The following is a 57,671-nucleotide window of genomic DNA, read 5'->3' as shown; positions in this document are numbered from 1 at the left end:
CAAAACCCTAGCTGGTCAGCTCTATGGAGAGTTCAAGGAATTTTTTCCTGAGAATGCTGTTGAGTACTTCGTGTCTTACTATGATTATTACCAACCCGAGGCCTATGTGCCTTCTAGTGATACCTACATTGAGAAGGACAGTTCTGTTAATGACGAGATTGACAAGCTTCGCCACTCAGCGACTTCAGCCCTTCTGGAGCGTAATGACGTCATTGTCGTAGCTTCTGTCTCTTGTATCTATGGTTTGGGTTCGCCAAAGGAATACGCTGATAGTGTCGTTAGTCTCCGTCCAGGTCTTGAAATTTCTCGTGATAAACTTTTGAATGACTTAGTGGATATTCAGTTTGAACGAAATGATATTGATTTCCAACGGGGAAGATTTCGCGTTCGCGGGGATGTGGTGGAGATTTTCCCAGCTTCTCGTGATGAACACGCTTTTCGAGTAGAATTTTTCGGAGATGAGATTGACCGTATCCGTGAGGTTGAGGCTTTGACAGGTCAGGTATTGGGAGAAGTGGATCATTTGGCGATTTTCCCTGCCACTCACTTTGTGACCAATGACGACCACATGGAAGTTGCGATTGCCAAGATTCAGGCAGAATTAGAAGAGCAGTTAGCTGTCTTTGAGAAGGAAGGCAAACTGCTAGAGGCCCAGCGTTTGAAACAGCGGACAGAGTATGATATTGAGATGTTACGTGAGATGGGTTATACAAATGGGGTTGAGAACTACTCACGCCACATGGATGGTCGTAGTGAAGGCGAGCCTCCTTATACGCTTCTCGACTTTTTTCCAGATGATTTCTTGATCATGATTGATGAAAGTCACATGACCATGGGGCAAATCAAGGGCATGTATAATGGAGACCGTTCGCGTAAGGAAATGCTAGTCAATTATGGTTTCCGTTTGCCGTCTGCCTTGGACAATCGTCCTCTCCGTCGGGAAGAGTTTGAAAGTCATGTGCATCAGATTGTTTACGTTTCAGCGACACCAGGCGACTATGAAAATGAACAGACCGAGACAGTGATTGAGCAAATCATTCGTCCGACAGGGCTTCTAGATCCTGAAGTGGAGGTCCGACCAACTATGGGGCAGATTGATGACCTCCTAGGTGAAATCAATGCCCGTGTTGAAAAGAATGAACGAACCTTTATTACCACCTTGACCAAGAAAATGGCAGAAGACCTGACTGACTACTTTAAGGAAATGGGCATCAAGGTCAAGTATATGCACTCGGATATCAAGACTTTGGAACGGACAGAGATTATCCGTGACCTGCGCTTGGGTGTCTTTGATGTCTTGGTCGGAATTAACCTCCTTCGTGAAGGGATTGACGTTCCCGAGGTAAGCTTGGTTGCTATTCTCGATGCTGATAAGGAAGGTTTCCTTCGTAACGAACGTGGCCTCATCCAGACCATTGGCCGTGCTGCCCGTAATAGCGAAGGGCATGTCATCATGTATGCAGATACGATAACTCAGTCTATGCAACGTGCTATCGATGAAACGGCCCGCCGTCGGAAAATCCAGATGGCTTATAATGAAGAGCATGGTATCGTACCTCAGACAATCAAGAAAGAAATCCGTGACCTTATTGCCGTAACCAAGGCAGTTGCCAAGGAAGAGGACAAGGAAGTCGATATCAATAGCCTCAACAAACAAGAACGCAAGGAACTCGTCAAGAAACTAGAAAGACAAATGCAAGAAGCCGTCGAAGTGCTTGACTTTGAACTGGCAGCCCAGATTCGTGATATGATGTTGGAAGTGAAGGCGTTGGGGTAGAGAGGCCCTTAAGTCAAATTTAATTAGCCAAATTGCTATTTCCTTGTTTCAGTAGTCTAGATATGAAGAAAACGGTGAAAATGAATAAAAGAAATTCAAATACAAAAAAGAATCTATCAAGGAAAGAAAGTTTTCAGCATTGGCTAGATTCTCATAAAATTATAGGTTTCTTCTTAGTCCTTTTTCTAATCTTAGGAATAGGACTAGGTATTAATTTTATTTTTGAAAGCCTCCCACTTCCTTTACTATACAGAGATATTAACTATAGTTTTCCATTATATGCAAATCTTTTTTGTCTGGTCTACAGAATATTTGACTATTGGTTTCTAGATTTATCCAGGTTAAGGATGACTCTAACCAGATTTGCTGGATTATTCATCTATCTTAATAGTATCGGTTTAGTGGTCCATCTGTTTTTCGGAGTTAGTGGGAAAAACAGTAAAGGGATTTTACCATCTCTCTTATCACTAGATTACCGCTATATCTGGTTTCCTATCGCAACTTATATGCTATTCTTTTTCTTGGGATTGGTCCTTTTACTTCTTGCTAAACATTTAGAAAAGAAGAAATTGAAGAAATGATTGTAATACCTCTTTCATCTATTCTTGTCAATATAGGTCATTATATATAATTATCACTGTCAGAGTATCTTATCATAATACCATGACTTAGTTAATGCTTTTATCGTGAAATCCCCAAAAATATATTTTAATAACTTAGAAAGCGAGCAAATTCATGTCCCGTGCCCAATCAACTATTTTAACCAATATCTGTCTAATTGAAGACCTTAAAAATCAACGTGTAGTCATGCAATATCGCTCTCCTGAAAACAATCGCTGGTCTGGCTACGCCTTTCCAGGAGGTCATGTTGAGAATGGCGAGGCTTTCGCAGAGTCTGTCATACGTGAAATCTACGAAGAAACAGGTTTGACGATTCATAATCCCCAACTGGTCGGTATTAAAAATTGGCCCTTAGATACAGGTGAACGCTACATCGTCTTTTGTTACAAGGCGACAGAGTTTACTGGAAGTCTTCAATCGTCCGAAGAAGGAGAAGTATCTTGGGTGCAAAAAGACCAGATTCCAAATTTGGAACTGGCCTATGATATGTTGCCTTTGATGGAAATGATGGAAGCACCTGACAAGTCTGAATTTTTCTATCGCCATCGTACAGAGGACGGCTGGGAAAAAGAAATTTTCTAGTCTTTTACTAAATAACCTAACTGATCCAAGGCCTCCTCGATATAGTGGAGGTCTTGTTGTGTCTCGGCTTCAACAAGGTGGTAATGGATGCCGTCTGTCAATTCAGAAAGGGGTCTAAAGTCTGAATTCTCGACTTGTTCCAGAAAGTGCTGGACATCTCGGCGACAGGTGAGTTTGAGATGGGTTTCAATTTCTCCATAAACGGGATGATCGATTAAGATATTTTGAACGCGTCCGCCATTATCTACAATGGCTAGTAGTTCCTGACCGATTTCTTCCAGTTCATGTTTCACTTTAAAGAGTTTGTGGACGTAGGGACTGGCATCATTTTCTTTGTAGATATAACCACGATTGGTGGATAGGATAGGAGCCCCATCTGCTCGGAGAATAGCGATATCCTGTACGATGACTTGGCGCGTAACATGAAAGTGTTCAGCCAAGGTTTGACCATTGAGAGCTTTTGGCGCCTCTTTTAATAGTTTGAGAAGAGCTTGTTTGCGATCCGTTGTCATAGTTTTTCCTTTTAGCGACGTTTTCGAAGCACTTTATAGACAGCTAGTGCTAATGTATAGTCAACCATACTATGGACGATTGTGCCAAAACCAACTAGGACAAAGAGAACATAAAACATATTTTCAACATTTGTTCCTGAAGTAGCATAAAAGATGATACAAGCTAGTACTTCAGCGATAGCATGAACAACACCCAAAACAAAGTTAAAAATCCAAGATGCCTTTGGTTTATCCAAGGTTTCAGGGAATTTCTTTAAGTACAAAGCCCCCAAAGTACCAAAAACGATGTGAGAAAAGGCGCGTAGGACAATAACCATAGGGTAGCCTGCCATCAGGAAACCGAGACTCGAAGCAATAATCACAAAAGCAGCCATCAAAGGTGATAGGAACATGGCGATAAAGATGGGGATATGACTTCCCAAGGTGTAAGAAGCCGGTGGGATAACGATTTTAAAAGGCATAATGATTGGAATCAAAATCGCTATTGCAGTGAGTAGGGCAGTCATAGTCATAAACTGCGTTTTTTTCCGTATATCCATAAGAACCTCCATTTATCTGTATATACATAAGTATAGTACAATAAATCACCAATCAAGTCAAGAAGCATTAGTAATTTTTAAGGGATATTTGATTAAATGTGGTAAAGAATACTGGGAACTTAATTCTTATGTTTTAACTACTAAACTCCACCTTCAGGACGAAAGTGGAGTTGTTTTTTTATTTCTTCAAGGTTTCGAGACGTGGGACAATCATTACAGTCAAGATGGCTGAGATAACCAATTCGGCGATTGAGTTTGTAGAGATAACAGTTGCTAGGAGTTTTTGGATATTGCCATCGAAGACATTTCCAAAAAGGAAGAAGATTCCACCAAGGACAAAGACGGTGTTGGTAAGGGAACCAAGGGCACCAGCTAGGATTAGCCCAGTTTTATTTTTCATCAGTTTATAGACCAAGTAAGGTGTCAGACCGATCAAAATGCGAGGGACAATAGCGATAATCGCAGAATAGATGTTTCCGTTCGGTACGAATGGAGAAAAGAGGTAGCTGGTTGGAAGGATGGTAATCGTGTTTACCGTTAAGCTTAGCAGTCCCATCAAGAAACCAAGTGTAACACCAACTCGTGGGCCGTAAATGATACTAGCAATGATTACTGGAATATGAACGATAGTTGGTTTAATTGGAAATGGGAAAAGATTAAATAGGAGAGAGCTCAAAAAGTGGATAACGAGCATAACTGCAAAAAAGATAGCAATTGGGGCAATGTTAGAGCGTTTGTTCATCGAGGGTTTCCTTTATTCTTTCTAATATAGTATTCAGGTCAGCTAGGGCGCCTTTGCCGTGATCGCCACAGGCTAGTAAAGATTCTTTTGGGGAGATAATCTGATAACCATAGGTCTCTAATGTTTTTAGATTAGCCTGAGTTGCCGGATGGTCATACATTTTTGTATTCATGGCTGGTGCGACTAACTTTTTGACGTGGTTTGGCAGGGCAAGCGCTGTGCTTGTCACCATGTTGTCAGCAAATCCGTGGGCTAACTTTGCGATGGTATTAGCAGTAGCAGGGGCTACAATAAAAAGGTCAGTCCTTTTGCCTAGTTCGATATGATTGACTTGATCAGGAGCGGGTTCCTTCATGACATTAAGGTGGACAGGATTTTGAGAGAGGACCTGTAGTGTCAACGGTTGGATAAACTCTGTAGCAGCCTGAGTCATTAAGACAGTGACATGATGGCCTTGTTTCTTCAAGGAACTGACTAGGTCAGCTGATTTATAGGAGGCAATGGAACCTGTCACTGCGATGAGAATATTTGCCATGGCTTTCCTTTCTATGAATCGTATGCTTGAATTTTTTTAAGGAGGAGATTTGCAATTTCCTCTTTGGTTTGAACGGTTTGAAGATGATCATTCTCAACAAAGATAGCTCGGTGTCGATTTGCTGAAATTTGAGTCAGGTCATTTGCAATGATCAAGTCTGCTTGGTTCTTGATAAGACTCTGTCTAGCAATTTCTATGAGATAATCTTCAGAGACATCAACCAGCAGTTTAAAACCAATCAGATGAATATCAGGATTCCATTCTTTGACTAGAGAGATGATTTTGGGTGTTTTTTTCAGAAATAAAACCTGAACCTCATCAGTTGAAGAAATCTTAGCTTGATGATTCTGCTTGTTTAAGAATTCTTCTAGATTGGAGCTAGCCTGTACCTCCTCAAGCCCCGTCATATAAACAGGAGTATAGTCGGACACAGCCATTGAGTGGATTAAGACCTGATAATCCTTAACAAGATCTTGCATCACAACTAGAAGGTCGTTGGTATTATTAATTTCTCGAATGCTTAGGTTGGGATGAGGTTCTGGCTTAATAGCACTAGGAGTAGTAATCAAACAAACCTCATGACCAGCAGCAAGTAGGGCTTCGGTGATGATTTTCCCCAAGCGACCAGTCGAGTGATTAGTGATAGAGCGGACGCTATCGATAGCTTCACTGGTACCGCCTGACGTAACTAAAATTTTCATAGGACTATTGTACCAAAAAATAAAATAGAATCAAAAGAAAGCGTTTGTTTTTTTATCTAATTTTCCAGCAAGATTATAGTTTTTGGCTATAAAAACTTATAAAAAGTAAAAAAGACGACTAAAATTGGCCTTAAAACTTTATGTTTATAAACTTTACTAAGCTTTTTGTATGTGAAAAAACTTTTTTTGTGTTATAATGAGTTATCATATTAGAGGTTAGAGGAGTTTTGAATGAAAACAGATATTGAAATCGCACAGAGTATTGAGTTGAAACCAATCGTTGATGTTGTTGAGAAACTTGGTATTTCTTACGATGATTTGGAATTGTATGGAAAGTACAAGGCTAAGCTCAGCTTTGATAAAATTCGTGCAGTTGAGAACAATCCAGTTGGAAAATTGATCTTGGTTACTGCCATCAACCCAACACCTGCAGGTGAGGGGAAATCAACTATTACCATTGGTCTGGCAGACGCCTTGAACAAAATCGGCAAGAAAACCATGATTGCTATTCGCGAACCGTCTCTTGGCCCAGTAATGGGGATTAAGGGTGGTGCTGCTGGTGGTGGTTATGCCCAAGTCCTACCAATGGAAGACATCAATCTCCACTTTACTGGGGATATGCATGCCATTACAACTGCCAACAATGCTCTTTCAGCCTTGATTGACAACCACTTGCACCAAGGAAATGAGCTGGGAATTGACCAACGTCGTATTCTCTGGAAACGTGTTGTGGACTTGAACGACCGCGCCCTTCGTCATGTAACCGTTGGACTTGGTAGTCCTCTAAATGGTATTCCTCGTGAGGATGGTTTTGATATTACAGTTGCCTCTGAAATCATGGCTATTCTTTGCTTGGCTACGGACATCGAGGATTTGAAACGCCGTTTGGCTAACATCGTTATCGGCTATCGCTATGACCGAACACCTGTTTCTGTTGGTGATTTGCAGGTTGAGGGTGCTTTAGCATTAATTTTGAAAGATGCTATCAAACCAAATCTGGTTCAGACAATTTATGGTACACCTGCCTTTGTACATGGTGGTCCATTTGCTAATATCGCTCATGGATGTAACTCTGTTTTGGCAACAAGCACAGCCCTTCGCTTGGCTGATTATACGGTTACTGAAGCTGGTTTTGGTGCAGACCTTGGTGCTGAGAAATTCCTTGACATTAAGACACCAAACTTGCCTACATCTCCAGATGCAGTTATCATCGTCGCTACCCTTCGTGCCCTTAAGATGAATGGTGGTGTAGCTAAGGACGCTTTGACAGAGGAAAATGTGGAGGCGGTCCGTGCCGGTTTTGCTAACTTGAAACGCCACGTTGAGAACATCCGTAAGTTTGGTATTCCAGCAGTTGTTGCGATTAACGAATTTGTTTCTGATACAGAAGCTGAAATTGCAGCCTTGAAAGAACTCTGTGCTTCAATCGATGTTCCAGTTGAGTTGGCTAGTGTCTGGGCTGATGGAGCAGAAGGTGGCGTAGCGCTTGCTGAAACGCTTGTCAAGACTATCTCTGAAAATCCAGCCAACTACACTCGTCTTTATGACAATGACCTTTCTGTCCAAGAAAAGATTGAAAAAATTGTCACTGAAATCTATCGTGGTAGCAAAGTGAACTTTGAGAAGAAAGCCCAAACGCAAATCGCTCAAATCGTTCAAAACGGATGGGACAAATTGCCAATCTGTATGGCTAAAACTCAGTACAGTTTCTCTGACAATCCAAATGCACTTGGAGCCCCAGAAAACTTTGAAATTACCATCCGTGAATTGGTACCAAAATTAGGTGCAGGCTTCATCGTTGCCTTAACAGGTGATGTTATGACCATGCCAGGCCTTCCAAAACGACCTGCCGCTCTCAACATGGATGTTGAAAGTGATGGAACCGTTTTAGGCTTATTCTAGTATATTGCAATTGATTTCAAATGAGTTTGGAAAAGCTATCCAAGCTCATTTTCGATTTTAGAAAGAGAAATATATGCCAACGATTCGAACAGCAAGGGAGTCTGATATTCCGGACCTACTTGCTATTTATGCTCCTTATGTCCTTAATACAGCCATTACATTTGAATACGAGGTGCCAAGTGTTGAAGAATTTCAAAGAAGAGTTCAAAAGACTTTGCTTAAATATCCTTATCTAGTGCTAGTGGAAGAAGGCAAAATTTTGGGATATGCCTATGCTTCCACCTATTATGATAGGAGAGCCTATGATTGGTCAGTCGAAGTGTCAATTTACTTGCATCAAGAAGCCAAAGGTCGAGGGTTAGGGAGTCTACTCTATGACCGTCTGGAGGAAGAACTAGTGTCTAGGGGTTACTTACGCTTCTTAGCTTGTATTGCTTTACCAAATGATAGAAGCATTTCTCTTCACCAAAAGAGAGGCTATGAACAAGTAGCTCATTTCCCTAAGATAGGCTATAAGTTTGGAAAATGGCATGATATCGTTTGGATGCAAAAGTCATTGACTCCTCCTGATGATATGAAAGAGTAGAATTCCACACGCAATCAGTCTAGCTAAAGATATTTTCTCTGATTTCTGATATAATAGAAACATTGACTTCAAGAGTAAGGAAGAGAAAATGAACGCATTATTGAATGGAATGAATGACCGTCAAGCTGAGGCGGTGCAAACGACAGAGGGGCCCTTGTTAATCATGGCGGGGGCTGGTTCTGGAAAGACTCGTGTTTTAACTCACAGAATCGCCTACTTGATTGATGAAAAAATGGTCAATCCTTGGAATATCTTGGCCATTACCTTTACCAACAAGGCTGCGCGTGAGATGAAGGAGCGTGCTTATAGCCTTAATCCAGCAACCCAGGACTGTCTGATTGCGACCTTTCACTCCATGTGTGTTCGTATCTTACGTCGCGATGCGGATCATATTGGCTACAATCGGAATTTCACTATTGTAGATCCTGGTGAACAGCGAACCCTCATGAAACGCATTCTCAAGCAGTTGAACTTGGATCCTAAAAAATGGAATGAACGGACTATTTTGGGAACCATTTCCAATGCTAAGAATGACTTGATTGATGATGTAGCTTATGCTGCCCAGTCTGGCGATATGTACACACAAATCGTGTCCCAGTGTTATAAGGCCTATCAGAAGGAGCTTCGTCAGTCTGAGTCCGTTGACTTTGATGATTTGATCATGTTGACTTTGCGTCTCTTTGATCAGAATCCTGATGTCTTGACCTACTATCAGCAGAAGTTCCAGTACATTCATGTTGATGAGTACCAAGATACCAACCATGCCCAGTACCAATTGGTCAAACTTTTGGCTTCACGCTTTAAAAATATCTGCGTGGTCGGCGATGCGGACCAGTCTATCTATGGTTGGCGTGGGGCCGATATGCAGAATATCTTAGATTTTGAAAAAGATTACCCTAACGCCAAGGTCGTTTTGTTAGAGGAAAATTATCGTTCAACAAAAACCATTCTCCAAGCAGCCAACGATGTCATCAAAAACAATAAAAATCGTCGACCTAAGAATCTCTGGACCCAGAATGCTGATGGGGAACAGATTATTTACTATCGTGCAAATGACGAACAAGATGAGGCTGTTTTTGTAGCCAAAACCATCGATGAACTTGGTCGTAGTCACAACTTCCTCCACAAAGATTTTGCAGTTCTTTATCGAACCAATGCGCAATCTCGTACTATTGAGGAAGCCCTGCTCAAGTCCAATATTCCTTATACTATGGTTGGCGGAACCAAGTTCTACAGCCGTAAGGAAATCCGAGATATTATCGCCTATCTTAATCTCATTGCCAATCTGAGTGACAATATCAGTTTTGAGCGTGTTATCAACGAGCCTAAACGCGGAATTGGCCCAGGAACTGTTGAGAAAATCCGGGATTTTGCCAATATGCAAGAGATGTCTATGCTGGATGCTTCAGCTAATATCATGCTGTCTAGCATCAAAGGAAAAGCAGCCCAGTCTATCTGGGATTTTGCCAATATGATTCTGGATTTGCGGGAAAAACTGGATCAATTAACTATCACCGAGCTGGTTGAGGCTGTTCTAGAAAAAACTGGTTATATCGATATTCTCAATGCCCAAGCGACCTTAGAAAGCAAGGCGCGAGTTGAAAATATCGAAGAGTTCCTATCTGTTACCAAGAATTTTGACGACAATCCTGATAGTCAAGAAGAGGAAACAGGTTTGGACAAACTCAGTCGATTCTTGAATGACTTGGCTTTGATTGCAGACACGGATTCGGGCAGTCAAGAGACATCTGAGGTGACTTTGATGACACTCCATGCAGCTAAGGGACTTGAGTTCCCAGTTGTTTTTATCATCGGAATGGAGGAAAATGTCTTTCCCCTTAGCCGTGCAGCTGAAGATCCAGATGAGCTAGAAGAAGAACGCCGTTTGGCCTATGTCGGTATCACACGCGCAGAAAAGATCCTTTATCTGACCAATGCCAACTCTCGCTTGCTTTTTGGGCGTACCAACTACAATCGTCCAACTCGTTTTATCAATGAAATTAGTTCGGACTTGCTTGAGTATCAAGGTTTGGCCCGTCCAGCGAATACTAGCTTTAAAGCCTCTTATAGCAGTGGTGGGATTGCTTTCGGTCAAGGAATGAGTTTGGCTCAGGCGCTTCAAGAACGGAAACGTAATGCCGCACCAAGCTCTATCCAGTCAAGTGGTCTTCCATTTGGACAGTTTGCAGGAGGAAATAAAAAAGATTCAAGCGATACCAACTGGTCTATTGGAGATATTGCTCTCCACAAGAAGTGGGGAGAGGGAACTGTTCTGGAAGTCTCTGGTAGCGGTGATGCTCAGGAGTTGAAAATCACTTTCCCAGAAGTCGGTCTGAAAAAACTCCTAGCCAGCGTTGCCCCAATTGAGAAAAAAATCTAATTTTTCATCCTCCTCACGAATAATAAAGTGAGGAGGATTTTTATGTACAGTATTTCATTCCAAGAAGATTCACTCTTGCCTAGAGAAAGACTAGTCAAAGAGGGAGTAGAGGCTCTAAGCAATCAAGAGTTGTTAGCTATTTTGCTCAGAACGGGAACGCGTCAGGCAAATGTCTTTGAAATTGCCCAAAAAGTCTTGAATAGTCTTAACAGTCTAACCGATTTGAAAAAAATGACCCTACAGGAATTGCAGAGTCTGTCTGGTATAGGGCGAATAAAAGCCATTGAATTACAAGCGGTGATTGAACTAGGGCATCGTATTCACAAACACGAAACTCTTGAGATGGAAAGTATTCTCAGTAGTCAAAAGCTAGCCAAGAAAATGCAACAGGAACTTGGTGACAAAAAACAAGAGCACCTAGTGGCGCTCTATCTCAATACTCAAAATCAAATCATCCATCAGCAAACTATTTTTATCGGATCTGCGACACGGAGCATCGCTGAACCACGGGAAATTCTTCACTATGCCCTCAAGCATATGGCTACCTCAGTGATTCTCGTTCACAATCATCCATCTGGTGCTGTATCTCCTAGTCGAAACGACGACCATGTCACTAAACTAGTCAAGGAAGCCTGCGAACTGATGGGAATTGTTTTCTTGGACCATCTGATTGTCTCGCACTCGGATTACTTTAGTTACCGTGAAAAGACGGATCTGATTTAGAGTTCGTTAACAACATAGTCAAATAGCGTTTTATCTTTGGGTCGATTTTCAAAGAGAAATTCAGGATGCCATTGAACACCAAGATAAGGAAAGCCGTCCGTAGTTGTCACAGCCTCAATGATTCCATCTTTAGGATCATGTGCTACAACCTTAAGATTAGGAGCTAGATCTTTAATACTCTGGTGGTGGAAGGAGTTGATATGGGAGATTTCTCCATAGATTTCTCGGAGAATGGTATCAGGCTCCGTTATGAGGTGTTGGGTCGTGTATTCAGCTGAACAGTCCTGCCAATGATCCTCGATATCTTGGTGTAGCGTGCCTCCCATGGCGACATTGAAAAGTTGAGTACCCCGACAAACAGAGAAAATTGGTTTCTTCTGTTTAATCGCTTCTCTGATAAGGGCTAATTCAAAAATATCTCTTTGAAGATGGTAGTCATCGCTGTCAATGGTTTTAGGCTCACCATAGTATTTTGGATCAACATTTTGCCCACCCGTTAGGATGAGCTTATCAATGATACTGATGTAATGGGTAGCCATTTCTTGATCACCAATCGGTAGGATGATTGGAATTCCGCCAGCGTCCTTGACTCCTTCAACAAAGCCCTTTGCTGCATAGCTCATCATGATGTCATCATCTGGATGAGCTTTTTCATTTCCTGTAATCCCAATAACTGGTTTTTTCATAAATGCTTTCGCTTTCTAATCCTCTTTACGCATAAAATAGAGGAGGGTTTGGAGTTCGCTTGTCAAATCGACATACTGAACGACCACATCTTTTGGAAGGTGGAGGTGAACAGGGGAAAAACTGAGAATACCTTTTATACCTGCATCGACCAAAAGATTGGCGACTTCTTGTGATTTAACACTTGGAACAGTTAGGATAGCAGTTTTAACATCTGCTTCTTTGATTTTTTCTTTAATCTGAGAGATACCATAGATTGGAATTCCATCAGGTGTCTGGGTCCCGACTTCTGGATGGTTATCTAGGTCAAATGCCATGATGATTTTCATCTTGTTACGCTCATGGAAGCGGTAGTGGAGAAGGGCATGCCCCATATTTCCAATCCCAACCAGCATAACATTCGTAATTGAGTTATCATTTAGGAGATCAGCAAAAAAAGTCATCAGTTTTTTAACATCATAACCAAAACCACGACGACCTAGTTCGCCAAAATAGGAAAAATCACGACGAACAGTCGCAGAATCGATACCGATAGCCTCTGCAATTTGCTTAGAGTTGGCACGTTCGATTTTCTCGGCATGAAATCTCTTGAAAATTCGATAGTAGAGAGAGAGTCTTTTTGCTGTTGCTTTTGGAATAGCAGACTGTTTATCTTTCACAAAACCACAACCTTTCTATTCTTCTATTTTATAGAAACATTGTGAAAAAATCAACAAAAACAAGAAAAAACTAAGAAAATCTTAGTTTTAGTCTTAAAAATTAGCTTGTGATAGAAAACGGTAGAGATCTCCGACCAATCCTTGATAGATAACTTTATCATCAAAGGTTAATGAGGTAACTAGGAATGTATCTGGAAGAGTTACACAACCTGATAGAGATAACATAAGCTCTTCGTAATCCTTATATTCAAGTGTACGTTCTACGTGATAGTTATCTTGATAGGTAAGTCGATACATAGCCAATTATCTTTCTTCTTTTGTGAAGATTCCGCGTTCTACAAGGCTGTCCATGAGGAAGTAGAATTTCTCCTGATGAATGTGGTGGTCTTCTGATTTAAAGATATTGACCAAACGAAGGCCAGATTTGTCAGTGATGTTGAGTTTAGCACCTGTAAGGTCTTTATTGATGATGATTTTTAGGTTGAAGCCTTCACCGCTGTTAGGTACTTTCTCAAGCAGACGAGTTAGTTCGAAGTTTCCAACTTTTGTTTCAAAGAAAGTATTATCTTTCAGTGTGAACTTTTTGACAGATGGGCTAAGTGTATAGTCGTAGTGGCAGTTTTGTAGTTTAATGGTTTTTTCGAATGCCATTAGATTAATCTCCAATAATATTTTTTAAGGTTTGTGCGAGTTGTTTCAGTTCTTCCTCGGTATTAAGAGGAGAGAGACTGATACGGACAGATTCTGTTAAACGATGCGAATCTGGTCCATAAAATGCTTCAAGCACATGACTGGTTTGTACAACACCAGCGGTACAAGCTGAACCAGTAGAAATTGAAATTCCTTCAAGGTCTAACCGTAGCAAGAGCAAATCATTTTTTTGACCAGGAAAGCCAATATTGACAACATAAGGAAGCTGGTGTTGGCTTTCATTGAGATAGTATTCTAGATCTGCAATCTCATCTAGAAAAGCAGATTTTAACCCCTCTAGTTTTTGGTAATGTTCAGCTTGCTGCTCTAAGTCCTCTTTAAGAGCAGCGACCATGCCTACAATGGCAGCGAGGTTTTCTGTTCCAGCCCGTTTCTTTTGTTCTTGGTCTCCACCGTGAAGATAGGAATCAAAGTCCGCGGAAGAAGCATAAAGAAAGCCGATTCCCTTTGGTCCATGGAATTTGTGGGCAGAAGCACTGAGAAAATCAATTCCTAATTCCTCAGGATGGATAGGAACTTTTCCGATAGCTTGAACAGCGTCTACATGATAAGCCGCAGGATGCTCTTTTAAAACACGTCCAATCTCAGCGATAGGTAAGAGACTGCCCGTTTCATTATTAGCATACATAGTGGAAACGAGAATGGTATCGTCACGTAAGGCCTCTTGAATTTGCTGGGGAGTAATTTCTTGATTTACTGGTTGGATGATGGTCGCTTCAAAGCCAAAATGTTGCACCAGATAATCGATAGTCTCAAGCACAGAATGGTGTTCAATAGCTGTCGTTATGATATGTTTTCCACGATTTTGATGGCGGAGACAATAGCCAATAATGGCTGTATTGTTACTTTCTGTACCGCCAGACGTGAAAAAGATATGTTGAGATTTTGTCCCCAATAACTGGGCTAGTTCCTGACGGGATTCTCGCAAGAGTTTGCCAGCCTGTCGACCATGACTATGAATACTAGAAGGATTACCGTGGGCTTCTTGCATGACCCTGGTCATTTCTGAAATAGCAACTGCTGACATAGGAGTAGTAGCAGCATTGTCCAAATAAATCAAAGAATCACCTTATTTCTTTTTGTTGTAAGCAAAGAGTGGGCTGACTGGTTTTCTTTCATGGATGCGGACGATCGCATCTCCGATTAACTCGCTAGCAGTAATGTAACATACATTTTCAGGAGTTCTTTCTTTGGTTGCTACGGAGTCTGTCACTAGGATTTCTTTGATGTTTGTAGCGTCAAGGAGGTCTGCTGCACCTTCAACAAATAAACCGTGACTAGATACTGCATAAATCTCAGTTGCACCTTCACGTTCAACGATTTTGGCAGCTTCAGAGAAAGTACGACCAGTATTTAGAATATCGTCAATTAAGATAGCCTTCTTGCCTTCGACATCCCCAATGATATAGCCTTCGTTACGATTAGAATCGTCTTGGGCGTAGTCAATGATAGCGATAGGAGCATCAAGGTATTCAGCCAAACTACGTGCACGTTTAACACCAGAGTTCTTTGGACTGACAACAACAACATCGGAGCCAAGGAGTCCTTTATCACAGTAGTGCTTAGCAAATAGAGGAACAGTATAAAGATTATCTACAGGAATATCAAAGAAACCTTGGACCTGAACAGCGTGGAGATCAAGCGTTAGAACACGACTTACACCAGCTTTGACAAGCATATTGGCAACTAGTTTTGCAGTGAGGGGTTCGCGAGAAGAAGCGATACGATCCTGACGAGCATAACCAAAGTAAGGAAGGACAACGTTGATACTATGAGCACTTGCACGTACACAAGCATCAACCATTATTAATAATTCCATCAAGTGGTTGCTAACAGGGTAGCTAGTTGACTGAATGATGTAAACATCGTAACCACGGACACTTTCTTCGATGTTGACCTGGATTTCGCCGTCAGAAAATTGACGAGAGGATAATTTCCCGAGAGGTACACCAACTGTATCCGCAATCTTTTGAGCGATTTCTGGGTTAGAGTTTAGGGTGAAAAGTTTCATGTTGTTTCTATCTGACATTATAGACCGTCCTCTGTAAACTTTGTGAATCTCCTTTGAGAAAGTTTTGTTTTTCAAAGCAAGATTCTTTTATTTTTATCTTTTCTATTCTACCAAAAAAAGGAGATTATTTCAGCTTTTTTTCATGCTTTTAATAAAACGAATTAATTTTGATGGAGCTTTCTGATAAGTTATTTGATTATCATCTAAAAATCTCTGAAAATCGGCTTTCCCTTTTTCATGGTCGGTGACTTCAAGCTCGAGTTCATAGTCCGTTTGGTCAAAGTAGTGACTTTCGTCTAAGGCCATTAAGCCAATTTCTGTTTTCGTTTCATAACGAAGGGTTGAAAGGCAGCCTAAAATAAGCCAGTCATGACTTTCAATACCAATTTTAGCAAGCTTTTCTAGAACGAGCCCTTGAGGTAGTTTTTGTTTTTCTAGGTATGATTCAGCCTCTGAAAGAGTTAGTTTCTGGTTGTATTCCATATTTCCTACAGTTTGAGGCACTTTTAAGGTCAATTCCGCCCAATTTGAAAAAGTGCGAATGCGCATGGCAACCTTCTTTTCACGCAATTGGAAATCTGGTGTGTCAATGTAGTAGTTTTTTTGAAGGACGGGTTGGATATGGGAAAACTGTTTTTTTAGATGCTCATAGTCCTCTTTTTTCAGAAGTGTTTTCAATTCTATTTCTAAATGTTTCATTTTTTCAACCTTTTCTATATCTTTGAAAGCGATTTATGGTATAATGGACAATGTATTTATTGTATACGAATGTACTGAAAAAATCAAAGATTTTCGACAGAGCAATCAAACATTACAAGGGAGAAAGTATGACCATAGAATGGGAAGAATTTTTAGATCCTTACATTCAGGCTGTTGGTGAATTGAAGATTAAACTTCGAGGGATTCGCAAACAGTATCGTAAGCAAAACAAGCATTCTCCGATTGAGTTTGTAACAGGTCGGGTAAAACCGATTGAAAGTATCAAAGAAAAAATGGCTCGTCGAGGAATTACTTATGCAACTTTAGAAAATGACTTGCAAGATATTGCGGGGTTACGTGTCATGGTTCAGTTTGTTGATGATGTTAAAGAAGTAGTTGAGATTCTACGTAAACGCCAAGATATGAGAATCGTTCAGGAACGAGATTATATCACTCATCGTAAGGCTTCGGGTTATCGTTCTTATCACGTGGTTGTCGAATACACGGTTGATACGATCAACGGAGCGAAGACGATTTTGGCGGAGATTCAAATACGGACGTTAGCCATGAATTTCTGGGCTACGATTGAACACTCGCTCAATTATAAGTATCAGGGCGATTTTCCAGAAGAAATCAGGAAAAGACTGGAAATCACGGCCAAAATAGCCTATCAACTGGATGAAGAAATGGGTAAGATTCGTGATGATATCCAGGAAGCGCAGGCTCTCTTTGATCCATTGAGCAGAAAATTAAACGATGGTGTAGGAAATAGTGACGATACAGATGAAGAATACAGGTAAACGAGTTGACCTCATAGCAAATAGAAAGCCGCAGAGTCAGAAGGTTTTGCATGAGCTGAGGGAAAAACTAAAGAAACAACATTTTATACTGAACGATACCAATCCCGACATCGTCATTTCGATTGGTGGTGACGGGATGCTTTTGTCTGCCTTTCACAAGTATGAGAATCAGTTAGACAAAGTTCGATTTGTAGGTGTTCATACAGGGCATTTGGGATTTTACACAGATTATCGTGATTTTGAGCTGGATCAGTTGGTGACCAATCTTCTGCTAGACACTGGTGCCAAAGTTTCCTATCCTGTTTTAAATGTCAAGGTAACGCTTGAAAATGGAGAAGTGAAAATCTTCCGGGCCTTAAATGAAGCGAGTATCCGTCGATCAGACCGGACCATGGTTGCGGATATCATCATTAACCATGTTCCGTTCGAGCGATTTCGTGGAGATGGAGTGACTGTTTCAACGCCGACGGGAAGTACTGCCTACAACAAGTCCTTGGGTGGAGCTGTCTTGCATCCTACTATTGAAGCCTTGCAGTTGACGGAAATAGCGAGCCTCAATAATCGAGTCTATCGCACTTTGGGATCATCAATCATTATTCCCAAAAAAGATAAGATTGAACTATTACCGACACGCAATGATTACCACACGATATCAGTCGATAACAGTGTCTATTCCTTCCGTAATATCGAACGGGTTGAGTATCAAATCGACCATCATAAGATTCACTTCGTAGCGACTCCAAGTCACACTAGTTTCTGGAATCGTGTCAAAGATGCCTTCATCGGCGAGGTGGATGAATGAGGTTCGAATTTACCGCAGATGAGCACGTTAAGGTCAAAACGTTTCTTAAGAAACACGAGGTTTCTAAGGGACTTTTGGCTAAGATTAAGTTTCGAGGTGGGGCTATTCTGGTCAATGACCAACCTCAAAATGCAATCCATCTCTTAGATATTGGAGATAGGGTTACCATCGATATTCCAGCTGAGGAAGGCTTTGAGAGTCTTGAAGCAATTGAGCGTCCACTGGATATTCTCTATGAGGATGACCATTTTCTGGTTTTAAATAAGCCTTATGGAGTAGCATCCATCCCAAGTGTCAATCACTCCAATACCATTGCCAATTTTATCAAGGGCTACTATGTCAAGCAAAATTATGAAAACCAGCAAGTTCACATCGTGACTAGGCTAGATAGAGATACATCTGGTTTGATGCTCTTTGCCAAGCACAGCTACGCTCATGCACGTTTAGACAAGCAGTTGCAACGAAAGTCTATCGAAAAACGTTACTTTGCTTTAGTTAAAGGAGCTGGTGTCTTGGAGCCAGAAGGGGAGATTATCGCACCAATTGCGCGTGATGTGGACTCCATTATCACGAGACGGGTTGCCAAAGGTGGGAAATACGCTCATACGTCTTACAAAGTTGTAGCGTCTTATGGAAATATTCACCTAGTCGATATTCGCCTGCATACTGGACGAACTCATCAGATACGAGTGCATTTTTCCCATATTGGCTTTCCTTTGTTGGGAGACGATTTGTATGGTGGTAGTCTGGATGACGGTATCCAACGTCAGGCTCTGCATTGTCATTATTTATCTTTTTATCATCCTTTTCTAGAGCACGATTTGCAGCTAGAAAGCCCCTTACCGGATGATTTCAGCAATCTTATTACTCAGTTATCAACTAATACTCTTTAAAAACTATTTGGAGTATAATTTATTTTATTAAAGGAGAAAACTCATGGAAGTTTTTGAAAATCTCAAAGCCAACTTAGTTGGCAAAAATGCTCGTATTGTTCTCCCTGAAGGGCAAGAACCTCGTATTCTTCAGGCCACTAAACGCTTGGTAAAAGAAACAGAAGTTGTTCCTGTTTTGCTTGGGAACCCAGAAAAAATCAAAATTTATCTTGAAATCGAAGGGGTTATGGATGGCTATGAAGTGATCGACCCTCAACACTATCCTCAATTCGAAGAAATGGTCACTGCCTTGGTAGAGCGTCGGAAGGGTAAAATGACTGAAGAAGAAGCGCGCAAAGTTTTGGTTGAAGATGTCAACTACTTTGGTGTGATGCTAGTCTACTTGGGCTTGGTTGACGGTATGGTATCAGGTGCTACTCACTCAACAGCTGCAACAGTTCGTCCTGCACTTCAAATCATTAAAACTCTTCCAAATGTAACTCGTACTTCAGGTGCCTTCCTCATGGTCCGTGGGACAGAACGTTACCTATTTGGTGACTGTGCCATTAATATCAATCCAGATGCAGAAGCCTTGGCTGAGATTGCTATCAACTCGGCTATTACAGCTAAAATGTTTGGCATCGAACCTAAAATTGCAATGTTGAGCTACTCTACTAAAGGTTCAGGTTTTGGTGATAGTGTTGATAAGGTCGTAGAAGCAACTAAAATTGCTCACGACTTGCGTCCTGACCTTGAGATTGATGGTGAGTTGCAATTTGATGCGGCCTTCCACCCTGAAACTGCAGCATTGAAAGCTCCAGGAAGTAACGTTGCTGGGCAAGCAACTGTCTTTATCTTCCCTGGTATCGAAGCGGGGAATATTGGCTATAAGATTGCAGAACGTCTTGGTGGTTTTGCGGCTGTCGGACCTGTTTTGCAAGGCTTAAACAAGCCAGTTAACGACCTTTCTCGTGGATGTAATGCAGATGATGTGTACAAGTTGACCCTTATCACAGCAGCTCAAGCAGTTCATCAATAAAAAATAGTCCTCTTTCCTTTGGGAAGAGGCTTTTTAGTACTGAGAAAAGGACAGCTAGAAGCTTCTATGTTATACTAGATATATGTTAGATTTGAAAAAATATGGTATCGTCATGTGGCCGGAAGAGAAGATTATTTCTTTTCGTGAGAAACTCCTCAACTGGTATGATGAAAACAAGCGAGATTTACCTTGGCGGAGAAGTAAAAATCCTTATCACATCTGGGTATCTGAAATCATGCTCCAGCAGACCAGGGTGGATACAGTTATTCCCTATTATGAACGATTCTTGGACTGGTTTCCAACTGTTGAAAGTCTGGCGAATGCCCCTGAAGAGCGTCTGTTGAAGGCTTGGGAGGGTTTGGGCTATTATTCTCGAGTACGCAATATGCAGGCCGCAGCTCAGCAGATTATATCTGACTTTGGGGGGCAATTTCCAGATACCTATGAAGGAATATCTTGCCTGAAAGGAATTGGCCCTTACACTGCGGGGGCAATTTCCAGTATTGCTTTTAACTTGCCCGAGCCAGCGGTCGATGGCAATGTCATGCGGGTTTTGGCACGCTTGTTTGAGGTTAATCATGATATCGGAGTTCCCAGTAATCGAAAGATTTTCCAAGCCATGATGGAAATATTGATTGACCCAGAACGGCCAGGAGACTTTAACCAAGCTCTGATGGATTTAGGTTCTGACATAGAGGCGCCAGTTAATCCTAGACCAGAAGAAAGCCCTGTTAAGGACTTTAGTGCAGCCTATCAGAATGGAACTATGGATGTATATCCGATTAAAGAACCCAAGAAAAAGCCCCTCCCAATCTATCTCAAGGCTTTGGTTGTGTGCAATGACCGTGGTCAATATTTACTAGAGAAAAATGAAAGTGAGAAACTGTTAGCTGGTTTTTGGCATTTCCCACTGATTGAAGTTGACGATTTCTCTAGCGATGATAATCAACTAGATCTCTTTTCTCAAGTCAAAGAGGAAAACAGGGCTTTTGGACCAAGCCCTCAAGAAAACTTTGAGCAGGATTATGATTTAGAAGTGAATTGGTCCCAGCAAGTATTTGACCAGGTCAAGCATGTATTTAGTCATCGGAAATGGCATATTCAAATCCTAGCAGGTCAAGTGACAGATTCGAAACAGTTTTCTGACAGAGAAGTTCGTTGGGTTTCTCCTCAGGAGTTTTCTGATTATCCACTGGCTAAACCTCAACAAAAAATTTGGCAGGCTTATAAAAACAACTCTCGAATATGAAGGCTTACAGTAGCCATTTGTGCCTTCTTTGTATTTTTTTGTTATAATAGATAGAGAAAAGGTGATAAAATGAAAAAAATATTAATTGTAGATGATGAGAAACCAATCTCGGATATTATTAAGTTTAATATGACCAAGGAAGGTTACGAAGTTGTAACCGCATTTAATGGTCGTGAAGCAATTGAGCTATTTGAAGCTGAGCAACCGGATATTATTATTCTAGACTTGATGCTTCCGGAAATTGATGGTTTAGAAGTTGCTAAAGCTATTCGTAAGACTAGCAGTGTGCCGATTATTATGCTCTCAGCTAAGGATAGCGAGTTTGACAAGGTTATTGGTTTAGAGTTAGGTGCAGATGATTATGTTACAAAGCCCTTCTCGAACCGTGAGTTACAAGCCCGTGTCAAGGCTCTGCTTCGTCGTACAGATCTTGCTTCAGTAGATAGCCAAGAGTCTGATGAGAAGAAGACGCAGCCCTTACAAATTGGTGATTTAGAAATCGTTCCAGATGCTTACGTGGCTAAGAAATATGGTGAGGAATTAGATTTGACCCACCGTGAGTTTGAACTCTTATATCACTTGGCATCTCATATTGGTCAAGTGATTACGCGTGAACACTTGCTTGAGACTGTATGGGGTTATGACTATTTTGGTGATGTTCGTACAGTGGACGTGACTATCCGACGCTTGCGTGAAAAAATTGAAGACACACCAAGCCGTCCAGAGTATATCCTCACACGTCGTGGTGTCGGCTACTATATGAAAAATAATGATTGAAGATATTAGACAAACTATTCTGACCAGTGATTTTATCTTTATCCTGATTTTACTTGGCTTTATCCTAGTTGTGACCTTGTTGTTGCTGGAAAACCGTCGGGATAATATCCGGTTAAAAGAGATAAATCAGAAGGTTAAGGACTTAATTGCAGGTGACTATTCTCAAGTTTTGGACTTGCAGGGTAGTACAGAGATCACCAACATCACCAATAATCTGAATGATTTGTCAGAAGTTATTCGTTTGACTCAAGAAAATTTGGAACAAGAGAGTAAAAGGCTGCATAGCATTCTTTCCTATATGACAGATGGTGTCCTTGCGACCAATCGCCGTGGCCAGATTACTATGATCAACGATATGGCAAAAAAACAGCTAGGTGTGCAGAAAGAAGAGGTTCTTAATAAAAGCATTCTCGAATTACTAAAGATAGAAGATGAATATGAACTGCGTGACCTGATTACACAGATACCTGAGTTGACGATTGATTCTCAGGATGCTAATGGAGAATATTTGAGCCTTCGTGTACGTTTTGCCCTTGTCCGCCGTGAGTCAGGTTTCATCTCTGGTTTGGTTGCCGTTTTACATGATACGACCGAGCAAGAGAAGGAAGAGCGTGAGCGAAGACTCTTTGTTTCAAACGTCAGTCATGAGTTGCGTACTCCTTTGACCAGTGTTAAATCTTATCTCGAAGCCTTGGATGAGGGAGCTCTGTATGATCCTGTCGCCCCTGATTTTATTAAGGTTTCACTCGATGAAACCAACCGTATGATGCGTATGGTGACAGATCTCTTGCATCTATCTCGTATTGACAATGCGACTACTAAACTGGATATAGAGTTGATTAACTTTACAGCCTTTATCACCTTCATCCTCAACCGTTTTGATAAGATGAGAGATCAGGATGAAGAGAAAAAATATGAGCTAGTGAGAGATTATCCAATAACTTCAGTTTGGATTGAGATTGATACGGATAAGATGACCCAGGTGATTGATAATATTCTTAACAATGCCATCAAGTATTCACCAGATGGTGGGAAGATTACGGTTAGCATGAAAACCACGGATGACCAGATGATTTTATCAATTTCTGACCAGGGTCTTGGGATTCCAAAACAAGATTTGCCTAGGATTTTTGACCGCTTTTACCGTGTGGATCGCGCAAGAAGTCGTGCTCAAGGTGGGACTGGTTTGGGTCTGGCTATCGCGAAAGAAATCATCAAACAACACAATGGTTTTATTTGGGCAAAAAGCGAATACGGTAAGGGTTCAACCTTTACCATAGTGCTCCCTTATGATAAGGATGCCGTAAAAGAAGAAATATGGGAGGACGAAATAGAAGACTAGAATGAGTGAAAAAGGCTTTAAATACAGTATTTTAGCATCAGGTTCCAGTGGAAATTCCTTTTATCTGGAAACCCCAAAAAAGAAAATCTTAGTGGATGCAGGCTTGTCTGGTAAGAAAATCACCAGTCTTTTGAGCGAAATCAATCGCAAACCTGAAGATTTGGATGCGATTTTGATTACGCATGAACATTCAGATCATATTCATGGAGTTGGTGTATTGGCTCGCAAATATGGTATGGACCTTTACGCCAATGAAAAGACTTGGCAGGCTATGGAAAATAGCAAGTATCTTGGCAAGGTGGATTCATCGCAGAAGCATATTTTTGAAATGGGTAAAACCAAAACCTTTGGTGATATTGATATTGAGAGTTTTGGGGTTAGCCATGATGCGGTAGCACCCCAGTTTTACCGCTTTATGAAAGATGACAAGAGCTTTGTCATGCTGACCGATACAGGTTACGTCAGTGACCGTATGGCAGGAATTGTCGAAAATGCAGACGGTTATCTCATCGAGTCCAACCACGACGTAGAAATCTTGCGAGCAGGATCTTACGCTTGGCGTCTTAAACAGAGAATTCTATCGGATCTCGGTCACCTCTCTAACGAGGATGGTGCTGAGGCCATGATTCGTGCAATGGGAAATCGAACCAAAAAAATCTACCTCGGGCATTTGTCCAAAGAGAACAATATCAAGGAGCTGGCTCATATGACTATGGTCAACCAGCTAGCACAAGCTGATCTGGGAGTAGGAGTAGACTTTAAAGTTTACGACACCTCCCCAGATACAGCAACACCACTGACAGAGATATAAAAAAAGGAAGGCGAGTGCCTTCTTTTTTTATATTTTTTACAATCCTGCAAATTCTTTGATTTCTTGTGCGGACATGGAAGAGTCGCAACGGACATTGATTTGTCCATCCGCAATGTGAACAAAGCCTGGTACTGTTGGGATTCCGTAGCGTGAGCGGAATTCTTGCAACTCATTGAGTTGGCTTGCTTCTTCACTGTTGATAAAGTAGATGTGCGCTTTGGTTTCAGCTATGACACCAGCCAAAGTGCCAGCAAATTTACGGCAGTAAGGGCAAGTTTTACGACCGATGAAGAAGGTTGCAGTTTCTTTCTTATCAAGTGCTTTTTGAGCACGGGAAACAGTTGTGACTTCAAGATCTTTAATATTTTCCCAAAATTGTTCCATGAGTTTACCTCGCTTTCATTGATATGTCTAGTATGCCACAAAGTTCCTAAAATTGCTTAGATTTGATACGAAAAAAAGATGAGACTAGTTTATCTCATCTTTATAGAGTGTTATTTCACAAATACATTGATTTCCGTTTCGATGTTAGCAATCTTAGCTTGTGAATCTTCGTTGCTTTCACCCACAACGGCAATGTAGAACTTGATCTTTGGTTCAGTACCTGAAGGGCGAACAGCAATCCATGAACCGTCAGCAAGCGTGTATTTCAACACATCACTTGGAGGAGTTGTCAAGTTTGTAACAGTGCCATCTGCAGCAGTAGCAGTTTGAGCCTTGAAGTCTTCTACGACAGTGATAGCTGTTGCGTTCCATTCTTTTGGAGCATTGTTACGGAATTTAGCCATAATCGCTTTGATTTGTTCGGCACCATCAACACCAGAAAGGGTAACAGAAATAGTCTTTTCAGCGTAGTAGCCGTATTCTTTGTAGATTTCTTCGATACCATCAGCAAGTGTCAAACCACGTGAACGGTAGTAGGCAGCAAGTTCAGCCACGACAAGAACAGCTTGGATGGCGTCTTTATCACGTACGAATGGTTTAATCAAGTAACCGAAGCTTTCTTCAAATCCCATCATGTAAGTGTGATTGTGTTTTTCTTCGAATTCTTGGATTTTTTCAGCGATAAATTTGAAACCTGTCAAGACATTGAACATAGTTGCGCCGTAGCTTTCAGCGATCTTCGTTACCAAGTCAGTTGATACGATGGATTTGCAGAGAGCAGCATTTTCAGGAAGAGTTCCAGCACTCTTATGAGCTTCCAAGATGTATTTAGCCATGATAGCACCGATTTGGTTACCTGAAAGGTTGAGGTAGCTACCATCTTTTTGAAGAACTTCAACACCAACACGGTCAGCGTCTGGGTCAGTCGCCACAAGAACATCAGCACCAACTTGACGGCCTAGTTCTTCAGCAAGTGCAAAGGCTGCTTGGTTTTCTGGGTTTGGAGATTTAACAGTTGAGAAGTCTGGGTCTGGAGTTGCTTGAGCTTCAACGACTTGAACTGAGTCAAATCCTGCTTGTGCAAGAGCACGGCGAGCCAACATTTCACCAGTACCATGAAGTGGTGTGTAGACAATCTTCATGTCTTTACCGAATTCTTCAATCAAGGTTGGGTTGATATTTACATCTTTTACTTCTTTGAGGTATTCTGCATCAACAGCTTCGCCGATAACTTCAATCAAGCCAGAAGCTTTTTCAGCTTCTACATCAGCAACTTCGACAGCGAATGGGTTTTCGATAGCACGGATGTAAGTAGTCAAAGCGTCCGCGTCATGTGGAGGCATTTGTCCACCGTCTTCACCATAAACCTTGTAACCGTTAAATGGAGCAGGGTTATGACTGGCAGTAATCATGATACCTGCAAAACAGCTGAGGTGACGAACTGCAAATGACAGTTCTGGAGTTGGACGAAGGCTTTCAAATACGTAAGATTTGATACCATGTTTTGCAAGAACTGCCGCAGATTCAAAGGCAAACTCAGGTGAGAAGTGACGACTATCGTAGGCAATTGCCACACCACGATCTTTTTCATTTCCACCTTTTGACTCAATCAAACGAGCCAATCCTTCAGTTGCTTGACGAACAACATAGATGTTGATGCGGTTTGTACCAGCACCGATCAAACCACGCATACCAGCAGTACCAAATTCAAGATTGGTATAAAAGGCATCTTCCTTAGTTTTTTCGTCCATATTTTCCAAATCTTGACGAAGGTAGTCTGGAAGGTCAGCAAAATCGACCCATTTTTGATAATTTTCTTGGTAAGTCATAGAGTATCTCCTTTATCTATTGCTTTAATCGCTTTCATTATATCACGATTTGATATTTTAGTAAAACGTTAGCATAACTTAAAATGTAGGAAATTTACTTTTATTTCATTGTAGAAGAATAGCCCAATACGCTTTCTAATGAAAAAGAAGATGAATAGTTCGGGTTTATGACTCAAACTTTTTTCATTGCAATTGTGCAAAAGAGAAAAAGATAGTAAAATGGATGTATGATTATTTTACAAGCTAATAAAATTGAACGATCTTTTGCTGGAGAGGTTCTTTTTGATAATATCAATCTGCAAGTTGATGAACGAGACCGAATTGCTCTTGTTGGGAGAAATGGTGCAGGTAAGTCTACTCTTTTAAAGATTTTAGTTGGGGAAGAGGAGCCAACTAGTGGAGAAATCAATAAGAAAAAAGATGTTTCTCTGTCTTACCTAGCCCAAGATAGCCGTTTTGAGTCTGAAAATACCATTTATGATGAAATGCTCCATGTCTTTGATGATCTACGCCGTACGGAGAAACAACTGCGTCAGATGGAGTTGGAGATGGGTGAAAAGTCTGGTGAAGATTTGGATAAACTGATGGCGGATTATGATCGTTTATCAGAGAATTTCCGTCAGGCTGGTGGCTTTACCTACGAAGCTGATATCCGCGCTATCTTGAATGGTTTCAAGTTTGACGAGTCTATGTGGCAGATGAAAATTGCTGAGCTTTCAGGTGGTCAAAATACTCGTCTGGCACTGGCTAAAATGCTCCTTGAAAAGCCAAATCTCTTGGTCTTGGACGAGCCAACCAACCACTTGGATATCGAAACCATTGCATGGTTGGAAAATTACCTAGTAAATTATAGCGGTGCGCTCATTATTGTCAGCCACGACCGTTACTTTTTGGACAAGGTTGCGACGGTTACACTGGATTTGACCAAGCATTCTTTGGATCGCTATGTGGGCAATTACTCTCGCTTTGTCGAGTTGAAGGAGCAAAAGCTAGCTACTGAGACAAAAAACTATGAAAAGCAACAGAAGGAAATTGCTGCTCTGGAAGATTTTGTTAATCGCAATCTGGTCCGAGCTTCAACGACCAAGCGTGCTCAATCTCGCCGTAAACAACTAGAAAAAATGGAGCGTTTGGACAAACCTGAAGCTGGCAAGAAAGCAGCCAACATGACCTTCCAGTCTGAAAAAACGTCGGGAAATGTCGTTTTGACTGTTGAAAATGCGGCTATTGGCTATGATGGGGAAATATTGTCAGAACCTATCAACCTTGACCTTCGTAAGATGAATGCTGTTGCCATCGTTGGACCAAACGGTATCGGGAAATCAACCTTTATCAAGTCTATTGTGGATCAGATTCCTTTTATCAAGGGAGAAAAGCGCTTTGGGGCCAATGTTGAGGTGGGTTACTATAACCAAACCCAAAGCAAGCTGACAGCAAGTAATACGGTACTTGATGAACTCTGGAATGATTTTAAACTGACACCAGAAGTTGAAATTCGCAACCGCCTTGGTGCCTTCCTCTTCTCTGGTGATGATGTTAAGAAATCAGTAGGCATGCTGTCAGGTGGCGAGAAAGCTCGTTTGTTACTTGCTAAACTTTCTATGGAAAACAACAACTTCTTAATTCTTGACGAGCCGACCAACCACTTGGATATTGATAGTAAGGAAGTGCTAGAAAATGCCCTGATTGACTTTGACGGAACCCTTCTTTTTGTCAGCCACGACCGTTATTTTATCAATCGTGTGGCAACTCATGTTTTGGAATTGTCTGAGAATGGTTCGACCCTCTATCTAGGAGATTATGACTACTATGTTGATAAAAAGTCCGAAATGGAAGTCAGCCAGACAGAGGAGGCTTCAATGACTAATCAAGCAAAAGAAGCAAGTCCAGCTAGTGACTATCAGGCCCAGAAAGAAAGTCAAAAAGAAGTTCGCAAACTCATGCGACAAATCGAAAATCTAGAAGCTGAAATTGAAGAGTTAGAAACTCAAAGTCAAGCCATTTCTGAACAAATGCTGGAAACCAACGATGCTGAAAAACTCATGGAATTGCAGACTGAACTGGACAAAATCAGCCATCGTCAAGAAGAAGCTATGCTTGAGTGGGAAGAATTATCAGAGCAGGTGTAAGAAATGGAACAGCTTGGAAAGGTATTTCGTGAATTTCGAACAAGTGGGAAGTACTCCTTAAAAGAGGCGGCAGGTGAATCATGTTCAACCTCTCAATTATCTCGCTTCGAGCTTGGGGAGTCTGACTTAGCGGTTTCCCGTTTCTTTGAGATACTGGATAATATTCATGTGACTATTGAAAATTTCATGGACAAGGCTAGAGATTTTCAAAATCATGAACATGTTGCCTTGATGGCACAGATCATTCCGCTTTACTACTCAAATGATATTGCAGGTTTTCAAAAGCTTCAAAGAGAACAACTTGAAAAGGCTAAGAGTTCGACCAATCCCCTCTATTTTGAGCTGAATTGGATTCTGCTACAAGGACTGATTTGTCAAAGAGATGCTCATTACACGATGAGGCAGAGTGATTTGGAAAAGGTAGCAGATTATCTTTTTCAAACAGAAGAATGGACTATGTATGAGTTGATTCTTTTCGGAAATCTCTATACTTTCTACAATGTGGACTATGTAGCTCGGATTGGCAGAGAAGTCATGGAGCGAGAAGACTACTACAAAGAAATTGGTCGGCATCGTAAACTCGTTTTGATTTTAGCTCTTAACTGTTACCAGCATTGTTTGGAAAACCGTTCCTTTACGGATGCGGACTATTTTGAGGGCTATGTGGAGAAGTTGATTGGAAATGGTATCAAGCTTTATGAGCGTAATATCTTCCATTATCTCAAAGGTTTTGCCCTCTACCAGAGAGACTTGAAAGAAGAAGGATGTAGTCAGATGCAGGAAGCTATGCATATTTTTGATGTACTTGGACTTCCAGAGCAAGTGGCTTACTATCAGGAACATTATGAAAAATTTGTTAATGCTTAAATTTCCCAAATAAGGGAAAAACGAAGAGAGTCCTTTCAGTTTTGATACAATAGTTTCAAAATTTGAGAGGAGCTTTTTATATGAATCGACATGCAATCCAGTTGATTAGTCGTGGTGCGATTAATAAGATAGGAAATATGCTCTATGATTATGGAAACAGTGTTTGGCTGGCATCAATGGGAACGATAGGACAGACTGTTCTTGGGATTTATCAGATTTCTGAACTCGTCACATCCATTCTAGTCAATCCCTTTGGCGGAGTGATTTCAGACCGCTTTTCGCGTCGCAAAATTTTGATGATGACGGACTTGATTTGTGGCATTCTCTGTTTGGCTATTTCTTTCATCAGAAATGATAGCTTGATGATTGCTGCTTTGATCTTCGCCAATATTGTTCAGGCGGTTGCCTTTGCATTTTCTCGTACGGCCAATAAAGCCATTATAACTGAGGTTGTAGAGAAAGACGAGATTGTGACCTATAATGCTCGCTTAGAGCTCGTTTTGCAGGTTGTAGGCGTTAGCTCCCCTGTACTTTCTTTCATCGTTTTACAATTTGCCAGTCTCCATATGACGCTTGTTTTAGATGCCATTAGTTTTTTCATTGCATTTACTTTAGTAGCTTTTCTCCCCAAAAAAGAGACTCAGGAACAAGTGAAAAGGACTTTCAGCTGGAAAAATATTTTTGCTGATATGAAAGAAGGAATTCGCTATATTTGGCGCCAGCAAGAGATCTTTTTCCTTTTGGTAGTAGCTTCCAGTGTTAATTTCTTTTTTGCAGCTTTTGAATTTCTCCTCCCTTTTTCAAATCGACTATACGGGGTAGAAGGAGCTTATGCAAGTATTTTGACTATGGGCGCTATTGGTTCGATTATCGGAGCTCTTCTAGCTAGTAAAATAAAGGCAAGTGTTTATAATCTTTTGATTCTATTGGCTTTGACTGGAGTTGGAGTTTTTATGATGGGATTACCACTGCCAACTTTTCTTTCCTTTTCTGGAAATTTAGTTTGTGAACTGTTTATGACAATTTTTAATATTCATTTTTTTACTCAGGTTCAAACCAAGGTTGAAAGTGAATATTTGGGTAGAGTATTAAGTACAATTTTTACTTTAGCCATTCTATTTATGCCGATTGCAAAAGGCTTTATGACGGTGCTGCCAAGTGTACATCTCTCTTCTTTTCTGATAATTGGAAGCGGGGTTATTGCCCTGTCTTGTTTATCCCTCTTTTATGTGCGAAGTCATTTTAAAAAAGAGTTATAATTTATCTTTTTTAAAAAATATTTCTCTACAATCCATTTTTCAGCCCTTCTCTATTGTGAGGAGGGCTTGATTTATGGTAGAATAGTTTTATGAATGAAAGAATGAATGAGTTAGTTGCCTTGCTCAATCGCTATGCGACCGAGTACTATACGAGTGACAATCCCTCGGTGTCAGATAGCGAGTATGATCGCCTCTACCGAGAGTTGGTCGAATTGGAAGCTGCCTATCCAGATCAAGTTTTAGCGGACAGTCCGACCCATCGTGTTGGTGGTAAGGTTTTAGACGGTTTTGAAAAATACAGTCATCAGTATCCTCTTTATAGTTTGCAGGATGCTTTTTCACGTGAAGAGTTAGAAGCTTTTGATGCGCGTGTTCGAAAGGAATTACCCCAACCGACCTATATCTGTGAATTGAAAATCGATGGTTTGTCTATATCGCTTACGTATGAAAAGGGGATTTTGGTTGTTGGTGCCACACGTGGGGATGGTTCTGTTGGTGAAAATATCACCGAAAATCTCAAGCGCGTCAAGGACATTCCTTTGATTTTGCCAGAAGAACTTGATATCACTGTTCGTGGAGAGTGTTACATGCCACGCGCTTCGTTTGATCAGGTCAATCAAGCCCGCCAAGAAAATGGGGAGCCTGAATTCGCTAATCCTCGTAACGCAGCTGCAGGAACCCTCCGTCAGTTGGATACAACAGTAGTGGCCAAGCGCAATCTTGCCACTTTCCTCTATCAAGAAGCAAGCCCTTCTACTCGTGATAGCCAAGAAAAGGTCTTGGAGCATCTTGAACAGCTTGGTTTTGTGGTTAATCCTAAACGAATATTGGCTAAAAGCATAGATGAGATATGGGATTTTATCCAAGAAGTAGGACAAGAACGGGATAATTTACCTTATGACATTGATGGGGTGGTTATCAAGGTCAATGACCTTGCAGATCAAGAAGAACTCGGTTTTACCGTTAAAGCGCCCAAGTGGGCAGTCGCCTATAAATTTCCCGCTGAAGAAAAAGAAGCCCAACTCCTTTCAGTTGACTGGACAGTTGGCCGTACGGGTGTTGTGACTCCAACTGCCAATCTAACACCTGTTCAGCTTGCTGGGACAACTGTTAGCCGTGCAACACTGCACAATGTAGATTATATTGCTGAAAAGGATATCCGCAAAGATGATACAGTTATCGTTTATAAGGCGGGGGACATCATTCCTGCTGTTTTGCGTGTGGTAGCGTCCAAGCGTGTTTCTGAAGAAAAACTAGATATTCCGACTAATTGTCCAAGTTGTGACAGTCACTTGCTTCATTTTGAAGATGAAGTGGCTCTTCGTTGTATCAATCCACGATGCCCTGCCCAAATCATGGAAGGTTTGATTCACTTTGCCTCTCGAGATGCCATGAATATTACAGGACTTGGTCCGTCTATCGTTGAAAAGCTTTTTGCTGCTAATCTAGTTAAGGATGTGGCGGATATCTACCGTTTGAAAGAAGACGATTTCCTCCTTTTAGAGGGCGTCAAGGAAAAATCAGCCTCGAAACTGCATCGGGCCATTCAAGCATCCAAGGAAAACTCAGCTGAGAAACTCTTGTTTGGTCTGGGAATTCGCCATGTCGGAAGCAAAGCTAGCCAACTTTTGCTCCAACATTTCCACTCTATTGAAAATCTAGCCCAAGCTGATCCTGAGGAAGTAGCAAGTATTGAAAGCTTGGGTAGTGTGATTGCGCAAAGCCTTCAGACTTATTTTGCTACAGAAGGATCGAAGATTCTCTTAGACGAGTTGAAAGAAGCTGGAGTCAATCTGGACTACAAGGGACAGACAGTAGTAGCAGATGCGGCCTTGTCAGGTTTGACCGTTGTACTAACGGGGAAATTGGAACGCCTCACGCGCTCAGAAGCCAAAAGCAAACTCGAAAGTCTGGGTGCCAAAGTCACAGGCAGTGTATCTAAGAAAACGAATCTTGTCGTAGCAGGAGCAGATGCAGGAAGCAAGCTCCAAAAAGCACAAGAACTTGGTATCGAAGTTCGAGATGAAGCTTGGCTAGAAAATTTGTAAAGAATAGTTGAAAACTAGATGTTAGATAGTCTGAAACTATCTCTCCTGATGTATTTTTATATCTATTAATGCTATTCTCTATTGTGCTGAATTTCCCGCTAAATTCTTCAGCACCACATAAAAAAATTAAAATTGAAATTAGGAATTAGGAAAAGAAATGTATAGATACCCAGTAGTCATCCATTTTCACCGAAAAAATGGGGATTATGATGCTTGTTCATTCAGTAGAAAACAGGCAGATTTTAAAGAAAATTTGTATTATGAAAATGACTATTTTGGAGCAAAATTCTCCTTTACAGTTACAAGTGCAGAAAGGCTCGATACTCTGACCTTTTCTGTCGAAATAGATGGAAAGGCAAAAGACTATCTCCTACGGTTTAACCATTATCCACTGTTGACTGAGGTTTGGATCTTAGATGGTGATGAGACAGTCTATTATTCTGAAAATCCAGCTATTGCAAGTCCTTTCTATAAAGATCAAAACCCGTTTGCTTTTGATAAAGCCTTGCACAGTGAAAGTTTTGATCATCATTGGGGATACCAAGGAGAGTTGGGGTATAGTATATCAGACTACCAGACAAGCTTTAAACTTTGGGCTCCAACGGCTACAGCTGTTCAAGTAGTCGTTTATGAAAATACAAGTAACGACGCGCCAGTTTGGAAAGCTTTTAATCTAGAGCGTGGGAATAGCTATTCATACAGTCATAAGTACAATACCATTGGTGTTTGGAGTGTAGACCTGGATGAAAATCTTGCAGGTAAAGCTTATCAGTATCAGATTGAGTTTCCGCACCACCAGACTTTGACACGAGACCCTTATACAACTGCAACAAGTCCTGACGGAAAACGTTCTGTTATTCTAACTCACAAAGAGAAACAAGTAGAAGGATTTGAAGTTAAACATGGGACAGACGCTCCTTGGCGTTTGGAAAATCCATGTAAAGCAGTTATCTGTGAAATGCACATTCGTGATTTTACAAAATCGCCGACATCTGGAGTTCCAGAAAACCTTCGAGGGACTTTTCTTGGGGCTGCTCATACTGGAACGGCTAACCAGTATGGCCAAGCAACTGCCTTTGACTATATCAAAGAACTCGGCTGTAATTATGTTCAGCTTCAACCAATCTTTGATCGCCATAAGGAATATGATGAGGAGGGAAATGTAACCTATAACTGGGGTTATGACCCTCAAAACTACAACGCACCAGAAACAAGTTTCTCTAGTAATCCAGATGATCCTGGACAGGTTATTCGAGATCTCAAAGCCATGATTCAGGCTTATCATGATGCAGGAATCGGTGTCATTATGGATGTCGTTTACAACCATACCTTCTCAACGGTTGATGCTCCTTTTCAAACAACTGTTCCTGATTATTACTATCGTATGAATCCAGATGGAACCTTCCAAAACGGTACAGGTGTAGGAAATGAAACCGCGAGCGAACACGAAATGTACCGCAAGTATATGATTGACTCACTTCTTTATTGGGTGAAAGAATACAATATTGACGGTTTTCGTTTCGACTTGATGGGAATTCACGATGTTAAAACCATGCAGGCAATTCGTTGGGCACTTGATGAAGTCGACCCGCGTATTCTCACTTATGGAGAAGGTTGGGATATGGGGACAGGTCTTGCACCTTATGACAAGGCCAAGAAGGACAATGCCTATCAGATGCCAAATATTGGATTTTTCAACGATGATCAGCGAGATGCCATCAAAGGAGGAGAAGTTTATGGCTCAATCAAGGCAGGATTTGTTAGTGGTGCTGCTACAGAACCGATTGTAGCCAAAGCTATTCTTGGTAGCCGAGAGTTGGGCTCATATCTTAGCCCAAACCAAGTCCTTAACTATGTGGAAGCCCATGATAATTACAACTTGCATGATTTGTTGGTGACCCTTCATCCAGATCACAGTTTAGATAAGATTATGCGCCAAGTTGAGACAGCAACAGCGATGAGCATTCTTATGCAAGGGATGTCCTTTATAGAGCTAGGGCAAGAATTTGGCCGCACCAAACTCTTTGCTACTGGAGAAAATGGCGAGCTGACTGCGGCAGATAGAGAACGGGCTATGAACAGCTACAATGCTCCAGATAGTGTCAACCAAGTCAACTGGGATTTAATCAATGAGAGACAAGAGAGCATTGACTTTATCCGTCAGATTATTCGCCTGAAAACACAGACCAGTGCCTTCTCCTATCCTACATACGAAGAAGTTTACCGTCATGTTTTTGTCCATACAGCTGCTGAAAATAGTGGGTGGATTGTTTACGAAATTCACGGTGGACCAGAGCACTTATTGGTAGTCTTTAATGCGAAGGGAACTTCCTTCTACTTTGAGAATGCAGGAAATCTTGAAATGCTTGTATCTAATAGTCGTTCTAAAGAATCAAATGTGATTGATGATACCAGTGTCGTGGTCTTAAAGGTACTCTCGTAAATTAATGTTCTGAAAAGGTTTAGATTAACTAGACCTTTTTTGATTTTTATTGAAAAACCAATATCTAATAGGAATAAAATTCAAATAATTTGAAGAATCAAGTTTGTGAAAAAAATATCAATATTTTCACAAAAAGGGTTGTAATTTTCTGAAAATTTGATAAAATAAGTTTTAATCATTTTCAGGAGGAAGAGAATTTGACAAATTATCAGAATTTAGTGAATGGAAAATGGAAATTATCAGAGAACGAGATTACGATCTATTCTCCTATCAATCAAGAAAAACTAGGCACAGTACCAGCTATGAGTCAGGCTGAAGTAGATGAGGCTATGAAAGCTGCGCGTGCAGCTCTCCCTGCGTGGCGTGATTTAGCACCCGTTGAGCGTGCAGCCTATTTGCATAAGACAGCAGACATTTTGGAACGTGATAAAGAAAAAATTGGTACAATTCTTGCCAAAGAGGTTGCAAAAGGGATTAAAGCAGCCATTGGAGAAGTAGTACGTACAGCAGGTTTGATCCGTTTTGCTGCTGAGGAAGGTCTCCGTATTACTGGACAAGCAATGGAAGGTGGCGGTTTTGAAGCTGCAAGTAAAAACAAACTAGCCGTTGTCCGTCGTGAGCCAGTTGGTGTTGTCTTAGCTATCGCGCCATTTAACTACCCAGTCAATCTTTCTGGATCCAAGATTGCTCCGGCTCTGATTGCAGGAAATGTCGTTATGTTTAAGCCACCAACGCAAGGATCTATTTCTGGTCTCTTGCTAGCTAAAGCATTTGACGAAGCCGGAATTCCAGCAGGTGTCTTTAACACCATCACTGGACGTGGTTCTGAGATCGGAGACTACATCATCGAACACAAGGAAGTGAACTTCATTAACTTTACAGGTTCAACACCGATTGGGGAGCGTATCGGTCGTTTAGCTGGTATGCGCCCAGTTATGCTGGAGCTTGGCGGGAAAGATGCAGCAATCGTTTTAGAAGATGCAGATTTGGAAAATGCAGCCAATCAAATCGTAGGTGGTGCATTTAGCTACTCTGGTCAGCGTTGTACCGCTATTAAACGTGTCTTAGTTGTAGAAAGCGTAGCAGACAAGTTAGCCGAATTGCTCCAAGCTAAAGTCGCTAAGCTAACAGTCGGTGATCCATTTGACAATGCTGATATCACACCTGTTATTGATAACGCTTCAGCTGATTTCATCTGGGACTTGATTGAAGATGCACAAGAAAAAGGTGCTCAGGCTCTTACACCAATCAAGCGTGAAGGCAATCTTCTCTGGCCAGTGCTTTTTGACCAAGTTACAAAAGATATGAAAGTAGCATGGGAAGAGCCGTTTGGCCCTGTTCTACCAATTATTCGTGTCGCAGATGCGAATGAAGCAGTAGCAATTGCCAATGAATCTGAGTTTGGTCTTCAATCCTCTGTCTTTACAAATGACTTTAAGAAGGCATTTGAAATCGCTGAGAAACTTGAAGTGGGAACCGTTCATATTAATAATAAAACACAACGCGGACCAGATAATTTCCCATTCCTTGGTGTAAAAGGTTCTGGAGCAGGAGTGCAAGGAATTAAATATAGTATCGAAGCGATGACAAATGTTAAATCCATTGTATTTGATGTGAAATAATCTATAAAATCAGGAAATCGATTTCCTGATTTTATTTTTTTCAAAAAAATACAGTTTAAAATTGTTAAAAAACGAATATTCTGGTATTATAATAAAAAAATATATGGAAATTGTTTCGTATTCTATTTTCGGGATATCTTTTTTAAAATGCTCGGTAATTTTTTGAAGACTTTCATAAAAAAATATGATTTTCTTCGTAAATTACTTGAAAGTTATCTTAAAAGAGTGTATAATAGAATTATAGAAAACGCTTACAAAAGAGAGGGGATCGAATGAATAATCAAGAAGCATTAAGAACCTTTACTACAGGTGAAAACTTTCACCTCCAGCATTATTTAGGAGCACATAGAGAGGAGAAAAACGGAGAAATTGGTTATACTTTTAGGGTTTGGGCCCCAAATGCACAAGCAGTTCATCTAGTTGGAGATTTTACTGATTGGGTTGAGAATCAGATTCCCATGGTTCGTAATGAAGCAGGTGTTTGGGAAGTCTTTACGACTCAAGCTCAGGAAGGTCAGATTTATAAATATCATATTACGCGTGCAAATGGTCACCAGATTATGAAAATTGATCCGTTGGCAGTTCGTTTTGAAGCCCGGCCAGGTACAGGAGCTGTTCTGACCACTATTCGAGAAAAGAAGTGGAAAGATGGCCTTTGGCTAGCGCGTCGCAAACGTTTGGGATTTTTCGAGAGACCAGTTAATATATATGAGGCCCATGCAGGATCTTGGAAGAGAAATCCAGATGGTAGTCCCTATAGTTTTTCACAGCTGAAGGAAGAGTTGATTCCTTATTTGGTTGAAATGAACTATACACATATTGAGTTTATGCCCTTAATGGCTCACCCACTTGGATTGAGTTGGGGCTATCAGCTTATGGGTTACTTTGCATTTGAACATTCCTATGGTACACCTGAGGAATTCCAAGATTTCGTTGAAGAGTGTCATATAAATAACATTGGTGTTATCGTAGACTGGGTTCCAGGTCATTTCACTATTAATGATGATGCCTTGGCATATTATGACGGTACACCAACTTTTGAATACCAAGACCACAACAAGGCTCATAACTATGGTTGGGGTGCGCTGAATTTTGACCTCGGGAAAAATGAGGTCCAGTCTTTCTTGATTTCAAGTATTAAATTTTGGATTGATTTTTACCACTTAGATGGCATTCGGGTAGATGCAGTAAGCAATATGCTTTACCTAGATTATGATAATGCTCCTTGGACTCCAAACAAAGACGGTGGAAATCTTAACTACGAGGGTTATTACTTCCTTCAACGGTTGAATACAGTAATTAAGCTAGCTCATCCAGATATCATGATGATTGCAGAAGAAAGTTCATCAGCAACAAAGATTACTGGTATGAAAGAAATGGGTGGTCTTGGCTTTGACTATAAATGGAATATGGGCTGGATGAACGATATTCTCCGTTTCTACGAGGAAGATCCAATTTATCGCAAGTATGATTTTAATCTTGTGACCTTCAGCTTTATGTATGTTTTCAATGAAAACTATCTCCTACCTTTCTCACATGATGAAGTGGTTCATGGCAAGAAGAGTATGATGCATAAGATGTGGGGAGATCGCTATAACCAATTTGCCGGTTTGCGCAATCTTTACACCTATCAAATTTGCCACCCAGGTAAGAAATTGCTCTTTATGGGCAGTGAGTACGGGCAATTCCTAGAGTGGAAGTCTGAGGAGCAGTTGGAATGGTCTAATCTAGAAGATCCAATGAATGCGAAGATGAAGCATTTCACTTCTCAACTGAATCAATTCTATAAAGAACATCGCTGTCTTTGGGAAATTGATACTAGTTATGACGGCATTGAAATCATTGATGCGGATAATAGAGATCAGAGTGTTCTCTCCTTTATTCGTAAGGGCAAGAAGGACGAAATGTTAGTCTGTGTCTTTAATATGGCACCAGTTGAACGTAAAGACTTTACGATTGGGTTACCTGTTGCAGGTATTTACGAAGAAGTTTGGAATACAGAATTAGAAGAATGGGGAGGTGTGTGGAAAGAACACAATCAAACAGTTCAGACTCAAGAAGGCTTATGGAAAGATTACGAGCAGACTTTGACCTTCACCTTGCCTGCTATGGGAGCAAGCATTTGGAAGATCAAGCGTCGTTTGAAACCAGCTAAGAAAAAAGAATAGCAGGCTGTTGATTACAATTTTTAATATTTTAAAAACGGATGTACTTGTATTGGACTTGAAACACAAGAGAAATGGATTTCCTATTATTTTTATAAAAAGTTTGACTTCCGACCTTCTTTCGATTTTAACGTTCACATGTCTTTATAAAGGAGTAGAAAATGAAGAATGAAATGCTAGCTTTGATCCTTGCGGGTGGGCAAGGAACACGTCTCGGAAAACTCACTCAAAGCATTGCCAAACCGGCGGTGCAATTCGGTGGGCGCTACCGTATCATTGACTTTGCTCTTTCCAACTGTGCAAACTCTGGGATTCATAATGTTGGTGTTATTACGCAGTACCAACCTCTTGCTTTGAACAACCATATTGGAAATGGTTCTAGCTGGGGACTAGATGGTATTAACACAGGTGTTTCTATCCTTCAACCCTACTCTGCAAGCGAGGGAAACCGTTGGTTTGAAGGAACTAGCCACGCTATTTACCAAAACATTGACTACATTGATAGTATTAATCCTGAGTATGTTTTGATCCTTTCTGGTGACCATATCTACAAGATGGACTACGATGATATGCTCCAATCACATAAGGATAACAATGCCAGTCTGACTGTAGCTGTTCTAGACGTACCTCTAAAGGAAGCTAGCCGTTTTGGTATCATGAATACAGATGCCAATAACCGTATCGTTGAATTTGAAGAAAAACCTGCTCAACCTAAGTCTACAAAGGCTTCAATGGGGATTTATATTTTTGATTGGAAACGTCTCCGCAATATGCTTGTTGCTGCTGAAAAGAACAAGGTAGATATGTCAGACTTTGGTAAAAACGTTATTCCAAATTACCTTGAGTCTGGAGAAAGCGTCTATGCTTATGAATTCAAAGGCTACTGGAAAGACGTTGGTACGATCGAGTCTCTATGGGAAGCAAATATGGAATACATTGATCCAAACAACGCTTTGGATAGTCGTGATCGTCAGTGGAAAATCTACTCACGGAACTTGATTTCACCACCAAACTTTATTGGAAAACACGCTCATGTAGAAGATTCTTTAGTTGTGGATGGCTGTCTCGTGGATGGAACTGTTAAGCATTCCATTCTCTCAACAGAAGCGCAAGTACGTGAGGGTGCTGAAGTAGTAGACTCTGTAATCATGAGTGGTGCCATTATCGGAAAAGGTGCAAAAATTAAACGTGCCATTATTGGTGAGGGTGCTGTTATTTCTGAAGGTGTCGAAATTGATGGAACAGACGAAGTACAAGTAGTAGGATACAATGAAGTAGTGGGGGTAGCATCAGATGAAGATTGATAAATATTCAGCCATTTTAGGAAACACCGTTGGTTTTCATGATATGTCAACGTTAACAGAACACCGTCCGGTGGCTAGCTTGCCATTTGGAGCAAAATATCGTTTAATTGATTTCCCTCTTTCTAGCCTTGCAAATGCTGGTGTTCGTAGTGTCTTTGGAATTTTCCAACAAGATAATATCAGTTCTGTATTCGACCATATCCGTTCGGGTCGTGAGTGGGGCTTGTCAACACTTCTAAGTCACTACTATCTAGGAATTTATAATACTCGTGTTGAAAGCAGTACAGTTGGAAAAGAGTATTACCAACAGCTTCTTACCTACTTGAGACGTTCAGGTTCAAACCAGACCGTTTCGATCAACTGCGATGTGCTGGTGAATATTGACTTGAATCAAGTCTTCCACCTACACAATACAACGAAAGGGCCGATCACAGTTGTATATAAGAAACTTCCGAAGAAAGACATTTCAGATGTGAATGCTATCTTGGAAATTGATGAAACTGACCATGTTCGTTCGCACAAACTCTTTGATAACAAATCTACGGATGAACTCTTCAACATGTCTACAGATATCTTTGTTGTGGATACTCCTTGGTTGATTGAACGACTTGAAGAAGAGGCTCAGAAAGAATATCCTGAAAAGTTGCGTTATGTTCTCCGCGATTTAGCTGCAAAAGAAGGAGCTTTTGCTTACGAATACACAGGCTACTTAGCGAACATTCATTCTGTTCAGTCCTATTATCAAGCAAATATCGATATGCTTGAATCTAAAAAATTCTACTCTCTTTTCTCACCAAATCAAAAGATTTATACCAAAGTTAAGAATGAAGAACCAACCTACTATGCGAATACTTCAAAAGTAAGTAATTCTCAGTTTGCTTCTGGTAGTATCATTGAGGGTGAAGTAGTTCAGTCAGTCCTATCTCGTAACATTTATGTTCACAAAGATAGTGTGGTGAAGGACAGCATTTTATTCCCTCGAGTTGTGATTGGTCAGGGTGCCCAAGTTGAATATGCTATCTTGGACAAGGGTGTTGAAGTTGCGGATGGTGTTATCATTCGAGGAACAGCAGAACATCCAGTTGTAGTTAAGAAGGGTGAAACAGTAACAGAGGACATTTATTCATGAAAATTTTATTTGTAGCAGCAGAAGGAGCACCCTTTTCAAAAACAGGTGGTTTGGGCGATGTCATTGGCGCACTTCCTAAATCACTTGTAAAAGCGGGGCACGAAGTTGCAGTTTTCTTGCCTTACTATGATATGGTAGAAGCTAAGTTTGGTGACCAAATAGAGGATGTTCTCCACTTTGAAGTTAGTGTAGGATGGCGTAGACAGTACTGTGGTATTAAGAAAACGGTCTTGAATGGGGTTACCTTCTACTTCATTGATAATCAATATTATTTCTTCCGTGGCCATGTGTACGGTGATTTTGACGATGGTGAACGCTTTGCCTTTTTCCAACTGGCTGCTCTTGAAGCCATGGAACGCATCGGCTTTATTCCTGACCTTCTCCATGTTCATGATTACCACACAGCCATGATTCCCTTCTTGTTGAAAGAAAAGTATCATTGGATTCAAGCATATCAAGGAATCAGAACAGTTTTAACTATTCATAATTTGGAATTTCAAGGTCAATTTTCTGAAGGAATGTTGTGGGATTTGTTTGGTGTTGGATTTGAACGCTATGCTGATGGAACCCTTCGCTGGAATGATTGCCTTAACTGGATGAAGGCTGGTATCCTATACGCGGATCGTGTCTCAACAGTTTCTCCTAGCTATGCACATGAGATTATGACCAGTCAGTTTGGTTGCGGTTTGGACCAGATTCTTCGCATGGAGTCAGGTAAGGTTTCAGGTATAGTTAATGGTATTGACGCAGATCTTTATAATCCTGAGACAGACCCACTTTTAGACTATCATTTTAATAAAGAAGATTTGTCTGGAAAAGCGCAAAACAAAGCAAAATTGCAAGAGAGAGTTGGGTTGCCTGTGCGAGCAGATGTTCCTCTAGTTGGGATTGTCTCTCGTTTGACCCGTCAAAAAGGCTTTGATGTTGTTGTAGAAAGCTTGCATCGTTTCTTACAAGAGGACGTTCAAATCGTTCTTTTAGGAACAGGTGACCCAGCTTTTGAACATTCCTTCTCCTGGTTTGCTCAAGTCTATCCTGACAAGCTATCAGCAAATATCACTTTTGACGTCAAGCTCGCTCAAGAAATCTACGCAGCTTGTGATCTCTTCCTCATGCCAAGTCGTTTTGAACCATGTGGCTTGTCTCAAATGATGGCGATGCGCTATGGAACTCTACCATTGGTTCATGAAGTGGGTGGCTTGCGTGATACGGTTCAATCCTTCAATCCGATCGAAGGAACTGGTACTGGATTTAGCTTTGACAATTTAACACCATACTGGCTTAACTGGAGTTTCCAAACAGCCTTGGATGTTTATAAGAACCAGCCAGACGTATGGAGAAATCTACAAAAACAAGCTATGGAATGCGATTTCTCATGGGATACAGCCTGCAAATCTTACCTTGACTTGTACCATAGTTTAGTCAACTAATAGATAAAATCGTATGATTCTTTCATACGATTTTTGGGCTTTTTAGAAAGGAAAGTTTATGTCTCAAGTAATGGGGCTCTGTGTCATGGACGTTGACGGAACCCTGATAGCAGAAGAAGTGATTGATCTTTTAGGAAGAGAAGCAGGTTGCGAAGAAGAAATATCGCAGATTACAAGTCAGGCAATGCGAGGTGAACTGGACTTTGAAACAAGTTTACGAGCGAGGGTAGCTTTGTTAAAAGGCCTTCCGGTTTCGGTCTTTGATACTGTCTTAAAATCCATTCATCTGTCCAAGAATGCTCAAGAATTTATCTCCATACTTCAAAAGAAGGGCATTCTAGTCGGTCTAGTGTCTGGTGGATTTGAACCAATAGTTGAGAGATTGGCAGAATCCCTTGGTATCTCCTATTTCTCTGCTAACCAGTTGGAAGTCAAAGACGGTTTTTTAACAGGAAAATTAGTTGGTGAAATCGTGACAGGTCAAGTAAAAAATGCTACTCTTGAGAAATGGAGAAAGGAATTAGAACTACCCAAAGAAAGAACGATTGCTATCGGTGATGGTGCCAATGACCTCTTGATGTTAAAGACAGCAGGCCACGGTATAGCCTTTTGTGCCAAAGAGGTCGTAAAAGCAGAGATAGCTTGTCATGTAGATACGAGGGATTTTTTGGAAGTTCTTCCTTTGATTGATTTCTTAGAATGAGAGGGAACTATGAAAATTGTAATTGCACCCGATTCTTTTAAAGAAAGTTTGACAGCAGAAGAGGTCACTCAAGCTATAAAAAAAGGCTTCGAACAGTCAATATCGGATGTAGAATGTCTGCTCTGTCCTGTTGGTGATGGTGGGGAAGGAACTGTAGATGCTATTCGCCATTCTCTTGAACTCGAAGAAAAATGGCAAGAGGTGACGGGGCCTTTTGGGCTAAAAGAATCAATGCGCTACTTTCAAAAAGGTCAAATAGCGCTCTTTGAAGTTGCTGACTTGGTTGGTCTTGGGAAGATTTCGCGGGAGAAACGAAATCCTCTTCACATCCAAACCCGAGGTATCGGAGAGTTGATTCGCCATCTCGTTGATCAAGGGATGAAAGAAATCTATATCGGGGTTGGTGGTACGGCTAGTAATGACGGTGGGATAGGCATTGCTGCTGGTTTAGGTTATCGTTTTTATGATAAGAATGGAAAAGAATTGCCAGCTTGCGGTCAGACTTTGCTTGAGTTTGAATCAGTTTCCAAAGATGACCTATATAGGATTCCTGAAGATGTAAAAATTCGCATTTTAGCAGATGTTGAGAGCCCTCTATGTGGTCATCGAGGGTCAACCTATACATTTGGAAAACAAAAGGGCTTGGATCCTGCTTTGTTTGAGACGGTAGATCTGGCTATACAGGAGTTCTATGAAAAATCCTCACCTTCCACCCTATCTCTTAAAGGAGCAGGAGCTGGAGGTGGTATTGCTGCTGGGCTCTGCGCCTTTGCTGAGGCCTGTATCGTATCTGGAATTGATACTTGCTTGGATTTGATTGACTTTGACAAGAAAGTTGCAGATGCTGACTTGGTTATCGTTGGTGAAGGTAGACTGGACAGTCAAAGCCTTGCTGGAAAAGCGCCTATAGGCGTAGCAAAAAGAACCCCTAACAGAGTTCCTGTTATTGCTATTTGCGGTAGTCTTTCCGAGGATTTACCTCCCCTACCATTCGAAAATATACAAGCAGCCTTTTCAATTTTAGAGAAAAGTGAACCTTTGGAAGATAGTTTGAAAAATGCAAGTTTCTATTTGGAACACACAGCTACTAATATCGGTCATTTATTAAATATGAGGAAGGATTAACCTAACCATTTTTTCCAGATGGATTTTTTAGGAGTTTCTGTCTTTTTCTCCTCCCAGAGATTTGAGAATGCAAGTCTAAGGTCCTTTTCATCTACTTGAACAGGTTCGTTCGTATGAATGACAAGGCCAAAAGGAGAAGTGATATGATCGTCTGAAACAATAGTCGCCTGGCAATTACTTTCCTTTGCTTGTCTTAAGTAAAAGACTTGTTTGTCAAACTCGATATTTGGTGAGATCTTCACAAAAAGTATCTCTACCTTTTCTTGGAAACTTTCTAAAATAGAGAAAAATCCATGTTCTAATTCAGGACTATTGGCAGTATTAATATCCGCATAGCCAAGAACCCTTTCCTCGAAAGTGCCGAGATAGCGGCGTTGTTCGTCAGGATTTAATTTCGACCCACCATGAGCTTTTTCTAGTAGTTGTTTTGATAAATCTGTCATAAAAATAGTATATCACAAAAATCGCGAGAAAACAGACAAAAAGAAAGCGATTACTTTATAAAGTTAAGGAAAATTTGCACAAAGATAACGTTTTTTCTTGAAAAACGCTTATTTTTGAGGTATCATAGAGGTGTAAAAAATTTAACTCAAAGGAGAGTAAAAAATGTCAATTATTACTGATGTTTACGCTCGCGAAGTCCTAGACTCACGCGGTAACCCAACACTTGAAGTAGAAGTTTATACTGAATCAGGTGCTTTCGGACGTGGTATGGTTCCATCAGGAGCTTCTACTGGTGAACACGAAGCAGTTGAACTTCGCGACGGTGACAAATCTCGTTACGGTGGTCTTGGTACACAAAAAGCTGTTGACAACGTAAACAACATCATCGCTGAAGCTATCATCGGCTACGATGTACGTGACCAACAAGCTATCGACCGTGCTATGATCGCACTTGACGGTACTCCTAACAAAGGTAAATTGGGTGCAAACGCAATTCTTGGTGTGTCTATCGCTGTAGCTCGTGCTGCTGCTGACTACCTTGAAATCCCACTTTACAGCTACCTTGGTGGATTCAACACTAAAGTTCTTCCAACTCCAATGATGAACATTATCAACGGTGGTTCTCACTCTGACGCTCCAATCGCTTTCCAAGAATTCATGATCGTACCTGCTGGTGCACCTACATTCAAAGAAGCTCTTCGTTGGGGTGCTGAAATCTTCCACGCTCTTAAGAAAATCCTTAAATCTCGTGGTCTTGAAACAGCCGTAGGTGACGAAGGTGGATTCGCTCCTCGTTTCGAAGGAACTGAAGACGGTGTTGAAACTATCCTTGCTGCTATCGAAGCCGCTGGTTATGTTCCAGGTAAAGATGTCTTTATCGGATTTGACTGTGCATCATCAGAATTCTATGATGAAGAACGTAAAGTTTACGACTACACTAAATTTGAAGGTGAAGGCGCTGCTGTACGTACTGCTGCAGAACAAATCGACTACCTTGAAGAATTGGTAAACAAATACCCAATCATCACTATCGAAGATGGTATGGATGAAAACGACTGGGACGGTTGGAAAGCTCTTACTGAACGTCTTGGTGGTAAAGTTCAATTGGTTGGTGACGACTTCTTCGTAACAAACACTTCTTACCTTGAAAAAGGTATTGCAGAAGGTGCTGCTAACTCAATCCTTATCAAAGTTAACCAAATCGGTACTCTTACTGAAACATTCGACGCTATCGAAATGGCGAAAGAAGCTGGTTACACTGCCGTTGTATCACACCGTTCAGGTGAAACTGAAGATTCAACAATCGCTGATATCGCAGTTGCAACAAACGCAGGACAAATCAAGACTGGTTCACTTTCACGTACAGACCGTATCGCTAAATACAACCAATTGCTTCGTATCGAAGACCAACTTGGTGAAGTAGCTGAATACCGTGGATTGAAATCATTCTACAACTTGAAAAAATAAGCTCTTTATTTGATTAGAGGCTGTAAAGCTATAAAAAAGCACTTTGGGGCTCTTCCCCTTAGTGCTTTTTTGACTGGAGCTTGTCAACGTATATTATTTGTTAGTCAGTCGCCAGCCTATAACAAGCTGAATAAATGGTTTGAAACTTACTCAGATTTGTATTTTAGTATTATTCCATTACCGAATATGGGAGCGTATCATGAGTTGGTAGATATCTAGTTGATTGTATGATAAAATATAATAAACCTCAAAAAAGGAGATAAACTTGAAGATTAAGCAAAAATGGGAACGTAGATCATTTGGAACGGATTTTATCGCTAAAGGTTTATTTTGGATAATTCTTTTTGTGGCTATTCTTTTCGGCTTTAACTATCTAATCTCTGGAAATTTTTATGCCTCTGAATTTTGGGATATGGTCGGAGGTGTGCTCGCTTTAATCGCTGCATTCATAGCATTAATTGTTTTTTCTAGACGAGCACTGATAGAGGGGTATTATATTAGTTCGTTAGATTTTGCAATGGCAACATTTGATGACGAAATTGAACATGATCCTGATTTTTCAAAACGTTATCATGAAATAAATGAAAAATATGCCGATAATAATAGGGAACGTATAAAAGCATTAGAGCCGTTACAAGAACATTATTGTTATCTTTGCTTTAAACAATATATCGAAGAAATGAATTGGTTTGAAAAATTTGTGATTTGTCTATATAGTGCATTTACAGTTGGAAAATTTTCTATTAACTTGGAGTTATCTAGAGCTAGGAGAAGAAACTGGTTTGAATACAGGATTAATGATTATTTTTAATAGATAACTTAAAAAATAATCGTTGATTTAACAACGTTTTAAGCCCCTCGGATTTTATCCGAAGGGCTTTTTATGTGCAATACTCAAAATGAAAAATAACTTATGGTATAATAGACAAAAACACTTGTATTAGAAAGAAACTATGTCTAAAGAAATTGATATTGAGTACTATCACCAACTAGCCTTGCAAAAGCAAAAGGAGCACCGAAAAGTCTTAGCCAATCTAAAGAAAAAACCTCCTAAAAACTTAGATAAGATAGCCCAGCAAATTCACGAAGAAGTTTTTGCTGAGATCGATTGCACTGCCTGTGCTAACTGTTGCAAGACATTGGGGCCTGACTTCAAGGAAGCAGATATTACTCGTATTGCCAAGTATTTCAAGATGAAATTACCAGCTTTTGAAGCAGAGTTTTTACAAGTTGATGAAGATGGAGATAAGGTTTTCAAATCCATGCCTTGCCCCTTTCTAGGAGGAGATAATCTCTGCTCCATCTATGATGTTCGTCCCAAGGCCTGTCGTGAATTTCCCCATACAGACCGTAAGAAGATCCATCAAATCAACCATTTGACGATTAAGAATACTTTGACCTGCCCAGCAGCTTATCTCTTTGTGGAGAAATTAAAGGATAAGTTATAGAAATTTACCCCTTTAGATCTTGTACAAATATTCTAGGGCGGAAGTATCTGATATATGATAGACTATAGATAGAATTTAACGTGGCCTAAAAGCTGTTCGAAAAAGAGAGAATTTCTAGGACTAGAAGCTGCAGCATCATTTTTTCTGTTTTCACTTTGCTTTTAAGGACTTTTGTATCTTGTGGAGGTAAGAAGAAAGAATATGATGCATCAATTCAATCAAACCATAAATTATTTGGAGCAGCAGCTGACTGGAGAGGTGGATATGAAAAAATTTCAGCAGCTATCGGGCTATTCTTACCCTCTCTTTAGCAGGCTATTTTCTATCCTGGCAGATATAACATTAGCAGAATACTTGCGCAATCGCAGGCTGTCAGAGGCTGTGATGGATTTGCGGGAAAGCTCTGAGAAAGTCATTGACATAGCGATGAAATACGGCTATGAGTCTGCGGATGCCTTCAGCGCAGCCTTTAAGAAATTCCATGGTGCACCCCCCTCAGAAGTTCGAAATGGAAAACCTTATCGGGTCTTTCCTAGACTTCAATTATCCTTAAAGATTACAGGAGGAAAGAATATGGATATCAAGGTTCAAAAGAAACCTGCTTTTACTGTAGCAGGCGTCCTATTGGAAGCTATCGACAATAGCCAGTGCCCATCTGCTTGGGAGCAGCTCTATGCAAATCACAGCTTTGAAAGCTTAGAAAGTATGGGCAGTGGCCAATCCTTTGGCCTCTGCTCGGATGTCAAAGAAGGTGAGATCATCAACTACATGGCTGCTTATGATGTGACGGATAAAGCTAAAGCAGAAGAACTAGATCTGTCCATCAAAGAAATTCCAGAAGCTGAATATGCTATCGTTCCTGTCAAAGGCCCTATACCAGCTAGCATTCACAATGCTTGGAAGTATGTTTTGGAGGTTTTTTTCCCAGAAACAGGCTATCGCCACTCAGGAGCGCCAGACTTTGAAGTCTATACTGAAGGAGATATGTCGTCACCAGACTATCAAATGGAACTCTGGATACCAGTAAGCAAGGACTAGATAATTTTCTATTTTTTATAAAGATGGAAAGCTGACTCTGTAGAAGGTATCTTTTACAGAGTCTTTCTTTGTTTGAGAAATAACTTATGCAAAAAATAATTACAATTTAATTTAAATTTAAATATAAAGAAATTCATGTCTATAAATCAAACATACCATAATTTTTGTTTGGATTTTATGGGGCATGCGAATAGTTTTCTCGGTATAATAGTCCCATAGAAGATAAGGAGGCATGGATATGCAGATGTATTTTGGAGATGTGTCACTTTGCTATAGCTATTCATTGGCAATGGCACTGGATGCCTATGGTTATGACTTTAAAGCAGAGTTTTTAGAGGCAATTATGGTGATGGGCAATGGCGCTAGTATCGTAAAGGAAGATGACCAGCACCCTCTAGTATTTTTTGATAATGGAATGCCAGATCTTTCTATCTCTCATTCTTTAAAAATACTTGGATTTGACTATGAGGATTTCTATCTAAAAGATGGAACGGAAGTAGATTTGGAAGAGGTTAAAGGAAAGGTGGAAACCTTTCTGTCCAATGGACCTGTCGTACTGGGACCTCTTGATATGGGCCATCTGACCTACAATCCCAATCACACAATCCTTTATGGTGTGGATCACTTCGTAACCGTGTATGGCATTGATGGGCAGTACCTTTATTTGCATGATCCAGCTGGTTTTGCCTGTATGAAGGTTGCTTTTAATGACATACTAGAAGCATGGAAGGCAGAGGCTATTGACTATAAGCGCGGAGCATACTCCATGTGGGGAAATTTTAAGAAGGTCAAGAGTCCTAGTCATACTGAAATCTATCAGGAAACAGCAAAGATTATAAAGACCCGATATCTGAATGGTCAAAGTGGTGTTTTGGAATGCTATGCAAAAGCAGTTGCTGAAAACGGCTTAAATACCGAGCAAAGACAATTGCATCAGTATTTCAGCTTTAAACTTGCTGCTGTTCGAAATCTCTATCTCAGTAAATTCTTAAAAGATCATGATCCAGAAGGGGCAAGATTAAAAGAAGAATTGGCTACTCTATTTGGCCAAGCCCACCTTTCATGTTTAAAAGAAGACTACCAAGAACTATCCCGCTTGCTCTATCAGATAGCAGAAGTGGACGGTCACTTTAAAGATTTATATGTAAATAAACAAGTCTAGGGACGCTCCTAACTTTAATAAAATGGCAAGTAAAAGCAGTTTTTCGTAAAATGAAGAACTGCTTTTTGATTATGGTATAATGAAGTAAGAAAATAGCTTATTCTAGTTGAAAATGAAGGGAGAACTCCTATGCCTAGACCGAGAACGAAAGAGGAGCTGGTGTTAGCCTCTAAGGGAAACTATGAAAAACTTAATTTCTTAATTTCTCAGCTAAGTGAAGAGGAGCTACAGACTCCTTTTGATTTTTCAAAAGACCAAAAGAAAAAAGAAGCTCACTGGAAAAGAGATAAAAATCTACGGGATGTCCTGATCCATCTCTATGAATGGCATCAGTTACTTTTGACTTGGGTAGATTCTAATCAAAAGGGTCATGAGAGATCTTTTCTCCCTGAGCCTTATAATTGGAAAACTTATGGGGAAATGAATGTCGCTATTTGGAAGAAGCACCAGAAAACGTCTTTAGAAGAAGCGACTAGGTTATTAGAGCAATCGTATAAAGAGGTTTTAGAGTTGATGGAAGGCTTTAACAATGACCAACTCTTTAACAAAGGTGTCTATAAGTGGACGGGAGGGACAAGTCTAGGTTCCTACTTTGTCAGTAGTACCTCCAGTCACTATGATTGGGCTATCAAAAAACTTAAAGCTCATCAGAAAAATTGTAAGTGCCACTAGTTAAAGTACGTATGAAGTTTAGAAAAAAAGTCTTCTAAGCTTCGAGTAGCTTTGTTCTCGTGATTTTAGAGCCATTCTAGCTTTAGAATCCTTCTAAAATTAAAATTTAAGGCTGTTATAAACTTAGAATTGTACTAAAGAATTTATATCAATGCAAATTCTAAGTTTAGAATTACATTGATATTTATGAAGTTGGGCTGTTCGACACATAGAATGCCTTGATTCTGAAAAATGTTGACTAGAAATTGGATCGAAAGGCTTTTTTCCGATATAGGGTGATAGTTAGATGGGTAAGATGATGAACATACAAAAAGAAAAAGTTAGAAAAGAGTTGGTGTTCCTCTGTTTTGGAGAGCTTGCAGCCGTTCTATCCTTTTGGTTGTGTTTTTTCCTTTTGAAAAATAGGCTTGGTGATTGGAATGGTTTGATCTCTATTCTTTATCCTTTGTCTTTACTGACATTTATTTTGCTTCAAGGTTCAATCTATTGGGCGATTTTGATTAGAAGACTGTCAAATCCTCAGTTCGGAAGTGGAACTGTTCCCAAACTATATGGTTGTTTCAGAATACTAGACCTTGTTTTACTTATTTCAGGCTTTCCTTTTATAGTCTGGAACACACAGAGTGTTCAAGTGACTATCTTAGCCACATTGATACAGCTTTTTGCCCTTATCGAATGGGTTAATTATTTCCTTGTACGTCTATCTTATAGTTTGAACCCACTTGTTTTATGGAAACGAATTACCAAGGGAAAACTTGAAAAAAGCAGAATAGCCAAGGAGTTGGGGTAGGGGGAATGAGGAGGTTACCCATTCGTTTTGTAATATGCTATAATAAATCTATCATTTTTTTAATAACTACTTTAAGTGAGATAAGTATGCAAATTAACTATAATAGAAGACAGAAATCAGATATTGTTATTTCTAAACCGTCAGCCAGCGAAGTAGGAAAATACTTGAAAACATGGAAAAATCTTAAAAATTATAAGTTGCAAGAAGATGCTTTAGATAAATTATTTTTTGAGCTGTTACCAAGTAACGAAGAAATCTCTGACATCTTATTAAAGGTTGCTACGTTAAATGATTTTTATAGCACAAATATTTTCTCAGTTTATCCAGTTGCAGAACATATACTGAGTCTTAAAATTGATGAGAGGTTGAGACAAGGTGATGTAACTTTAGTCAATGAAATTCAAAATGTTACTATCAATGGTGTAACTAGAAAGTTCTATTCTTTTTCAACTAAATACTGTTCCCATCATAATCCTAAAGAATACCCTATTTATGATAGCTATGTAGAAAAGGTATTGAAATACTTTAGAAAAACAGATAAATTTTCTAAATTTAAGAATGCAGATCTAAAAGATTATCAAAAATTTAAAAATATAATTATTGCTTTTAGAGAATACTACGGATTAGAAGAATTTAATCTTAAAGAGATTGATCAGTACTTATGGCAGTTAGGAAAAGAATATTTCCCTAATAAATACAAGTAACTTATTTTCACTTAGAAAGGAAAACTCTCAAATTGCCCTACAAATTTCTACTCTTCGACCTCGACCACACCTTGCTTGATTTTGATGCTGCTGAGGATGTGGCTTTGACGCAACTTTTAAAAGAAGAAGGGGTTGCGGATATTCAAGCCTATAAAGACTATTATGTTCCGATGAACAAGGCTCTCTGGAAGGACTTGGAACAAAAGAAAATCAGTAAACATGAACTGGTTAACACGCGCTTTTCTCGTCTATTTGCCCATTTTGGACAGGAAAAAGACGGTAGGTTACTTGCTCAGCGTTACCAATTTTACTTAGCCCAACAGGGACAAACACTTTCGGGTGCTCATGAACTCTTGGACAGCCTCATCGAACGTGATTATGATTTGTATGCTGCGACAAATGGCATTACTGCCATTCAGACAGGGCGTTTGGCTCAATCTGGTCTGTCTCCCTATTTCAACCAAGTTTTTATCTCCGAGCAGTTGCAAACACAAAAACCTGATAGACTGTTTTATGAAAAAATCGCTCAAGAGATTGCTGGATTTGATAAAGAAAATACGCTGATGATTGGAGATTCTCTAACTGCCGACATTCAAGGTGGCAATAATGCAGGGATTGACACTATCTGGTATAATCCTCATCACCTCGAAAATCATACACAAGCCCAGCCGACCTATGAAGTTCATTCTTACCAAGACTTGCTGGATTGTTTGGATAAACTGTAAAAAGTGGTTTAGATAGCCACTTTTTGCTATAATAGAGGCAGTAAAAACGAAGGAGTTGGCGATGCAACACTCATCTTGGCATGCTTTGATTAAGGAGCAATTACCTGAGGGTTATTTCGGGAAAATCAATCAGTTTATGGATCAGGTCTATGCTCAGGGAACTGTTTATCCACCTAAGGAAAAGATTTTTCAGGCTCTATTGACTACACCGCTTGAAGAAGTTAAGGTGGTGATTCTAGGGCAAGACCCCTATCACGGGCCAGGTCAAGCTCAGGGCTTGAGTTTTTCTGTACCCGATGCTATTCCAGCGCCACCGTCCTTGCAAAATATCTTGAAAGAATTGTCAGATGATATCGGGGTTAAGAAATCCCATGATTTAACGGCTTGGGCTGAGCAAGGAGTCTTACTTCTCAATGCTTGCTTGACGGTTCCTGCTGGTCAAGCCAATGGTCATTCTGGGCAGATATGGGAGCCTTTTACAGATGCTGTGATTCAGGTTGTCAATAATCTAGACAGACCTGTAGTCTTTGTACTCTGGGGCGCTTATGCACGTAAGAAGAAGGCCTTGATTACTAATCCTCACCATTTGATTATCGAATCAGCTCATCCCAGTCCTTTATCTGTTTTCAGAGGATTTTGGGGTTCCAAGCCTTTTTCCAAGGCTAATGCATTTTTAAAAGAGACAGAACAAGTGCCAATCGATTGGCTTAGATAAGGAGAGAATATGCCTCAGTTAGCGACGATTTGCTACATTGATAACGGAAAAGAACTGCTCATGCTGCATCGCAATAAGAAGCCGAATGATGTCCATGAAGGCAAATGGATTGGTGTGGGTGGTAAGCTAGAGCGAGGGGAGACACCTCAAGAATGCGCTGCGCGTGAAATCCTCGAAGAGACCGGCCTCAAAGCCAAGCCAGTTCTAAAAGGTGTCATCACTTTTCCAGAATTCACGCCAGATTTAGACTGGTACACCTATGTTTTTAAGGTGACAGAGTTTGAAGGTGAGTTGATTGAATGCAACGAGGGAACATTAGAATGGGTTCCCTATGATGAAGTTTTGAGCAAGCCAACTTGGGAGGGTGACCACACCTTTGTTGAGTGGCTTTTAGAGGACAAACCCTTCTTTTCAGCTAAGTTTGTTTATGATGGGGATAAATTGTTGGATACCCAAGTTGATTTTTATGAATAAAGGAGAAAGCAGATGTTATTAATCAAAAATGGTCGTGTAATGGATCCCAAGTCTGGTTTGGATCAAGTGTGTGATGTTTTGGTCCAAGATGGGAAAATTGTCAAAATTGCCCCTGAAATCAAGGAAGAAGGAGCAGAGCTAATTGATGCTACTGGTCTTGTAGTTGCGCCTGGACTAGTTGATATTCATGTTCATTTCCGTGAACCTGGTCAGACCCACAAGGAGGACATCCATACTGGGGCACTAGCGGCTGCTGCAGGTGGTTTTACAACGGTTGTCATGATGGCTAATACCAATCCAACCATCTCAGACGTAGAGACTTTGCAAGAAGTTCTCCAGTCTGCTGCCAAGGAAAAGATTAATATCAAGACAGTTGCGACCATTACTAAGAACTTTAATGGCCAAGACTTGACTGACTTTAAGGCACTCTTAGAAGCTGGTGCGGTTGGTTTCTCAGATGATGGTATTCCACTCGAAAGCAGCAAGGTTCTCAAAGAAGCCTTGGAAAACGCCAGGAAACTAGGTACCTTTGTTTGTCTTCACGAGGAAGATCCTGGTTTGAATGGAATTCTTGGTTTCAACGAAAACATCGCTAAAGACCACTTCAAGATCTGTGGTGCGACAGGTGTAGCAGAATACGCTATGATTGCGCGTGATGTCATGATTGCCCATGCAACTAAGGCCCACGTTCATATCCAGCATTTGTCTAAGGAGGAAAGTGTCAAAGTAGTAGAGTTTGCTCAAGGTTTGGGGGCCCAAGTCACAGCAGAAGTGGCACCACAACATTTTTCTAAGACAGAAGCCCTCCTTTTGACACAAGGAAGCAATGCTAAGATGAATCCGCCACTTCGTTTGGAATCAGACCGACGTGCCGTTATCGAAGGTCTCAAATCAGGCGTCATCACAGTTATCGCGACAGACCACGCGCCTCACCATGCAGATGAGAAAAATGTAGAAGATATCACCAAAGCGCCATCTGGTATGACTGGTTTGGAAACCTCTCTTTCTCTTGGTTTGACTTATTTGGTGGAAGCTGGTGAACTAAGCTTGATGGAATTACTAGAAAAAATGACTGTCAATCCAGCTAAATTGTACAACTTTGATGCAGGCTACTTGGCTGAAAATGGTCCAGCGGACATCACTGTCTTTGATGACAAGGCTGATCGTACTGTTGGTCCAAACTTCGCTTCAAAATCAGCCAATTCTCCATTTATCGGGGAAACTTTAAAAGGGCAGGTTAAATATACCATCTGTAAGGGAAAAATCGTCTACCAAAACTAGATGGGATTCTGCTCTATAAACTATAAGAATAGAGAGCGTATATGTATCGAACCCATCAATTTAAAGATAAGTTTATTTTATTTCTTAAGATATTTTTTCCTATCCTGATTTATCAGTTTGCTAATTATTCTGCCTCTTTTGTCGATACAACCATGACTGGGCAGTACAATACTATGGACTTGGCTGGTGTATCGACTGCAACGAGTCTATGGAATCCTTTCTTTACTTTTTTAACAGGGATTGTTTCGGCCATGGTTCCCATCATAGGCCATCATCTGGGACGAGGTAAAAAGGAAGAAGTTGCATCTGACTTTTACCAATTTATCTACTTGGCTTTCGGACTGTCTTTGGTTTTGCTTGGCATGGTAGTATTCTTAGCGCCACCTGTCTTAAACCATATCGGACTAGAAGCTCAAGTGGCGGCAGTTGCAGTTTCTTATCTTTGGTACCTTTCTATCGGGATTATTCCCTTGTTGCTTTTTGGTGTCATTCGGTCATTGTTAGATTCTCTTGGTTTGACCAAGATATCTATGTACCTCATGCTTTTGTTACTTCCGCTAAATAGTGGTTTTAACTATCTCTTGATATATGGAGCCCTTGGTTTCCCTGAGCTTGGTGGTGCAGGAGCAGGGCTAGGAACTTCCTTAGCCTATTGGGTTTTATTGGGCATTTCCCTGCTTGTTTTGTTCAAACAAGAAAAATTAAAAGCGCTACATCTTGAAAAACTTATTCCACTCAATATAGATAAAATTAAGGAAGGTGTTCGATTAGGTCTACCAATCGGGGGAACCGTATTTGCTGAAGTAGCTATTTTCTCCGTGGTGGGACTAATCATGGCTAAGTTTTCATCGCTCATCATCGCTAGCCACCAGTCAGCTATGAACTTTTCGAGCCTCATGTACGCTTTCCCCATGAGTATTTCCTCTGCTATGGCGATTGTTGTGTCTTACGAGGTTGGGGCTAAACGTTTTGAGGATGCAAAAACCTATGCTCGTCTGGGAAGAGTAACCGCCCTTATTTTTGCAGGTCTTACCCTGTCCTTTCTCTACATTTTTAGAGATCGTGTAGCAAGTCTATATGGAAATGACCCTCACTTCATTGAAACAACTGCTGTATTTCTAACCTACAGTCTCTTTTTCCAGTTAGCTGATACCTTTGCGGCTCCGCTCCAAGGAATTTTAAGAGGGTATAAGGACACTATCGTTCCTTTCTATCTTGGTCTAATCGGATATTGGGGAGTAGCGATACCTCTAGGATACCTACTAGATCAGGTAACTGACTTAGGGGCATTTGCTTACTGGATTGGGTTAATTGCCAGCTTGATTGTTTCTGGTTGTTTGTATCAATGGCGTTTGAAAACCGTAATGAAAAGATTGAGCTAATTTTAAGAAATTATCCTGAAAAAACAACTTTGTGAAAAAATGCTCTAACTAGAGAGAATCCCTGTTTTAACAGGGATTTATTTTTTTATATTGTGAAATTTTATTAGCCATATACTTTGACAGTGTATACTAAAAAAGGTAAAATAGTAAGGTAAGAACAAAGTTAGAAAGGCAAGATTATGTCAACTTTAGATAAGAATCTTTTGCTAGATATGTTCCGTAAGATGGAAGAAATCCGTCGCATGGACTTAAAAATTGCTCAGTTAGTGAAAAAGGGGAAAGTTCCCGGTATGACTCACTTTTCTGTCGGAGAGGAAGCTGCTAACGTCGGAGCAATGCTGGCTCTTAATCCAGATGATCTGATTACCTCAAACCACCGTGGACATGGGCAAGCTATCGCCAAAGGGATTGACCTCAATGGAATGATGGCTGAAATCCTTGGAAAGTACACTGGGACCTGTAAAGGAAAAGGTGGTTCTATGCACATCGCTGACCTGGATGCTGGGAACCTCGGTGCCAATGGTATCGTAGGTGGTGGTATGGGGATTGCTGTTGGTGCAGCCCTCAGTCAGAAAATGCAACAAACTGGTAAAATCGTGGTCTGCTTCTTTGGAGATGGTGCGACCAACGAAGGCGTTTTCCACGAAGCAGTGAACATGGCTTCTATTTGGAAACTTCCTGTTATTTTTTACTGCATTAACAACGGTTATGGGATTTCTGCGGATATCAAGAAAATGACCAATGTAGAACACATCCATCAACGTAGTGCGGCATATGGAATTCCTGGAATGTTTATCGAAGATGGGAACAACGTCATCGATGTCTATGAAGGATTTAAGAAAGCTGTAGATCATGTTCGTGGTGGAAATGGCCCAG

Annotated in this window: 56 protein-coding genes (2 of these 56 cut by a window edge); 41 read left to right on the top strand and 15 right to left on the bottom strand. The window is 40.6% G+C overall.

Annotated features, from left to right (window positions below; translation table 11 throughout):
- The 3 genes from uvrB to HMPREF1518_RS07645 form a co-directional block, all read left to right on the top strand.
- Positions 1-1,777, top strand: the 3' portion of a protein-coding gene (uvrB, locus tag HMPREF1518_RS07655; protein ID WP_033585322.1) for an excinuclease ABC subunit UvrB. It extends 212 nt beyond the left edge of the window; only the last 1,777 of its 1,989 coding nucleotides appear in the window; the start codon falls outside the window, past its left edge; it ends in the stop codon at positions 1,775-1,777.
- Between the two features lie 62 nt (positions 1,778-1,839).
- Positions 1,840-2,358: a hypothetical protein gene (locus HMPREF1518_RS11005; RefSeq protein ID WP_000754411.1), complete on the top strand. Its 519-nt coding sequence runs from the start codon at positions 1,840-1,842 to the stop codon at positions 2,356-2,358.
- 154 nt (positions 2,359-2,512) lie between these two features.
- Positions 2,513-2,980, top strand: coding sequence for an 8-oxo-dGTP diphosphatase (locus tag HMPREF1518_RS07645; protein ID WP_033585320.1), 468 nt, complete (start codon positions 2,513-2,515; stop codon positions 2,978-2,980).
- Here the strand turns inward: HMPREF1518_RS07645 and HMPREF1518_RS07640 are convergent.
- The 5 genes from HMPREF1518_RS07640 to coaB form a co-directional block, all read right to left on the bottom strand.
- Positions 2,977-3,492 carry a transcription repressor NadR gene (locus tag HMPREF1518_RS07640; RefSeq protein ID WP_000205862.1) on the bottom strand — a complete coding sequence of 172 codons (516 nt, stop codon included), beginning with the start codon at positions 3,490-3,492 and terminating at the stop codon, positions 2,977-2,979. The two genes, HMPREF1518_RS07645 and HMPREF1518_RS07640, sit on opposite strands and share 4 nt — an antisense overlap.
- A gap of 11 nt (positions 3,493-3,503) precedes the next feature.
- On the bottom strand, positions 3,504-4,031 hold the full coding sequence (locus HMPREF1518_RS07635) for an ECF transporter S component (protein ID WP_000354641.1): 528 nt from the start codon (positions 4,029-4,031) through the stop codon (positions 3,504-3,506).
- A 178-nt stretch (positions 4,032-4,209) separates the two neighbouring features.
- The gene (locus HMPREF1518_RS07630) at positions 4,210-4,773 is read right to left on the bottom strand and encodes an ECF transporter S component (protein WP_033585319.1); all 564 of its coding nucleotides are present in this window, start codon (positions 4,771-4,773) and stop codon (positions 4,210-4,212) included.
- A complete protein-coding gene (gene coaC / locus HMPREF1518_RS07625) occupies positions 4,757-5,308 on the bottom strand; it encodes a phosphopantothenoylcysteine decarboxylase (protein WP_033585317.1) in 552 nt (183 codons plus the stop codon). Before coaC ends, HMPREF1518_RS07630 begins: the two co-directional genes overlap by 17 nt.
- A gap of 11 nt (positions 5,309-5,319) precedes the next feature.
- Positions 5,320-6,009 (bottom strand): phosphopantothenate--cysteine ligase, encoded by a 690-nt coding sequence (coaB, locus tag HMPREF1518_RS07620; RefSeq protein ID WP_033585316.1) that lies wholly within the window; start codon positions 6,007-6,009, stop codon positions 5,320-5,322.
- A gap of 231 nt (positions 6,010-6,240) precedes the next feature.
- Here coaB and HMPREF1518_RS07615 point away from each other — a divergent pair, with 231 nt between their 5' ends.
- From HMPREF1518_RS07615 to radC, 4 genes are all read left to right on the top strand, one after another.
- Complete coding sequence (locus HMPREF1518_RS07615; protein WP_033585314.1) at positions 6,241-7,911, top strand: formate--tetrahydrofolate ligase; 1,671 nt, start codon at positions 6,241-6,243, stop codon at positions 7,909-7,911.
- Between the two features lie 73 nt (positions 7,912-7,984).
- On the top strand, positions 7,985-8,497 hold the full coding sequence (locus tag HMPREF1518_RS07610) for a GNAT family N-acetyltransferase (RefSeq protein WP_033585313.1): 513 nt from the start codon (positions 7,985-7,987) through the stop codon (positions 8,495-8,497).
- Between the two features lie 88 nt (positions 8,498-8,585).
- On the top strand, positions 8,586-10,877 hold the full coding sequence (gene pcrA / locus HMPREF1518_RS07605) for a DNA helicase PcrA (protein WP_033585311.1): 2,292 nt from the start codon (positions 8,586-8,588) through the stop codon (positions 10,875-10,877).
- Positions 10,878-10,919: 42 nt separating this feature from the next.
- Positions 10,920-11,600: a RadC family protein gene (gene radC, locus HMPREF1518_RS07600; protein WP_000286939.1), complete on the top strand. Its 681-nt coding sequence runs from the start codon at positions 10,920-10,922 to the stop codon at positions 11,598-11,600.
- On the opposite strand, the gene HMPREF1518_RS07595 is transcribed toward radC, so the two are convergent.
- The 7 genes from HMPREF1518_RS07595 to HMPREF1518_RS07565 form a co-directional block, all read right to left on the bottom strand.
- A complete protein-coding gene (locus tag HMPREF1518_RS07595) occupies positions 11,597-12,286 on the bottom strand; it encodes a gamma-glutamyl-gamma-aminobutyrate hydrolase family protein (RefSeq protein ID WP_033585310.1) in 690 nt (229 codons plus the stop codon). The genes radC and HMPREF1518_RS07595 overlap by 4 nt on opposite strands.
- Before the next feature lie 15 nt (positions 12,287-12,301).
- Positions 12,302-12,943: a redox-sensing transcriptional repressor Rex gene (locus HMPREF1518_RS07590; protein ID WP_033585308.1), complete on the bottom strand. Its 642-nt coding sequence runs from the start codon at positions 12,941-12,943 to the stop codon at positions 12,302-12,304.
- A gap of 93 nt (positions 12,944-13,036) precedes the next feature.
- Complete coding sequence (locus HMPREF1518_RS07585) at positions 13,037-13,240, bottom strand: DUF4649 family protein (protein WP_025169551.1); 204 nt, start codon at positions 13,238-13,240, stop codon at positions 13,037-13,039.
- A 6-nt stretch (positions 13,241-13,246) separates the two neighbouring features.
- Positions 13,247-13,594, bottom strand: a complete 348-nt coding sequence (locus tag HMPREF1518_RS07580) for a DUF1831 domain-containing protein (RefSeq protein ID WP_033585307.1) — start codon at positions 13,592-13,594, stop codon at positions 13,247-13,249.
- A 4-nt stretch (positions 13,595-13,598) separates the two neighbouring features.
- Positions 13,599-14,714 (bottom strand): cysteine desulfurase family protein, encoded by a 1,116-nt coding sequence (locus HMPREF1518_RS07575; protein ID WP_033585306.1) that lies wholly within the window; start codon positions 14,712-14,714, stop codon positions 13,599-13,601.
- Between the two features lie 9 nt (positions 14,715-14,723).
- Positions 14,724-15,683, bottom strand: coding sequence for a ribose-phosphate diphosphokinase (locus HMPREF1518_RS07570; RefSeq protein WP_001283847.1), 960 nt, complete (start codon positions 15,681-15,683; stop codon positions 14,724-14,726).
- A 111-nt stretch (positions 15,684-15,794) separates the two neighbouring features.
- Entirely contained in the window at positions 15,795-16,364 is a 570-nt protein-coding gene (locus HMPREF1518_RS07565) for a CYTH domain-containing protein (protein ID WP_033585304.1), read from the bottom strand.
- Positions 16,365-16,492: 128 nt separating this feature from the next.
- Between HMPREF1518_RS07565 and HMPREF1518_RS07560 the strand changes: the two genes are divergently transcribed.
- The 8 genes from HMPREF1518_RS07560 to HMPREF1518_RS07525 all read left to right on the top strand — a co-directional run bounded on the left by HMPREF1518_RS07560 (position 16,493) and on the right by HMPREF1518_RS07525 (position 24,056).
- Complete coding sequence (locus tag HMPREF1518_RS07560) at positions 16,493-17,164, top strand: GTP pyrophosphokinase (RefSeq protein ID WP_007516769.1); 672 nt, start codon at positions 16,493-16,495, stop codon at positions 17,162-17,164.
- Positions 17,148-17,966: an NAD kinase gene (locus HMPREF1518_RS07555; RefSeq protein ID WP_033585303.1), complete on the top strand. Its 819-nt coding sequence runs from the start codon at positions 17,148-17,150 to the stop codon at positions 17,964-17,966. Before HMPREF1518_RS07560 ends, HMPREF1518_RS07555 begins: the two co-directional genes overlap by 17 nt.
- A complete protein-coding gene (locus HMPREF1518_RS07550; RefSeq protein WP_033585301.1) occupies positions 17,963-18,859 on the top strand; it encodes an RluA family pseudouridine synthase in 897 nt (298 codons plus the stop codon). The genes HMPREF1518_RS07555 and HMPREF1518_RS07550 overlap by 4 nt, the downstream gene beginning before the upstream one ends.
- A gap of 43 nt (positions 18,860-18,902) precedes the next feature.
- Entirely contained in the window at positions 18,903-19,877 is a 975-nt protein-coding gene (gene pta / locus HMPREF1518_RS07545) for a phosphate acetyltransferase (protein WP_033585300.1), read from the top strand.
- A gap of 82 nt (positions 19,878-19,959) precedes the next feature.
- Positions 19,960-21,126 (top strand): A/G-specific adenine glycosylase, encoded by a 1,167-nt coding sequence (gene mutY, locus HMPREF1518_RS07540; protein WP_033585296.1) that lies wholly within the window; start codon positions 19,960-19,962, stop codon positions 21,124-21,126.
- Between the two features lie 69 nt (positions 21,127-21,195).
- Entirely contained in the window at positions 21,196-21,903 is a 708-nt protein-coding gene (yycF, locus tag HMPREF1518_RS07535; RefSeq protein ID WP_000722062.1) for a response regulator YycF, read from the top strand.
- Positions 21,896-23,245, top strand: coding sequence for a cell wall metabolism sensor histidine kinase VicK (gene vicK, locus HMPREF1518_RS07530; RefSeq protein WP_033585295.1), 1,350 nt, complete (start codon positions 21,896-21,898; stop codon positions 23,243-23,245). Before yycF ends, vicK begins: the two co-directional genes overlap by 8 nt.
- Position 23,246: 1 nt before the next feature.
- Complete coding sequence (locus tag HMPREF1518_RS07525; RefSeq protein WP_033585294.1) at positions 23,247-24,056, top strand: MBL fold metallo-hydrolase; 810 nt, start codon at positions 23,247-23,249, stop codon at positions 24,054-24,056.
- A 36-nt stretch (positions 24,057-24,092) separates the two neighbouring features.
- Here HMPREF1518_RS07525 and HMPREF1518_RS07520 read toward each other — a convergent pair whose 3' ends face one another.
- Together HMPREF1518_RS07520 and HMPREF1518_RS07515 are read right to left on the bottom strand one after the other, a co-directional pair.
- Positions 24,093-24,440, bottom strand: a complete 348-nt coding sequence (locus HMPREF1518_RS07520) for a thiol reductase thioredoxin (protein ID WP_033585292.1) — start codon at positions 24,438-24,440, stop codon at positions 24,093-24,095.
- A gap of 110 nt (positions 24,441-24,550) precedes the next feature.
- Positions 24,551-26,269, bottom strand: a complete 1,719-nt coding sequence (locus HMPREF1518_RS07515; RefSeq protein ID WP_033585291.1) for a phospho-sugar mutase — start codon at positions 26,267-26,269, stop codon at positions 24,551-24,553.
- Between the two features lie 227 nt (positions 26,270-26,496).
- On the opposite strand from HMPREF1518_RS07515, the gene HMPREF1518_RS07510 reads away from it, so the two are divergent.
- The 12 genes from HMPREF1518_RS07510 to HMPREF1518_RS07455 all read left to right on the top strand — a co-directional run bounded on the left by HMPREF1518_RS07510 (position 26,497) and on the right by HMPREF1518_RS07455 (position 44,493).
- Positions 26,497-28,398: an ABC-F family ATP-binding cassette domain-containing protein gene (locus HMPREF1518_RS07510; protein ID WP_033585289.1), complete on the top strand. Its 1,902-nt coding sequence runs from the start codon at positions 26,497-26,499 to the stop codon at positions 28,396-28,398.
- A gap of 3 nt (positions 28,399-28,401) precedes the next feature.
- Positions 28,402-29,265, top strand: a complete 864-nt coding sequence (locus HMPREF1518_RS07505) for an Rgg family transcriptional regulator (RefSeq protein ID WP_033585288.1) — start codon at positions 28,402-28,404, stop codon at positions 29,263-29,265.
- A gap of 80 nt (positions 29,266-29,345) precedes the next feature.
- Positions 29,346-30,524, top strand: a complete 1,179-nt coding sequence (locus tag HMPREF1518_RS07500) for an MFS transporter (protein ID WP_033585287.1) — start codon at positions 29,346-29,348, stop codon at positions 30,522-30,524.
- A gap of 89 nt (positions 30,525-30,613) precedes the next feature.
- Positions 30,614-32,572, top strand: coding sequence for an NAD-dependent DNA ligase LigA (gene ligA / locus HMPREF1518_RS07495; RefSeq protein ID WP_033585286.1), 1,959 nt, complete (start codon positions 30,614-30,616; stop codon positions 32,570-32,572).
- A 157-nt stretch (positions 32,573-32,729) separates the two neighbouring features.
- On the top strand, positions 32,730-35,015 hold the full coding sequence (gene pulA / locus HMPREF1518_RS07490) for a type I pullulanase (RefSeq protein ID WP_033585285.1): 2,286 nt from the start codon (positions 32,730-32,732) through the stop codon (positions 35,013-35,015).
- A 197-nt stretch (positions 35,016-35,212) separates the two neighbouring features.
- A complete protein-coding gene (locus tag HMPREF1518_RS07485) occupies positions 35,213-36,637 on the top strand; it encodes an NADP-dependent glyceraldehyde-3-phosphate dehydrogenase (RefSeq protein ID WP_033585284.1) in 1,425 nt (474 codons plus the stop codon).
- Between the two features lie 272 nt (positions 36,638-36,909).
- On the top strand, positions 36,910-38,805 hold the full coding sequence (gene glgB / locus HMPREF1518_RS07480; RefSeq protein ID WP_033585283.1) for a 1,4-alpha-glucan branching protein GlgB: 1,896 nt from the start codon (positions 36,910-36,912) through the stop codon (positions 38,803-38,805).
- A 158-nt stretch (positions 38,806-38,963) separates the two neighbouring features.
- A complete protein-coding gene (locus tag HMPREF1518_RS07475) occupies positions 38,964-40,106 on the top strand; it encodes a glucose-1-phosphate adenylyltransferase (RefSeq protein WP_000787257.1) in 1,143 nt (380 codons plus the stop codon).
- A complete protein-coding gene (gene glgD / locus HMPREF1518_RS07470; protein WP_033585281.1) occupies positions 40,096-41,235 on the top strand; it encodes a glucose-1-phosphate adenylyltransferase subunit GlgD in 1,140 nt (379 codons plus the stop codon). The genes HMPREF1518_RS07475 and glgD overlap by 11 nt, the downstream gene beginning before the upstream one ends.
- Complete coding sequence (glgA, locus tag HMPREF1518_RS07465; RefSeq protein ID WP_033585280.1) at positions 41,232-42,665, top strand: glycogen synthase GlgA; 1,434 nt, start codon at positions 41,232-41,234, stop codon at positions 42,663-42,665. The genes glgD and glgA overlap by 4 nt, the downstream gene beginning before the upstream one ends.
- A 58-nt stretch (positions 42,666-42,723) precedes the next feature.
- A complete protein-coding gene (serB, locus tag HMPREF1518_RS07460) occupies positions 42,724-43,368 on the top strand; it encodes a phosphoserine phosphatase SerB (RefSeq protein ID WP_033585279.1) in 645 nt (214 codons plus the stop codon).
- Positions 43,369-43,377: 9 nt separating this feature from the next.
- Positions 43,378-44,493: a glycerate kinase gene (locus tag HMPREF1518_RS07455; RefSeq protein ID WP_033585278.1), complete on the top strand. Its 1,116-nt coding sequence runs from the start codon at positions 43,378-43,380 to the stop codon at positions 44,491-44,493.
- On the opposite strand, the gene HMPREF1518_RS07450 is transcribed toward HMPREF1518_RS07455, so the two are convergent.
- Positions 44,490-44,936 (bottom strand): DUF1694 domain-containing protein, encoded by a 447-nt coding sequence (locus HMPREF1518_RS07450; RefSeq protein ID WP_033585277.1) that lies wholly within the window; start codon positions 44,934-44,936, stop codon positions 44,490-44,492. The two genes, HMPREF1518_RS07455 and HMPREF1518_RS07450, sit on opposite strands and share 4 nt — an antisense overlap.
- A 163-nt stretch (positions 44,937-45,099) precedes the next feature.
- On the opposite strand from HMPREF1518_RS07450, the gene eno reads away from it, so the two are divergent.
- From eno to HMPREF1518_RS07380, 14 genes are all read left to right on the top strand, one after another.
- The gene (gene eno / locus HMPREF1518_RS07445; RefSeq protein ID WP_000022823.1) at positions 45,100-46,404 is read left to right on the top strand and encodes a surface-displayed alpha-enolase; all 1,305 of its coding nucleotides are present in this window, start codon (positions 45,100-45,102) and stop codon (positions 46,402-46,404) included.
- A gap of 265 nt (positions 46,405-46,669) precedes the next feature.
- Entirely contained in the window at positions 46,670-47,215 is a 546-nt protein-coding gene (locus tag HMPREF1518_RS07440) for a hypothetical protein (protein WP_033585276.1), read from the top strand.
- Between the two features lie 142 nt (positions 47,216-47,357).
- A complete protein-coding gene (locus tag HMPREF1518_RS07435) occupies positions 47,358-47,852 on the top strand; it encodes a YkgJ family cysteine cluster protein (RefSeq protein ID WP_000031471.1) in 495 nt (164 codons plus the stop codon).
- Between the two features lie 201 nt (positions 47,853-48,053).
- On the top strand, positions 48,054-48,890 hold the full coding sequence (locus HMPREF1518_RS07430) for an AraC family transcriptional regulator (RefSeq protein WP_033585275.1): 837 nt from the start codon (positions 48,054-48,056) through the stop codon (positions 48,888-48,890).
- Positions 48,891-49,128: 238 nt separating this feature from the next.
- Positions 49,129-50,052 carry a peptidase gene (locus HMPREF1518_RS07425; protein ID WP_033585274.1) on the top strand — a complete coding sequence of 308 codons (924 nt, stop codon included), beginning with the start codon at positions 49,129-49,131 and terminating at the stop codon, positions 50,050-50,052.
- Between the two features lie 129 nt (positions 50,053-50,181).
- Positions 50,182-50,724 carry a ClbS/DfsB family four-helix bundle protein gene (locus HMPREF1518_RS07420; protein ID WP_033585273.1) on the top strand — a complete coding sequence of 181 codons (543 nt, stop codon included), beginning with the start codon at positions 50,182-50,184 and terminating at the stop codon, positions 50,722-50,724.
- Between the two features lie 286 nt (positions 50,725-51,010).
- Complete coding sequence (locus HMPREF1518_RS07415; protein WP_033585272.1) at positions 51,011-51,514, top strand: hypothetical protein; 504 nt, start codon at positions 51,011-51,013, stop codon at positions 51,512-51,514.
- A gap of 86 nt (positions 51,515-51,600) precedes the next feature.
- Positions 51,601-52,218 (top strand): hypothetical protein, encoded by a 618-nt coding sequence (locus tag HMPREF1518_RS07410; protein ID WP_033585404.1) that lies wholly within the window; start codon positions 51,601-51,603, stop codon positions 52,216-52,218.
- A 32-nt stretch (positions 52,219-52,250) separates the two neighbouring features.
- Positions 52,251-52,943, top strand: coding sequence for a YjjG family noncanonical pyrimidine nucleotidase (locus tag HMPREF1518_RS07405; RefSeq protein WP_033585271.1), 693 nt, complete (start codon positions 52,251-52,253; stop codon positions 52,941-52,943).
- A 61-nt stretch (positions 52,944-53,004) separates the two neighbouring features.
- Positions 53,005-53,658 carry a uracil-DNA glycosylase gene (locus HMPREF1518_RS07400; protein ID WP_009730173.1) on the top strand — a complete coding sequence of 218 codons (654 nt, stop codon included), beginning with the start codon at positions 53,005-53,007 and terminating at the stop codon, positions 53,656-53,658.
- A 9-nt stretch (positions 53,659-53,667) separates the two neighbouring features.
- Positions 53,668-54,132 (top strand): NUDIX hydrolase, encoded by a 465-nt coding sequence (locus HMPREF1518_RS07395; protein ID WP_009730172.1) that lies wholly within the window; start codon positions 53,668-53,670, stop codon positions 54,130-54,132.
- A 12-nt stretch (positions 54,133-54,144) separates the two neighbouring features.
- Positions 54,145-55,413, top strand: a complete 1,269-nt coding sequence (locus HMPREF1518_RS07390; RefSeq protein ID WP_033585268.1) for a dihydroorotase — start codon at positions 54,145-54,147, stop codon at positions 55,411-55,413.
- 41 nt (positions 55,414-55,454) lie between these two features.
- Entirely contained in the window at positions 55,455-56,795 is a 1,341-nt protein-coding gene (locus HMPREF1518_RS07385; protein WP_033585266.1) for an MATE family efflux transporter, read from the top strand.
- Positions 56,796-56,974: 179 nt separating this feature from the next.
- Positions 56,975-57,671: the 5' portion of a thiamine pyrophosphate-dependent dehydrogenase E1 component subunit alpha gene (locus tag HMPREF1518_RS07380; RefSeq protein ID WP_033585264.1), read on the top strand. 272 nt of this gene lie beyond the right edge of the window; only the first 697 of its 969 coding nucleotides appear in the window; its start codon is at positions 56,975-56,977; its stop codon lies beyond the right edge, outside the window.

It is taken from the genome of Streptococcus sp. SR1 (assembly GCF_000526075.1).
In the GTDB taxonomy this organism is placed as follows: Bacteria; Bacillota; Bacilli; order Lactobacillales; family Streptococcaceae; genus Streptococcus; species Streptococcus halitosis.
This window is presented reverse-complemented; position numbering and strand designations above follow the sequence as displayed.

Coding starts and splice junctions, on each gene's coding strand:
- HMPREF1518_RS11005 (WP_000754411.1), top strand. CDS start 1,840: ATGAAGAAAACGGTGAAAATGAATAAAAGAAATTCAAATACAAAAAAG.
- HMPREF1518_RS07645 (WP_033585320.1), top strand. CDS start 2,513: ATGTCCCGTGCCCAATCAACTATTTTAACCAATATCTGTCTAATTGAA.
- HMPREF1518_RS07640 (WP_000205862.1), bottom strand. CDS start 3,492: ATGACAACGGATCGCAAACAAGCTCTTCTCAAACTATTAAAAGAGGCG.
- HMPREF1518_RS07635 (WP_000354641.1), bottom strand. CDS start 4,031: ATGGATATACGGAAAAAAACGCAGTTTATGACTATGACTGCCCTACTC.
- HMPREF1518_RS07630 (WP_033585319.1), bottom strand. CDS start 4,773: ATGAACAAACGCTCTAACATTGCCCCAATTGCTATCTTTTTTGCAGTT.
- coaC (WP_033585317.1), bottom strand. CDS start 5,308: ATGGCAAATATTCTCATCGCAGTGACAGGTTCCATTGCCTCCTATAAA.
- coaB (WP_033585316.1), bottom strand. CDS start 6,009: ATGAAAATTTTAGTTACGTCAGGCGGTACCAGTGAAGCTATCGATAGC.
- HMPREF1518_RS07615 (WP_033585314.1), top strand. CDS start 6,241: ATGAAAACAGATATTGAAATCGCACAGAGTATTGAGTTGAAACCAATC.
- HMPREF1518_RS07610 (WP_033585313.1), top strand. CDS start 7,985: ATGCCAACGATTCGAACAGCAAGGGAGTCTGATATTCCGGACCTACTT.
- pcrA (WP_033585311.1), top strand. CDS start 8,586: ATGAACGCATTATTGAATGGAATGAATGACCGTCAAGCTGAGGCGGTG.
- radC (WP_000286939.1), top strand. CDS start 10,920: ATGTACAGTATTTCATTCCAAGAAGATTCACTCTTGCCTAGAGAAAGA.
- HMPREF1518_RS07595 (WP_033585310.1), bottom strand. CDS start 12,286: ATGAAAAAACCAGTTATTGGGATTACAGGAAATGAAAAAGCTCATCCA.
- HMPREF1518_RS07585 (WP_025169551.1), bottom strand. CDS start 13,240: ATGTATCGACTTACCTATCAAGATAACTATCACGTAGAACGTACACTT.
- HMPREF1518_RS07580 (WP_033585307.1), bottom strand. CDS start 13,594: ATGGCATTCGAAAAAACCATTAAACTACAAAACTGCCACTACGACTAT.
- HMPREF1518_RS07570 (WP_001283847.1), bottom strand. CDS start 15,683: ATGTCAGATAGAAACAACATGAAACTTTTCACCCTAAACTCTAACCCA.
- HMPREF1518_RS07565 (WP_033585304.1), bottom strand. CDS start 16,364: ATGAAACATTTAGAAATAGAATTGAAAACACTTCTGAAAAAAGAGGAC.
- HMPREF1518_RS07560 (WP_007516769.1), top strand. CDS start 16,493: ATGACCATAGAATGGGAAGAATTTTTAGATCCTTACATTCAGGCTGTT.
- HMPREF1518_RS07555 (WP_033585303.1), top strand. CDS start 17,148: ATGAAGAATACAGGTAAACGAGTTGACCTCATAGCAAATAGAAAGCCG.
- HMPREF1518_RS07550 (WP_033585301.1), top strand. CDS start 17,963: ATGAGGTTCGAATTTACCGCAGATGAGCACGTTAAGGTCAAAACGTTT.
- pta (WP_033585300.1), top strand. CDS start 18,903: ATGGAAGTTTTTGAAAATCTCAAAGCCAACTTAGTTGGCAAAAATGCT.
- mutY (WP_033585296.1), top strand. CDS start 19,960: ATGTTAGATTTGAAAAAATATGGTATCGTCATGTGGCCGGAAGAGAAG.
- yycF (WP_000722062.1), top strand. CDS start 21,196: ATGAAAAAAATATTAATTGTAGATGATGAGAAACCAATCTCGGATATT.
- vicK (WP_033585295.1), top strand. CDS start 21,896: ATGATTGAAGATATTAGACAAACTATTCTGACCAGTGATTTTATCTTT.
- HMPREF1518_RS07525 (WP_033585294.1), top strand. CDS start 23,247: ATGAGTGAAAAAGGCTTTAAATACAGTATTTTAGCATCAGGTTCCAGT.
- HMPREF1518_RS07520 (WP_033585292.1), bottom strand. CDS start 24,440: ATGGAACAATTTTGGGAAAATATTAAAGATCTTGAAGTCACAACTGTT.
- HMPREF1518_RS07515 (WP_033585291.1), bottom strand. CDS start 26,269: ATGACTTACCAAGAAAATTATCAAAAATGGGTCGATTTTGCTGACCTT.
- HMPREF1518_RS07510 (WP_033585289.1), top strand. CDS start 26,497: ATGATTATTTTACAAGCTAATAAAATTGAACGATCTTTTGCTGGAGAG.
- HMPREF1518_RS07505 (WP_033585288.1), top strand. CDS start 28,402: ATGGAACAGCTTGGAAAGGTATTTCGTGAATTTCGAACAAGTGGGAAG.
- HMPREF1518_RS07500 (WP_033585287.1), top strand. CDS start 29,346: ATGAATCGACATGCAATCCAGTTGATTAGTCGTGGTGCGATTAATAAG.
- ligA (WP_033585286.1), top strand. CDS start 30,614: ATGAATGAAAGAATGAATGAGTTAGTTGCCTTGCTCAATCGCTATGCG.
- pulA (WP_033585285.1), top strand. CDS start 32,730: ATGTATAGATACCCAGTAGTCATCCATTTTCACCGAAAAAATGGGGAT.
- glgB (WP_033585283.1), top strand. CDS start 36,910: ATGAATAATCAAGAAGCATTAAGAACCTTTACTACAGGTGAAAACTTT.
- HMPREF1518_RS07475 (WP_000787257.1), top strand. CDS start 38,964: ATGAAGAATGAAATGCTAGCTTTGATCCTTGCGGGTGGGCAAGGAACA.
- glgD (WP_033585281.1), top strand. CDS start 40,096: ATGAAGATTGATAAATATTCAGCCATTTTAGGAAACACCGTTGGTTTT.
- glgA (WP_033585280.1), top strand. CDS start 41,232: ATGAAAATTTTATTTGTAGCAGCAGAAGGAGCACCCTTTTCAAAAACA.
- serB (WP_033585279.1), top strand. CDS start 42,724: ATGTCTCAAGTAATGGGGCTCTGTGTCATGGACGTTGACGGAACCCTG.
- HMPREF1518_RS07455 (WP_033585278.1), top strand. CDS start 43,378: ATGAAAATTGTAATTGCACCCGATTCTTTTAAAGAAAGTTTGACAGCA.
- HMPREF1518_RS07450 (WP_033585277.1), bottom strand. CDS start 44,936: ATGACAGATTTATCAAAACAACTACTAGAAAAAGCTCATGGTGGGTCG.
- eno (WP_000022823.1), top strand. CDS start 45,100: ATGTCAATTATTACTGATGTTTACGCTCGCGAAGTCCTAGACTCACGC.
- HMPREF1518_RS07435 (WP_000031471.1), top strand. CDS start 47,358: ATGTCTAAAGAAATTGATATTGAGTACTATCACCAACTAGCCTTGCAA.
- HMPREF1518_RS07430 (WP_033585275.1), top strand. CDS start 48,054: ATGATGCATCAATTCAATCAAACCATAAATTATTTGGAGCAGCAGCTG.
- HMPREF1518_RS07425 (WP_033585274.1), top strand. CDS start 49,129: ATGCAGATGTATTTTGGAGATGTGTCACTTTGCTATAGCTATTCATTG.
- HMPREF1518_RS07420 (WP_033585273.1), top strand. CDS start 50,182: ATGCCTAGACCGAGAACGAAAGAGGAGCTGGTGTTAGCCTCTAAGGGA.
- HMPREF1518_RS07415 (WP_033585272.1), top strand. CDS start 51,011: ATGGGTAAGATGATGAACATACAAAAAGAAAAAGTTAGAAAAGAGTTG.
- HMPREF1518_RS07410 (WP_033585404.1), top strand. CDS start 51,601: ATGCAAATTAACTATAATAGAAGACAGAAATCAGATATTGTTATTTCT.
- HMPREF1518_RS07400 (WP_009730173.1), top strand. CDS start 53,005: ATGCAACACTCATCTTGGCATGCTTTGATTAAGGAGCAATTACCTGAG.
- HMPREF1518_RS07395 (WP_009730172.1), top strand. CDS start 53,668: ATGCCTCAGTTAGCGACGATTTGCTACATTGATAACGGAAAAGAACTG.
- HMPREF1518_RS07390 (WP_033585268.1), top strand. CDS start 54,145: ATGTTATTAATCAAAAATGGTCGTGTAATGGATCCCAAGTCTGGTTTG.
- HMPREF1518_RS07385 (WP_033585266.1), top strand. CDS start 55,455: ATGTATCGAACCCATCAATTTAAAGATAAGTTTATTTTATTTCTTAAG.